Below are 56,014 nucleotides of genomic sequence, written 5' to 3' on the forward strand. Positions count from 1 at the left end.
GGACTGGCAGTGGGTAGTCGCCTCCAACAGCACCGATCCGGGATGCCCCGGCGCGCGCCAGTTGCCGTTCGTGTCCGGCTTCGCGCCCGCCTATGCCGCCTGCGTGGTCGAGCAACCGGTGATCGAGGGCGAAGAGCAGGAAGGCGGCGGATGGCGCAGCTGGTTCGGTCTGGACCGGAAGGAAGAAGCCGCACCGCCACCCGAAGAGACTCCCCCGCAGCAGCCGTGATCATGAAGTACGTATTCCTCCTGTTTCTGATGTTGCTGGCCGGTTGCGTGTCCGCACCCGTGCCGGAAACGCCGGTCGCCCGCGACCCGATGACGCCCGAGCAACGCGTCGCCGCCATCCATGCCGCGGCGGGCGATGATGACCGCGAACTCGCCGTACAGCCTCTGCGCGATCCGCAGGTCGAGGATCTGCGCGAACAGGCACAGCAGGCGCGTGCGGCGGGCAATGTCTCCGCGGCGGCCGAGGCGCTGAACCAGGCGCTGCTGCTGGTGCCCGAAGATCCCGCCGTGTTGCAGGAGCGCGCCGAAGTCGCCCTGCTGCAGGGCGACTTCCCTCGGGCCGACACGCTGGCACAACGTGCTTTCGAGTTGGGTTCCCAGGTGGGGCCCCTGTGCCGCCAGCACTGGGAGACCGTGCGCCAGGTCCGCCAGCATAAACTCGCGGTGCAGCCTTCGCTGCCCTCCCGACATACGCCCGAAGACGCCGCGCAGCATGCGGCACGCGCGGCGACCACCCAGGCAGCGGTCACCGATGCCGAGAGCCGGCGCGATGCGTGCACCGTGCCGGTGATCGAGCGCATGTGAGGGCGCCGCGTCCGCTGCGACGCGGTACCCTTGCAGCCGCACGCCGCTTTCCGTTTCCACGATGTCCCAGCTAGCCCAGGCCAGCCGCGACGCCCTCAGCGAGGGTGGCGCGCTGGCGGAACGACTTGATGCCTTCGCGCCCCGCGACGCCCAGCAGCGACTGACGGCGGCGATCGCCGATGCCTTCGAGGCGCGCGACGTACTGCTGGCCGAAGCCGGCACCGGCACCGGCAAGACCTTCGCCTATCTCGTCCCGGCACTCTTGTCCGGGCTGAAGACCATCGTCTCCACCGGCACGCGCGCGTTGCAGGACCAGCTTTACCATCGCGACCTGCCGCGTGTGCGGGATGCGCTCGGGGTCGCGGGCCTGAAGTCCGCGCTGCTGAAGGGCCGCAGCAACTACCTGTGCCGCTACCGCCTCAACCAGGCCAAGGGCGATCCGCAGGCGTTGCGCACCACCTTCACCAGCCGCGAGCAGGTGGACCAGTTCCAGCGCGTCGTCGCCTGGGGTGGGCGCACGAAGTTCGGCGACATGGCCGAACTGGCCGCGCTGCCGGACGATTCCCCACTGCTGCCGCTGGTCACCTCGACCATCGACAACTGCCTGGGCAGCGAATGCCCGTTCTGGGACGACTGCTTCGTGGTGCAGGCGCGGCAGCGCGCGCAGGCCGCCGACATCGTGGTGGTGAACCATCACCTGCTGCTTGCCGACCTGGCGCTGAAGCAGGAAGGCTTCGGCGAGATCCTGCCCGGCGCGCAGGCCTTCGTCATCGATGAGGCGCATCAGTTGCCCGAACTCGCCGCCAATTTCTTTGGCGAAGGCTTCGGCATGCGGCCCCTGCAGGAACTGGCGCGCGACTGCCTGGCCGAATCGAAAGACGCGGCTGGCGCGCTGTCGGCCCTGCAGCCGCCGGTGCGCGCGCTGGAGCAGTCCTTGCGTGAATTGCGCGCGGCGATGGAAGGGCTGCCGGCACGCGGCACCCGCGAGCGCTTGCTGGCGAAACCGGAGGTGGCGACAGGCTTCGACGCGCTTGCCGGCGCGCTCGGCGACCTGTCCGCGGCCCTTGCTCCGCTGGCGGCGGCATCGCTCGGACTGGAAGCCTGCGCGGCGCGAGCGAAGGAATTCGGCACGCGGCTGTCGCGCTGGTACGAAGCACCGTCCGGTGGGGGCGCGTTTGACGAGGAAACCTCCAAGGCCGACGTCGCCAGCGACGTGCTGTGGTACGAATTGACCCCGCGTGCCTTCCGCTGCCAGCGCACGCCGCTCGATGTTTCCGGCCCGCTGCGCCAGCACCGCGAGCAATCGCGCGCGGCATGGGTGTTCACCTCGGCCACGCTGGCGGTGGGCGGTCGCTTCGACCATCTCGCCGTGCGGCTGGGGCTGGACGATCCGCCCACGTTGCTGCAACCCAGTCCGTTCGATTGGCCTCGCCAGGCGCTGTGTTACCTGCCCACCGGGCTGCCTGACCCGAATGCACCGGGTTACGGCCAGTCGCTGATCGCCGCACTGCGGCCCGTGCTGGAAGCCTCGCAGGGGCGTGCCTTCCTGCTGTTCGCCTCGCACCGTGCGTTGCGCGAGGCGGCGGAGGCGCTGCGTGGCGGACCGTGGCCATTGTTCGTGCAAGGCGAAGCGCCGCGCGGGACGCTGCTGGAGCGGTTCCGCGAGTCCGGCAACGGCGTGCTGCTGGGCGCAGCGAGTTTCCGCGAAGGCGTCGACGTGGTCGGCGATGCCCTGAGCGTGGTGGTGGTGGATAAGCTGCCGTTCGCAGCGCCGGATGACCCGGTGTTCGAAGCGCGGCTCGAAGCGGTGCGTCGCGCCGGCGGCAATCCCTTCCGCGATGAGCAACTGCCGCAGGCGGTGATCGCGCTGAAACAGGCGGTCGGCCGGCTGATCCGCAGCGAGACCGATCGTGGCGTGCTGGTGCTGTGCGATCCGCGCCTGACCGGCAAGCCTTATGGGCGCGTGTTCCTGGATTCGCTGCCGCCCTTCCGGCGCACGCAGCGGGTGCAGGACGTGCAGGGGTTCTTCGGCGTCGAGGCTGCGCCGGAACCGGCGGCGGCAGCCGGTGACGGCGGCGATGACTGGTTCGCCGACGCCCGCTTCTGAGCGCATCGCAGATCGCAGCGTTTAAGCTAGGCACCTCACGAACTCCCTGTCGCCCATGAAGCTGCTCGCCTTCGAGACCGCCACCGAAGCCTGTTCCGTCGCCGTGTACGTCGATGGCGAGGTGCGCGAACGTTTCGAGGTCGCGCCGCGTCGGCACGCCGAACTCGCCTTGCCGTGGGCGGAAGAGTTGCTGGCGGAAGCCGGTATCGCGCGCGCGCAACTGGATGCCATCGCCCTCAGTCGCGGCCCGGGTGCATTCACTGGCGTGCGCCTGGCCATCGCGCTGGCGCAGGGCATCGCACTGGCGCTGGATCGACCGCTGGTGCCGGTGTCCACGCTCGCGGTGCTGGCGTCGCAGGTGCCGGCGCCCCGCGTGACGGCGGGCGAATGCGGCTGCGATGTCGGCATGGCGCATGCGATCCTGGCGGCCATCGATGCGCGCATGGGCGAGGTCTACACGGGCACGTTCGTGCATCGCGGCGACCGTTTGGAAGCCACGTCAGCCGAAGCCGTGGTGGCGCCGGCCGACTATGCGCTGCCGGGCGCGGACGATGACTGGGTAGGCGTGGGCACGGGATTCGCCGCAGCCGACGGCGTGCTCGCCGCGCGCCTGCAGGAACGCTTCCGCCGCGTCGATGCGCAGGCGCTGCCGCATGCCGCCGATCTCGCGCGACTGGCGGCCGACGCCTTGCGTCGTGGCGAGATCATCGCGCCCGAGCACGTCGAACCGGCCTACCTGCGCAACAACGTCGCCCTCACCCTCGAAGAGCAGAAGGCGCTGCGCGCCTCGCGCTGAAGGTCAGCACGCTACTCGTCGCGTACTTCACCGCCCGCCAGGAAGCGCCAGGTCCGGGTGACATGCAGGATGTCGACATTCTCGGCGGTTTCCGGCAGTGGCGGGAACGGCGAGGACAGCTGCACGATGCGCTGCGCGGTGGAATCCAGCAGGGGGATGCCGCTGGACTGGATGATGCGGGTCTGTTCCACGCTGCCATCGCGGCGCACCGCGACGCTGATCACCAGCGTGCCGGCCAGGCGCTTGCGGCGTGCTTCGTCGGGATAGTTGAGATTGCCCACGCGTTCGGCGCGATCGACCCAGGCACGCAGGTAGTTCGCGTAGACGTATTCCTTGGTGCTGGCCGACACGAACTTGCGCTTCGGTCGCTTGGCGTAGAGCTCCGAGCGCAGGTGGTATTCGGCGGCGAGCCGTGCCATCTCGGCATCGCGCTGCACCTTCTGTTCGCCCTGGGGAAGCTCGGGCCGGTCGGGTTGCGGGCGCGCTTCCGGTGCCGGTGCGCGGACTTCGCCGTCGCGGGTGGTGACGACGCGGCTCTCCGGGGGGGGCACCGGGGCGGTGGTCTGGGCGCGCAATGGCTGTGGGGCCAGGCCGGTATCGGGCTGCGGAATCCAGCCGGCCTGGCTGTCGCGCGGGCGCTTGGCCTGGTCGTGTTCGCCGCCGCCTTCCTGGTTCGCGGCGGCCAGGAAGTCGGCTTCCTTCGGCGTCAGCGGCGTACTGGTCTGGCTGAGGATGACGTCCAGCGTCGGCATCACGGGCGCGGCATCGTCGAGCGCGAAGCCCACGCCCAGCACCAGCAGGCCATGCACGATCAGCGACAGGGCGAGGGTGGCGCCGAGGCGTTCGTTCGCGCCGATCTTCGGCGGCGTCACCGGGACAGCGGACATCTCAGGCCAGCTTCTTCTCGATGACGTCGAACAGCAGGCCGGCGATGTTCAGGCCGAACTGCGCGTCCAGCTCGCGCACGCAGGTCGGGCTGGTGACGTTGACCTCGGTCAGGTAGTCGCCGATCACGTCCAGCCCGACGAACAGCATGCCGCGGCGCTTCATCTCCGGGCCCACCTGCGCCGCGATCCAGCGGTCACGTTCGCTCAGTGGGCGGCCTTCGCCGCGGCCACCTGCCGCGAGGTTGCCGCGGAACTCGTCGCCCTGCGGGATGCGGGCCAGCGCATAGTCCACGGGCTCACCATCGACCAGCAGCACGCGCTTGTCGCCGTCCTTGATGCCGGGGATGAAGCGCTGTGCCAGGGTCAGCCGGCCGTCCCCGACCAGCGTTTCCAGGATGACGTTGGTATTGGGGTCGCCGGTCTTCACGCGGAAGATCGAGCGTCCGCCCATGCCGTCCAGCGGCTTGAGCACGGCCTCGCCATGTTCGGCGACGAACGCCTTGAGCGCGGACGGATCGCGGCTGACCAGGGTGGGTGGGCAGCACTGCGGGAAGAGCAGGGCGGCCAGCTTCTCGTTGTAGTCGCGCAGGCCCTGCGGGTCGTTCGCGATCAGCGCGCCTGCCTGCTGGGCGATACCCAGCACGTGGGTGTCGTAGAGGTACTGGTCGTCGACGGGCGGATCCTTGCGCATCAGCACCACCTGGCCCGGACCGAACGCCAGTTCGCGCGCATCACCCAGGGTGTACCAGTCCGTCTTGTCGTCCCTGACAGTCAGTGGGGCGACCTGTGCGCTGGCCTGCCCATCCCGCAGGGCGAGCCGGCCCGGGACGACGTAAAGGAGGCGATGGCCGCGCCGCTGGGCTTCCAGCAGCATGGCGAAAGTAGTGTCCTTGGCGATCTTGATGGACCCGATCGGGTCCATGACGACGACGACGTCCAGCGGCATGGGGGCGGTTCTGCAGGAGACGCAGGGATGGTATCAGGCGGCGCGCATTCCACGTCCCGGCACTGGCAGAACACCGCGTTTGCGGGTCGCCGCAAAATTGAGACGCAGTTCGCATCGCGCCGTTCAGCGGCAGGGGCGCTGAAGGTGTCGCTTGACAGTGCGCAAGGGGATTGGGATATAAGTAGCAACGCAGCGGGGCCGGTTCGTCAATGAAGCGCCGCGCGCATGGGGAAATCAGGTAATGACGCAGAACGAAGGCCAGGCCGGTGGACTCCACGGCCTACGGGTCATGGTGATTGATGACTCGAAAACGATCCGCCGCACCGCGGAAACCCTGCTCAAGCGCGAGGGTTGCGAAGTCGTGACCGCGACGGACGGCTTCGAGGCCCTGGCCAAGATCGCCGACCAGCAGCCGCAGATAATCTTCGTGGACATCATGATGCCGCGCCTCGACGGGTATCAGACCTGCGCGCTGATCAAGAACAACCAGGTGTTCAAGTCCACGCCGGTCATCATGCTGTCGTCCAAGGACAGCCTGTTCGACAAGGCGCGCGGGCGCATCGTCGGCTCGGAGCAGTACCTGACCAAGCCGTTCACGCGCGAGGAACTCCTCGACGCCATCCGCGCCCACGTCAGCACCTGAGGGGGCTGGCGCCATGGCGACCATTCGCACTGAACGCACAGGGGGCGGGCCATGATCCGCACACCGTTCGATACGCTCGCCGAGTACGAGCGCCGCAGCCTGGCGCACGCCGTGGCGCAGCCGGCGCGGGAAATCGCGCAGGACCAGTACCGCGGCGTCGGCTACCGGGTCGGCAAGCGCCGGCTGATTTCCAACTTCGGGGAAGTGGTGGAAATCGTGCAGATGCCGCCGGTCACGCCCGTGCCGGGCGCGCATCCCTGGCTGCTCGGCATCGGCAACCTGCGCGGCAACCTGTTTCCGGTGGTCGATCTGAAACAGTTCCTCGAGGGCGAGCGCACGGTACTGCATGAAGGCCAGCGCGTACTGGTCATGCGCCAGGCCGGTGGCGATGTCGCGCTGACCATCGACGAGTTGTACGGGCAGCGCAGCTTCCATGAATCGCAGCAGGTCGAGCCGGGGGAACTGGCAGACGGCCGCTACGCGCATTTCATCGAGCGGGCCTTCGCCAGCGACGACCAGCGATGGGGTGTTTTTGCGCTGGGACTGCTCGCGCGCACGCCCGAATTCCGTCAGACCGCGCTTTGAGCGCGGACAACAAGAACAATCCAGGGGTTGAACGATGAGCACTGCGACGGATTCTCCCAGCGCCAGCAAGATCGGCAGTTTCGGCAACAGTTTCTGGTTGCTGCTGCTCGCGCTTTCGGTGCTGGTCTTCGGCGCCAACACCGGCGTGGCCACCTACCAGGGCAGCCGGTTGTCCGGCGCCAGCACCGGTGCGTCCGACATGCGCGTGCTCTCGCAGCAGTTGGCCAACCAGGGCCGCGAGGCCGTGGCAGGCAATGCCGAAGCCTTCAAGGCCTTCAAGGAGACGAAGCAGTCGGTCGAGTCCACCGTCTCCGACCTGCAGAGCCGCTTCGGTAGCGAAGGCGCCATCGCCGGTCCCCTGGCCAAGTTGACCGCCACCTGGGCGCCGCTGGGCAAGAACGCCGACCAGATCGTGACCTCCGAAGCCGCCGTGCTGGCGTTGGCCGGCAACGCCGACCGTTTCGCAACCCAAGTGCCCAACCTGCAGGCGCAGCTCAACGAAGTCGTCCGCGCGATGTCCGCCGGCGGCGCACCTTCGTCGCAGATCTACAGCGCGCTGCAGCAGGTCGTGCTGGCCGGCACCATGGCGCGCCGCGTAACCGAAATCCGTGCCGGTGGCGCGGGTGCGGCTACTGCCGGTGACGCGCTGGGTCGCGATGCCGTGCTGTTCGGCCAGGTGCTGGAAGGTCTGCGCAACGGCAACCCCGACCTCGGCATCGCGGCCGTCCGCAATGGCGCCGCCCTGTCCGCGCTGGACAATTCGCAGACCTTGTGGACTGCGATGAAGAAGGATCTGGATGCCATCCTGGCCAGTTCGCGCAACCTCTTTGCCGCGCAATCGGCTGCCGCCGCACTGACCAACGGCTCGGGCCAGATGCTCCAGGACAGCACCAACCTGTTCCAGGCCTTCTCGGCATTCGGCTCGGTCCGCGACACGCGCCTGTTCCCCAACTTCTGGCTGGGCATCGCCTCGGGTATCGCGGCGCTGATCTCCATCATCGGTCTGTTGTGGTCGCTCTACCGCACCCGCCAGCGCGAGCAGGAAATGCGCTACCAGACGCAGGTGGAATACAACAGCCGCAACCAGCAGGCGATCATGCGGTTGCTGGACGAAATCAGCTCGCTGGGTGAAGGCGACCTGACGGTGAAGGCATCGGTGACCGAGGACATGACCGGCGCCATCGCGGACGCCATCAACTACGCCGTGGATGAACTGCGCAACCTGGTGACCACGATCAACGACACCTCCGTGCAGGTGGCCGCATCGACCCAGGAAACCCAGGCCACCGCCCTGCAGCTGGCGGAAGCCGCCGGCCACCAGGCCGACCAGATCACCACCGCCTCCGACCGAATCAGCGAAATCGCGACCAGCATCGACCAGGTGTCGAAGAACTCCACCGAGTCCGCCGAAGTGGCGCAGCGCTCGGTGCAGATCGCCACCGAGGGCGCCGGCGTGGTGCGCGAAACCATCCGCGGCATGGACCAGATCCGCGACCAGATCCAGGAAACCTCCAAGCGCATCAAGCGCCTGGGCGAGTCCTCGCAGGAAATCGGCTCGGTGGTGGAACTGATCAACGACATTTCCGAACAGACCAACATCCTGGCGTTGAACGCCGCCGTGCAGGCGGCCTCGGCCGGTGAAGCGGGCCGCGGTTTCGCGGTCGTGGCCGACGAAGTGCAGCGCCTCGCCGAACGCACCTCGGGCGCGACGCGCCGCATCGAATCCCTGGTGCAGACCATTCAGGCCGATACCAACGAAGCGGTCAGCTCGATGGAGCAGACGACCGCCGAGGTGGTGTCCGGCGCACGCCTGGCCGAAGACGCAGGTACCGCGCTGGGCGAGATCGAGCGCGTGTCGAACGACCTGAACAACCTCATCAAGGGCATCTCCGGCGCAGCGCAGCAGCAGTCGGCCGCCGCGCTGGACATCACCCAGACCATGGGCGTGATCCGCCAGATCACCTCGCAGACCTCGCTGGGTGCGGGACAGACGGCCGAATCCATCGGTCACCTGGCGCAGCTGGCCGCGGACCTGCGCCGTTCGGTCGCCGACTTCAAGCTGCCGGGCTGAGGACGGGACGCACTGCATGAACTTCCTACGCCATCCCGCTTGCCAGCAGCGCAAGGCTGACGGTCCTGCCGTCGCCGCGGGAGCATGCCCATGAGTGCGCTGCGCGAAGCCATGAGCCACGCCGTGCTCGGCTGGGTCAAGCCCGAGCTGGACGAGACCCTGCGCCTGGTGCGGCAGGAAATCGAAGCCTTCGTGGAAACGCCCGCCGATACCAGCCGCATGCGGTTCTGCGCCGGCTACCTGCACCAGGTGCAGGGCACGCTGCGCATGGTGGAGTTGTATGCGCCCGCGATGGTCGCCGAAGAGCTGGAACTGCTCGCCAAGGCGCTGCAGGAAGGTGGCGTGGCCGACCGTGACGAGGCCTGCTCCACCTTGATGCGCGGCGCCGTGCTGTTGCCGGACTACCTGGAGCGACTGCAGGACGGCCACCGCGACATTCCCATCGTGCTGCTGCCGTTGCTCAACGAGATCCGCGCGTCGCGCGGCGCGTCGGGCCTCAACGAAAGCATGCTGTTCCCGCCGGGTGCCCGCGACGACGCGACGCCCAGCGAGGCCGAGATCGACCACGCACGCAGCAGCCTCAGCGGTCGCAATCGTGAACTGCTCGACACCGTCGGCAATGCGGTCAAGGAAGAGCTCCTGCGCGTGAAGGACGCGCTGGACCTGCACCTGCGCACCGGCAGCGAGGCGCGCGAACTCGAATCGCAGGTGGCCGAGCTCGGCAATGTGGCCGACACGCTGGGCATGATGGGCCTGGGCGTGGCGCGCGACGTGGTGATGCAGCAGCGCGACACCCTGCGCGAAGTCGTGGCGGGCGCCCGTCCTGCGGACGAAGGCACGCTACTCGATGTCGCAGGCGCTCTGCTGTACGTCGATGCCTCGCTGGATGACCAGGTTGCGCACCTCGGCAGCGCCGGCGATGCGGCGCCCGATCCCAGCACCGCCGAATCGCAACGCACGGTCGAAGTGCTGGCGCAGGAGGCCATCATCAATTTCGCCGGTGCGCGCGAGCGTTTCGTCGCCTTCATCGAAACCAACTGGGACCACGCCGAACTGACCGACGTGCCGCGCCTGCTGGACGAGGTCGCGGGCGCGCTGCGCATGCTCGAACTGGCGCAGGCGGGCGATTACGTCATCGGTGTGCGCCGCTATGTCAGCGGCGAGCTGATCGGCAAGAAGCGCGTGCCCGGTGGCCAGCAACTGGACACCCTGGCCGACGCGATGGCGAGCCTCGAGTACTACCTGGAAGCGTTGCGCGAGCGGCGCCCGAATCGCGAGGACATCCTCGAGATCACCCGCGGCAGCCTGGAAGCGCTGCGTTATTGGCCATTGCCGCCCGAAGCATCCGCGGTCGAAGAAGCATCCTCCCCTGCCTCTGCGGCGCCCATCGCTGCGCCCATCGCCGAAGTGCCTGTTGTTGAAGCGCCCGTGGCCGATGGAGTTCCCGTTCCCCTGGAGGAAGCGCCCGCGCCAGTCTCGTTCGCCGGGCTGTCGCTGGAACCGATCGACGCCGCACCCGCCGTGTCTTCGCCCGGCAGCGCCAATCCGTTCGATCCGGTCGGTTTCGAAGAAGCACACGGTGATGCCGAGACGGCCTCGCCGGTGTCCGTTCTGGAAGACACCGTCGCGCCCGTCGTGGAAGCCGGCGATGCGCCTGTTGCCGGGGATCACATCGAAACCCTCGCGGACGTGTCCGAGGCGACACCGGACATCGCCGATACCGATGCCGACACCGATGCGCTGCCCGACCTGCGCCACGAGATTGCCGCTGCGGCGGCCGCGCTGCCGGCGACGGGCGTCGTGGGCGGCTTCGACGGCGATGCCACGGATATCGACGACGAGATCCGCGACGTCTTCCTCGAAGAGTTCGACGAGGAAATCGTCAACCTGCGCCAGTTGCTGCCGGCCTGGCGCAGCAACCCCGAAGATTTCGATCGCCTGCGCCCGATCCGCCGCGTGTTCCATACCCTGAAGGGCAGCGGACGCCTGGTGGGTGCCAAGACGCTGGGCGAATTCAGCTGGAAGGTCGAGAACATGCTGAACCGTGTGCTCGACCGCACGCGCGCGCCGAGCCACGCGGTCGAAGCCCTGCTGGAGCAGGCCTGCGACGCGCTGCCGCAACTCAACGCCGCGCTGCGCGGCCAAGGCAGCGTGACGGCCGACCTTGCCGGCCTGCAGGACGTGGCGGATCGCCTGGCGGCTGGCGAAGAGGCCTACTACAGCGCGCAGCCGACGGTACTGGACGAGGAAGCGGACTTCGTCGAGCCGACGTTGGCGCAGGCGGCCGCGCCGGTGGTCGAAGACGTGCCTGCGGTGTTCGAACCCGAAACCGAAGGCACGCCGGCGTCCGTCGATGCGGTGCTGCGCGAGATCCTGGAAACCGAAGTCGACAACCATCTCGACACGGTCGATACCTGGCTGCAGAAGGCCCAGGTGGAGGCCACGCCGGTCACGGAAGAACTGCTGCGCGCCGTGCACACCATGAATGGTGCGCTGGCGATGGCGGACGTACCGGAAATCACCGATATCACCTCGTCGGCGGAGCAATACGTCAAGCGCTTGCTGTCGGCGGGCGAAACACCGGCGCCCGAAGGCGTGGCCGCGCTGGCCGACACCGCGCAGGCGATCCGCCGCAGCATCGCGGCCTTGCAGGCGCCGTCGCCGCGCATCCCGGTATTCGCGGCGCTGGCGGGCCAGCTCGCCGCGCTGCGCGACAGCCTGCCAGACCTGCGCCATGGTGCGCAGATTGTCGACGACGCGCACCAGGGCACCTATGTCGGCCAGATGCCGACGATCGCACCGCCGGTGGCGCCGTCCGACATCGAGCTGTCCGCGCTGGACCTGTCCGCGTATCTCGACAGCGACGCCGCCAACGGTGCGGGCGATCTTGCCGCAGCCGGAATGGCGGACGACGCCACGCCGGAAGATGCGGTCGTCGATACAGCCGATGCCGCACCCGATGCGGCGCTGCAGGCCGGGGAAACCGCCCCGGTGGACGTGGAACAGCCTGCATCGCAGGGCGTGACGTTCTACGACATCGACTACCGCATCCTGCCTCGTGCACGGCAATCGGAAGTCGATCATGCGCCGGCGCCAGCCGGGGCGGGCGAAGACGCTCATGCCGAGGTGACGGATGACGCCATGATCGAGATGGGGTCCTCCACCGTTGCAGCCGCATCGTTGGAAGCCTCCGTACAGGCGCAGGAAGAGGACGCGTTCGCCGAGCCGATCGATGACGCGCTGGTGGTGGATGCCGATCTGCCTGCGTTCCTGGTCGAAACTGAAGCTGTCGCTGTCGATACGACACCGGTTCTCGACGACGCGAACGAGGATGTGGCGGTTGCCGAGGGGACCGCACGCGTGGACGACATCACCGACGCGAACGAGCTCGCTGACTTTCCGGTGGCGGATGCTCCGGAAGCCGGCGAGCCTGATCCGGTGGAAGTGCCGGGCGACGTGGTCGCGACCGCCGATGCCTCCGACGAAATACCGTCCAGTGCCGATGCCGCGGATGCGCCGGTGGCGACACTGGATCACGACGTCACGATGGATGACGCAGCACTGCCTGTCGTCGAAGAACGGGATTCCGCGGAGCAAAGTGCCGAGGCTCCCGCAGTCGAGGGTATTTCTCTCGAAGAGGCGGCGACCGAAGAGCCTGCCGACGTGGCGACCGGCTTCGATGCCACCGTGGAAGAGCCGTTGGTGGATGACGCCGTCGCGGCGGAGCACGCGCCTGTCGAAGACGTTGCCGAGCCGGTTGAAGCAGCGGAAGACGCGGAAGCCCTCGAAGCTGCCGAACAAGCGCCGTCCGATGTCGTCGCCTCCGTGGAAGTCGAGGAGTCTGCCGTGACCAGTGCACCCGCCGACATGCCGGAGCCGGAAGAGGCCCTCGACCTGACCGGGCTCGACCTGGACCTGGTCGAGATCTTCATCGAGGAAGGCAACGACCTGCTCGACCACTCCGACGATCTGATCGCCAAGTTGCGGGAAACGCCGGAAGACCGCGCGCTGATCATCGGCCTGCAGCGCGATCTGCACACGCTCAAGGGCGGCGCCCGCATGGCCGGCATCCACGCCGTGGGCGACCTGGGCCACGCGATCGAATCGATGCTGGAATCGATCGCCGGCCAGCGCACCGAGCTGGACCGTCGCGCCATCCAGTTGCTGGAGCGCGGCTTCGACACGCTGCACGCCCAGCTTGCCCGCGTCACCGCGCGTCGCGCCGTCGCCATTCCGGACGGCATGATCGCCGAGTTCAATGCGCGCGCCCGCGGCATCGAACTGCCCGATGCTACAACGGCAGCCGATGCATCCACTGCGCCGGTCGAACTGGCGCCGCTGTCGGCGCCGATCGAAACCGAAGTCGCGGCCCCGGTGGAAGAAGAGTTCTTCCCGATGGGCCAGCAGGAGCAGGTCCGAGTGCGCGCGGACCTGCTGGATCGCCTGGTCAACAACGCCGGCGAAGTCGCGATCTACCGCGCCCGCCTGGAGCAGCAGCTGGGAGCGTTCCGCGGCGCGATGGCCGAACTGGACCGCACCAACATCCGTATGCACGACCAGTTGCGTCGTCTCGATCTGGAGACGGAGGCACAGATCGTCGCGCGCTACCAGCGCGAGCACGACAAGCAGGACCCGACGTTCGACCCGCTGGAACTGGACCGCTTCTCCACGCTGCAGCAGCTCAGCCGCGCGCTGGCCGAATCGGCGGCGGACATCAGCGGCCTGCAAGGCGTCCTCGACGATCTGGCGCGCCAGTACGACGGCCTGCTGCAACAGCAGTCGCGCGTGAGTTCGGAGCTTCAGGATGGCCTGATGCGGGCGCGCATGCTGCCGTTCGAAGGCATCGTGCCGCGCCTGCGCCGCGTGCTGAGGCAGGCCGCCACCGAGACGCACAAGCAGGTCAGCCTGCAATTCTCCGGAACGCACGGCGAAATGGATCGCAACGTGCTGGACCGCATGACCGCGCCGCTGGAACACCTGCTGCGCAACTCCGTCGCGCACGGGCTGGAGTCACCCAAGGAACGCCGCAAGGCCGGCAAGCCGGAAGAAGGCACCGTGCACGTGGCGCTGCGTCGGGAAGGTTCTGAAATGGTGCTGGAGGTGTCCGACGACGGCGCCGGCCTCAACCGTGATGCCATCCGCAAGCGCGCCGAGCAGCGCGGTCTGCTGCAGCCGGGCGCGGTGCTGCCCGACAGCGCCCTGGACCGCCTGATCCTGGAGCCCGGGTTCAGCACCTACGACCAGGTCAGCCAGTTGGCGGGCCGTGGCGTGGGCATGGACGTGGTGTACAACGAAGTGCGCCAGCTGGGTGGTTCGCTGGAAATCAATTCGGTGCCGGGCAAGGGCGCTACCTTCACCCTGCGCCTGCCGCAGACGCTGGCGGTCAGCCAGGCCGTGTTCGTGCAGATCGGCGAAACGCAGTTCGCGGTGCCCGTGGCGGCGGTCAGCGGCATCGGTCGCATCAGCCACGCACGCTTCAGTGCAGGAGCAGGCAGCTACCACTACGCCGGCGAGGATTATCCGCTCTACAACCTGGGCCACCTGGTGGGACAGGGGCCGGCCAAGGCGGAAGGCCAGCCGCAGGTGCCGCTGTTGCTGGTGCGCGCGGGTGATCTGCGCGCAGCCGTCGCGGTCGACCAGGTGCTCGGCAACCGCGAGATCGTGGTCAAGCCGGTGGGCCCGCAGATCGCGTCCATCCCCGGCATCTACGGTGCCACGATCACCGGCGACGGCAGCGTGGTGGTGATCCTGGATGCCGCGCCGCTGGTGCGCCGCCACCTGGCGCAGCCGCAGCAGCCGACCCAGCAGGTCGCCGCGGTCGAGCAGCGACGCGTGCCGTTGGTGATGGTGGTCGACGACTCGCTGACCATGCGCAAGGTGACCAGCCGCGTGCTGGAACGCCACAACTTCGAGGTCAGCGCAGCGCGCGATGGCGTCGAAGCGCTGGAGAAACTGGAAGAGCGCGTGCCCGACCTGATGCTGCTGGACATCGAAATGCCGCGCATGGACGGGTACGAGCTGGCCACGGCGATGAAGGCCGATCCGCGCTTCAGGGACGTGCCGATCGTGATGATCACCTCGCGTACCGGCGACAAGCATCGCCAGCGCGCCTTCGACATCGGCGTGCAGCGCTACCTGGGCAAGCCGTACCAGGAACTCGACCTGATGCGCAACGTGTACGACCTGCTGGGAATCGCCCGTGTCCGTGAGTGAAGCCAAACGCGTTGCCCTGCTGGCGCGCCCGGGCGAGGCGCGCGAACGCCTGCGCGTGGCGCTGCATGAGGCCGGCGCCGAGATCGTGCTGGAAGACGACCCCAACACGCTCGACGCCGACGCCTTGGGCAGCAGCGCGCCGCAGGTGGTGCTGGTGGCGCTGGAGCCGGCCATCGAGGACAGCCTGGAGCGCTTCGACAACGTGCTGCACGATCCCGCGGTGGCGGTGATATTCGACGAGGCCGACCTGGCCGCGCGCCGCCAGGGTTGGGAAGCCCAGCGCTGGGCGCGGCATCTGGCAGCGAAACTGCACGGCCACCAGGACGTGCTGCCGCCCGGTCGAGAAGAAGACGTGGGCCTGCAGCTAGAGCCCGGCCTGCCGGTGACGCCCGCGCAATTGCACGAGGACGCGGAGATTTCGCTGCACCTGGAAGAAGCGGCCGACATGGCGTTCGAACTTCCGCGTGATGATTTCGCCTACACCGGCGGCCTGGCGACGCGCCCGGTCGCGGAGCCGGTCATCGACGCGGACGACTGGCTGCGTCATGCCACGGTTGACGTGGAGCCCGTGGCCGCGCCTTCCATGCCGCCGCCGCTCCCGGAAGCGGCGGTTGCGGTGCCACCGCCGGTGCCTGCTTCGACCTTCGACCTGTCCACGCTGGAACTGGAGCCGCTGGAATCCCGCGGCGCTGCGGGTGCCGTGCGTGCGCAGGGCGCGGTGCTGGTGTTCGCCGGCATCGGGGGGCCTGACGCAGTGCGCAAGTTGCTCGCCGAGCTGCCGGACGGATTCCCCAAGCCGGTGCTGGTGCATCTGCGCCTTGACGGTGGCCGTTACGACAACCTGGTCCGGCAGATGGAGCGCGTGGCGCACATGCCCGTGTTGCTGGCCGAAGCCGGCAAGCCCGCCGAAGCGGGACACATCTACGTCCTGCCCGGTGACGTGGTGCCGTTCGTGGATGCAGGCGCGGTGAGCTTCCGCCCCGGTGCCGTGATCCACACGATGATCCCGCAGCTGCCGCCGGCCGACAGCGCGGTGTTGCTGCTCAGCGGCAGTGACAGCGCACTGGTGGATCCGGTCGCCGCGCTGGGCGAGCAGGGTGCACTTGTGATGGGCCAGTCGCAGGACGGCTGCTACGACCCGGTGGCACCGAAGGCGCTGGCGTCACGCGGTGCCGAACTTGGCGCGCCCGTGCAGCTTGCACAGCGCCTGACCGACCGCTGGTTCTGAGGAACATACGATGGCCCATTCCAACGACGAAATCCGCGGCGTCCTGATCCAGGCCGGCGAGTACCGCCTGCTGCTGCCCAACGCCACCGTGGCCGAAGTGCTGACGCGTGCGCCGGTGGAGCCGATCGCGGACATGCCCGACTGGCTGCCGGGCCGGATCGATTGGCATGGCTGGTCGGTGCCGCTGGTCGCCTTCGGCCGCCTGAGCGGCAATCCGAACGACCCGGTGGCCCTCAACAGCAAGATCGTGGTGCTGAAGGCGCTGAGTGGCGACAAGGATCGCCCGTACTTCGCGCTGCTGACGCCATCGTTCCCGCGCCTGGTGTCGGTGCCGCGCGATGGCCTGTTGGCCGACGCGACCGAAGAAGACTTGCCGGTGGGTGTGAAGGTGCGCGTGCTGCTCGGTGACGAAGCCGCCGTGCTGCCCGACCTGGAAGTGGTCGAATCGATGATCGGCGACGCGCTGGCCAACGCGGCCTGAGGTGATGCTCTCGTAGGGTGGGCCTTGGCCCACCTTCACTCATCGCACGCAAGATCCATGGCCCGTGCTCAGGCCCCACCCGCGATACCGCTCCGCGGCGGGCCAGGGCCCGCCCTACAGGTCGCCGAAGCGCGATTGCAGCGCGGCTATGGCGGCCAGTCCCGCAGTTTCGGTACGCAGGATGCGGGGGCCGAGGCGTAGCCCGATGAAACCCGCCGCGGACAGCGTGTCGAGATCGCGTGGCGACCAGCCGCCTTCCGGTCCGATCGCCACCACCACCGCGGCTGAAGCCACCTGCACGGTGGTCAGCGACACGTCGCCGGCAGGATCCAGCGTCAGCCGTGTCGCGTGGCCGTCTACCGCACGTGCCGCCTCGGCCAGTGCGGCCGGCGGCGAGAGCGACGGCAGGCGCGCACGCGCACTCTGTTCACAGGCGGACGCGACGACATTGCGCCAGTGCGCCACGCGTTTTTCGGCACGCTCGGCGTCCAGCTTCACTTCGGTGCGTTCCGCCGTCACGGGGATGATCGCGGCTACGCCGAGTTCGGTTGCTTTCTGCAGGATCAGGTCCATCTTCTCGCCCCGCGCGATGCCCTGCAGCAGGGTGATGTGCAGCGGCGATTCGTTGTCGACCATGCGCATCGATACGATCTCGGCGACCACCTCGCGCTTGCCGATAGTGATGAGGCGGGCGTCGTAGTCGTGGCCGTCGCCGTTGAACAGGATGCAGGCATCGCCTTCACGCAGGCGCAGCACGCGGGCCAGATGGTTGGCGGTGGATTCGGGCAGGGCGAGCCGCGCGCCTGCCTGCAGCGGTCGTTCAACGAAACAACGGGTCAGGCGCATGCAACGCTCTCTGCAGAAGGGGCTTCAGCCCGCGCCACGACGACATGCCCGCCGCCATGACAGCGAACGCGCCGCAGCGCACCTGTGGAGTGGATGGCCATGCTGTTTCCTCCGCATCCGCAGTCGGGGCTGAAGCACCTCTTGCAGGAATCTCTCTGGCCCTGGCACGTCATGCCGTCGCCTCGTCGATGGCGGCGCGGGTGACATCGGCCAGCATCTGCAGCTGTTCCTCGTCCACGCAGTACGGCGGCATCCAGTACAGCACATCGCCGAGCGGACGCAGCACGACACCGCGCGACAGTGCCGCGCGATACGCCTTCAGGCCTATCCGGGACGCGGATGGGAAGGGAGTGGCCTTGTCGCCGTCCCGGGTCAGCTCGAACGCGAGCATCATGCCCGCCTGGCGTACATCGGCGACGTGGCGGTGCGCGGCCAGCGGCTCGGCCAGCGCCGCCATGGCGCGGGCGGTGGCGCGATTGCGCGCCAGCACGTAGTCGGCACGGAAGATGTCCAATGAGGCCAACGCCGCCGCGCATGCCAGTGGATTGCCCGTGTAGCTGTGCGAATGCAGGAAGGCGCGTTCGCGCGCGTCATCGAGGAAGCCGTCGTAGATCGTTTCCGTGGCAAGTACCGCCGCCAGTGGCAGGAAGCCGCCAGTCAGGCCCTTCGACAGGCACAACAGGTCGGGCATCACGCCGCTCTGCTCGCTGGCGAACAGTGTGCCGGTGCGACCGAAGCCCACCGCGATCTCGTCGGCGATCAGGAACGCGCCGCTGGCGTCGCAGAGTTCGCGAACGCGCACCAGGTAATCCGGATGGTGCATGCGCATGCCGCCTGCGCACTGCACGCGCGGCTCCACGATCACTGCGCAGACTTCGCCCGCGTGCTGGTCCAGCAGGGTCGCCAGCGCTTCCGCAGCGCGCGCGGCACAGTCGGCCGCCGATTCGCCGGGCTGCGCGAGGTAGGCATCGGGCGAGGGGGCGAACAGCGCTTCGGTGAGCAGGGGCGCATAGACGCGCCGGTACAGCGGAATATCGCCCACCGCCAGGGCTCCCAGCGTCTCGCCATGGTAGCCATTCTCCAGCGCGATGAACTTGGTACGTCGGTGTTCGCCCCGGTTGTGGAACCAGTGGAACGCCATCTTCAACGCCACTTCCACGCCGGCAGAGCCGTTGTCGGCATAGAAGACCTTAGATAGCGGCGTGCGTCCCTGTTGGCGCGGTGCGATCGCAAGCAGGCGTTCGGCCAGTTCCACCGCCGGTGCGTGGGTGAAGCCGGCCAGCATCACCTGCTCCAGAGCCATGGCCTGGGTGGCGATGGCGGCGCCGATGCGCGGCTCCGCATGCCCGAACAGGTTGGTCCACCAACTGCTGACCGCGTCCAGGTAACGCGTGCCATCGTGCCCGATGAGCCATGCACCATCACCGCGCGCGATGGGGACCAGTGGCAAGGTGTGCGGGTGCTCACGCATCTGGGTGCAGGGATGCCACACCACCGACAGATCGCGGGCACGCCAAGCGTCCGCCTCTGCTAGCATTCCCGCTTGATGATCCTGTTGTCGCATCCCCACATGATATCGGCCCCCAGCCCTTTCCGTCGCCACGCCCTGCGTGCCGGGCGTGGACGTCGCGCCGCCGCATGAGCCGCCTCCCCACCATCCACGGCATCACCCAGCGCGCAGACGGGCCGGACCGGCATGTCGAGGAACTCGACCTGGAGTTCAGCAACGGCGAACGCCGTCGCTACCATCGGCTCCGTGCACAGGGTCATGGCGCGGTGGTCGTGGTGCCGATGCAGGACGAGGACACCGTGCTCCTGGTGCGCGAGTACGCCGCCGGCATGCACCGTTACGAACTGGGCCTGGTGAAGGGCCGGATCGATGCCGGCGAAACGCCGGAGCAGGCGGCCGACCGCGAACTCAAGGAAGAAGCCGGCTTCGGTGCGCGCCGTATCGACGTGCTGCGCGCCCTGACCCTGGCACCCACTTACATGAGCCACCAGTCCTGGCTGGTGGTGGCAAGAGACCTGTACCCCGAGCGCCTGCCGGGGGATGAACCCGAGGAGTTGGAAGTAGTGCCCTGGAAGTTGCAAGACCTCGACCAGCTGATGCTGCGCGAGGATTTTTCGGAAGGTCGTTCGCTGGCGGCTCTGTTCATCGCCCGCGAATGGTTGAAAGAGCGGACATGAGTCGCATGACCGCCGACCTGCACGAAGCCGTCATAGTCATCGCCCGCGAAGCGGGCCAGGCCATCATGGCCGTGTACGAGAACGCCTTCGATGTGCAGCGCAAGAGTGACGACAGCCCGCTGACCGCCGCCGACATGGCCGCGCACCAGGTCATCGCCGACGGCCTGCGTCGGCTGACCCCGCAATGGCCGGTGCTGTCGGAAGAAGCCTCCGACATTCCATGGGGCGAGCGCAGCCAATGGCCGACCTACTGGCTGGTGGACCCGCTGGACGGCACGCGCGAGTTCATCAAGCGCAATGGCGAGTTCACCGTGAACATCGCGCTGATCGAACAGAACGAGCCCATCTTCGGCGTGGTGCATGCACCGGTGACCGGCGAGACCTGGCATGCGCGCCAAGGCCGCAACGCGTACCGCCGCATCGGCGAAGTGGACGCGCAGATCCGCACGCGTGCACCTGCCCGGGGCACGCTGAAGGTGGCGGCCAGCCGCTCGCACCGCGACGCGCGCACGCAGGCTTTCCTGGACGGCATGGGCGTGATCGAGGAGGTCTCGCTGGGCTCCTCGCTCAAGTTCTGCCGCATCGCCGAGGGCACACTGGACGTCTATCCGCGCTTCGGCCCCACCAGCGAGTGGGACACCGCCGCCGCGCAATGCGTGCTGGAAGCCGCCGGCGGCGCACTGCTCGCGCCGGACGGACGTGCCTTCCGCTACAACCGCCGCGAGACCCTGCTCAATGGCGATTTCGTGGCGCTGGGCGACATGACGCTGCCGTGGCGCGACTGGCTGGCGCGGGCGCGGGACGGCGACCATGGACATGCCCGCAGTGCCTGATGGCGACATTGCGCGCCTGCTGGGCATCATGGCCCGGCTGCGCAATCCCGAAGGCGGTTGCCCGTGGGACCTGGAGCAGGACTTCGCCTCGATCGCGCCCTACACGATCGAGGAAGCGTACGAAGTCGCCGACGCGATCGACCGCAATGACCTGCCGGCATTGAAGGACGAACTCGGCGACCTGCTGCTGCAGGTCGTCTTCCATGCGCAGATGGCGGACGAACAGGGTGCGTTCGCGTTCGGGGACGTGGTCAATGCCATCTGCGACAAGATGGTGAGGCGGCATCCGCATGTCTTCGGCCCTTCTACGGACTCGGGACAGGTTGCCTCGTTCGCCGATGCGGAAGCGCAGAGCGTCAACTGGGAAGCGATCAAGGCCGCCGAGCGCAAGGCCGCCGGCGAGGAAGACGCCTCGGCGCTGGCCGGTGTTTCGCGCGGGTTGCCGGAGTGGCAGCGCGCGGTGAAGCTGCAATCGCGCGCGGCCCGCGTGGGCTTCGACTGGCCGGATACCGCGCCGGTGATCGACAAGCTGCACGAGGAGATTGATGAGGTGCGCGTCGAGCTCGCCGCCGCGCCCTCGCCCGAGCGGGACGTGCGGTTGGAAGACGAGATCGGCGACCTGCTGTTCGTCGCCGCCAATCTGGCGCGCCATGCCAGGGTGGATGTGGGCGGTGCGCTGCGTCGCGCCAACCTGAAGTTCGAACGCCGCTTCCGCGCGATGGAAGCGCTGGCCGCCGAAGACGGGACCACGATGTCCGCGCTGAGCCTGCAGCAGCAGGAAGCGCTGTGGGCGCGGGTCAAGCAGCGGGGCTTGTAATAGGGGCTTCGGCCCCGACCACGCAAGGCATCGGGGCTGAAGCCCCCTCCTACAGGGGTCTCATGAAAACCTTGCTGCTCTTCCTGTTGACCGCGCTGGCCGAGATCGTCGGTTGTTACCTTCCGTACCTCTGGTTGCGAAAGGGCGGCAGCATCTGGATGCTGGTTCCGGCCGCGGCCAGCCTGGCGCTGTTCGCCTGGCTGCTGACCCTGCACCCCACGGCCTCCGGCCGGGTCTATGCGGCTTATGGGGGCGTCTACGTCACCGTCGCGATTTTCTGGCTGTGGGCGGTGGACGCGGTGAAGCCGACCCGCTGGGACCTGCTGGGCGCCGGCTTGTGCCTGGCCGGCATGGCGGTGATCATGTTTTCGCCACGCGCTGCCTGACCCTGTGGGAGGGGACATGAGCCGCTTCGCCAGCTTCCGCGAGTTCTATCCGTTCTACCTGCGCGAACACAGCAACCGCACCTCGCGCCGGCTGCATTTCATTGGCAGCTGCGGTGTGCTTGCCCTGCTCGTGCTGGCCATCGTCGAGCGCAACGCTTGGTGGCTGCTGGCCGCGCTGTTCTGCGGCTACGGGTTTGCCTGGATCGGCCACTTCTTTTTCGAGAAGAACCGGCCCGCGACGTTCAAGCATCCGTTCTATTCCTTCGCCGGCGACTGGGTGATGTTCAAGGACATCCTCGTCGGCAAGATCCGGTTCTGAGCGGCGCATGAGCCGCGTGGTCCGGCACACCGTCCACGCCGTCGCGCTGTTGGTCGGGGTGCCGTTGGCCGGACTGCTCACATACGATATTGTGGCTGTCAGGCCACATGTGGCCGGGATCCAGTCGCTGCTTGCCAGCGCCGAACCGCAGGAAGCATCCCCTCCAGCGTTCATTCGCGATCTCATCGATGCCGGCGAGGGCTCGCCGGATGCTTACGGCGCGCGCCTGGCGCTGGCGCAGGTATACGGCGCGGAAGAGCGGAACGCCGTGCGCCGGCATGCACGCGAACTGCTCTGGCAGATCCTGCTTCCGCTGCACCTCGACGAATCCGGCATGCACGGCCTCGTCGTGTCCCAGGCGCACAACGGCGTGGATGCTGGCCTTGCTGTTTTCGCGCAACGCGAGTACGGCAAATCCCTCGACGACCTGTCGCCGATGGAGGCGGCACGCGCCGTCGCTGTCATCAAAAGTCCCTCCCACTACCTGCGAGACAGGCAGAGGCTGGAAGCACGTGCGGAGTGGATGCTGGAGCGCGCCGGATACCTTCACTGAGTGCGGCCGACGCCCTCACTCGTAGAACATCAGGAACGCCGCGCCCACGATCAGCGCAAAGGCGGCGTAGTGGTTCCATTTCAGTGGCTGGCCCAAGTACCAGGTGCTGAAGCCCGCGAAGACCAGCAGGGTCAGGATCTCCTGGATCGTCTTCAGCTGCACGACCGAATAGACCGCACTGCCCATGCGGTTGGCCGGGACCATCAGCGTGTACTCGAAGAAGGCGATGCCCCAGCTGGCCAGGATCGCGACGAACAGCGGGGATGATTTGTACTTCAGGTGCCCGTACCAGGCGAAGGTCATGAAGACGTTGGAGGCCAGCAGCAGGAAGAGGGGCAGGACGCGTTCGATCATGGCGGGGTCGTCGGGGAGGGGTGGCGAAGCGTAATCCCAACTGTGGGCTGAATGGAGCTGCGGCCTTCACATGATGTCCACCGGGAGGTCGGTAGCTTCACAAACCTGAAGCCTCTGAAGGAGTTGTCATGCGACACAGTCAGGAAACCGCGGGTCTGGTGCTGGTGGTGGAAGACAACCGGAACATCTCGGAGATGATTGGAGAGTATCTCGAGGGCCGGGGATTCGAGGTCGATTACGCCACCGACGGCCTGGATGGTTACCGGCTGGCGGTGGAGAACAGCTACGACGTGCTGGTGCTGGACCTGATGCTGCCACGCCTGGACGGGATGGAAGTCTGCAAGCGCCTGCGCACCGAGGCCCGCAAATCCACGCCGGTGCTGATGCTTACCGCGCGCGATACCCTGGACGACAAGCTGACCGGCCTGAGTTCCGGCGCCGACGACTATCTCACCAAGCCTTTCGCCATCCAGGAACTGGAAGCCCGGCTCCGCGCGCTGATCCGCCGCGAGCGCCGCCAGGTGGGTGCCGAAGTGCTGAAGGTCGCGGACCTGGTGCTGGACCCGGTCAGCATGCGTGCCACCCGCGGTGGCACCGAGCTGATGCTGTCGCCGATCGGCCTGCGCCTGCTCACCATCCTGATGCGTGAATCGCCGCGCGTGGTGACCCGACAGGAGATCGAACGCGAGATCTGGGGCAATGGCCTGCCGGATTCGGACACGCTCCGCAGCCATCTGTACAACCTGCGCAAAGTGATCGACAAGCCGTTCGACAAGCCGCTGCTGCATACGGTGCAGAGCGCGGGCTACCGCATCGCGGACATCGGCTGACCCGACCGTCGGGCGCGCGTCATAATCGCGTCCTCGCCCGACGACACGCCGATGCGCCACGGCCTGCCCCGAAAACTCAGGATCGCCTTCATCCTGCAGGCCGTGATGGTCAGCCTGGCCATCGTGCTGGGCGTGTACCTGATCTCCGCAGTGATCAAGCACAGCCTGATGAACACCGCGCTTCAGGAGGAGGCGACGCACTTCTGGGAGTTGTACAGCGCCAGCACCGCGCAACCTCCACCCAATACCCACAATCTGCGCGGCTACTTGGTGGTGAAGGGGCACTCCAACCTCGTGCTGCCGGAGAACCTGCGCAACCTCGCGCCCGGGTTCCACGAGCTGAAACAGGACGACCAGCTGGTGCTGGTGGACGAGGAGCCCGCGGGTCGCCTCTACCTGGTGTTCCTGCGCTCCCAGGCCGAACGGCTGGCCTTCTACTTCGGCACCGTGCCGATCATCATGATGCTGGTGGCGATCTACCTGGTGTCCTGGCTGACGTATCGCGCCTCCAAGCGGCTGGTCTCCCCGGTCAGCTGGCTCGCGCGGCAGGTGGCGGAATGGGATCCGCGCCGCCCTGATGTCAGCGTGCTGGCCCCTGACCGGCTTCCCAACGACGTGCAGGGTGAAGCACGGCAGCTGGCTTCCGCATTGCACGGCCTGGCGCAGCGCGTAAGTGCGCACGTGGCCCGCGAGCGCGACTTCACCCGCGACGCCAGCCATGAATTGCGAACGCCGTTGACCGTGATCCGCGTAGCCACCGACATGGGCATGGCCGAGGACGCGCCGCCGCGCGTCGTGCGCGCGCTGCAGCGCATCCAGCGCGCCGGCCGCGACATGGAGGCGGTGATCGACGCGTTCCTGATCCTGGCCCGTGAGGCCGAGGTCGAACCGCAGAGCGAGGACTTTGACGTTGCCGATATCGTCATGGACGAGGCCGAGAATGCCCGCGCCCTGTTGTTGAACAAGCCGGTGGACCTGGAGGTCACCCTGCACGCACGGCCGAGGCTTCACGCGCCACCGAGGGTGTTCCAGGTGGTGGTCAGCAACCTGCTGCGCAATGCGTGTGCGTACACCGACCGGGGCCGCATAGACGTCGTGCTGGAGCCGGATCGCGTGATCGTGCGCGACACCGGTATCGGGATGTCGGCCGAATCGATGACACGGGTGTTCGAGCCGTTCTATCGTGCAGACCCCACGCGTCCGCACGGCAGCGGTCTGGGCCTGTCCATCGTCAGCCGGCTGTGCGACCGCTTCGGCTGGAAGATCGAGCTGGACAGCGAGCCAGGGCACGGAACCACCGCGACGATCCGCTTCGTTCCGTAATCCATACCGGGACTGACCGGCGACGCGGACTGTCAACCACGTCGCCTCCCACGCGTTTCCTTGCACGACTCCCCACCTTCCGAGCCGACTCACTGCATGAGCCAGCCTGCACGCACCGCTCCCCGCAAGAAATCCCCGCTGCCCATCATCCTGCTCGGCGTCGCCGTAGTCGCCATCCTGGGCGCGGGGGCATGGTACTGGACCTCGCGCAAGGCCGAGGGTGCCGAGAGCGCCTATCGCACCGCCACTGTCGAGCGTGGCGACATCCGCGTGGCCATCTCGGCCACCGGCACGCTCAGTGCCATCTCCACGGTCACCGTGGGCAGCCAGATTTCCGGCCAGGTCACCGACGTGCTGGTCGACTACAACAGCGAAGTGAAGAAGGGCGAGGTGCTTGCGCGCATCGATCCGAGCACCTACGAGGCCCAGATCGAACAGGGCAATGCGCAGATCGCCAATGCGCAAGCCAGTCTGAGGCAGGCGCAGGCAACGCTGGCGAACGCCGAGCTCGACTACACCCGCAAGGCCGACCTGGGCCGGCAGAAGCTGGTCGCGCAGAGCGATGTCGACCTGGCGCGCGCTTCGCGCGACCAGGCGCGCGCCCAGGTCAACGCGGCGCAGGCGCAGATCCGCCAGCAGACCGCGTCCACCCAGACCACGCGCGTCAACCTGGACCGTACCGTCATCCGCTCGCCGGTGGATGGCGTGGTGCTGACCCGCACCATCGAGCCCGGCCAGACCGTGGCCGCCAGCCTCCAGGCGCCGGAGCTGTTCACCATCGCCGAGGATCTGTCGAAGATGAAGATCGAGCTGGCCGTCGACGAAGCCGACATCGGCCAGGTCAAGGTCGGGCAGGCGGTCTCGTTCACCGTCGACGCCTTCGCCGACCGCCAGTTCCGCGGCGAAGTGCAGCAGGTGCGGTTGTCGGCGACCACCACCAGCAACGTGGTGACGTACCCGGTCGTGGTCAGCGTGGACAACAGCGACGGCACACTGCTGCCGGGCCTGACCGTCAACGCCGAGATCGAAGTCAGCAAACGCGACGACATCCTCAAGATCTCCAACGCCGCCCTGCGCTACAAGCCGACCGGTGAACAGGCCGGTGCGGCGTCCCCGGCGCAGGCGGCACCGCAGGGCGGACAGAATCGCGGTGGCGGCGTCAGCGACGACCTGGTGCGCGTGGCCGGCACCCTGCAGCTGAAGCCCGAGCAGCAGGCCGCTTTCGATGCGGCGCTTGCCGCGCTGCGCGAACGCCAGGCCGCCCGCATGGCGCAGGCGCAGCAGCGCGGCGCCAGCATGTTCGGCGGACCGGGTGGCGGACAACGGTCAGGGGGCAACGCCGGAGGGGGTTCGGGCGCGCTGCAGGCGCAGATGCGCCAGCGCATGGCCGACCGCATGCAGCAGGATTTCGCCGCCTTCCGCGCCACCCTGGACGACAAGCAGAAGCAGCGCTGGGATGGCGAGCTGCGCACGCTGCTCGGTGCCAAGCGCGCACCCCTGTACGCGCTGGTCGACGGCAAGCCCGGGATGGTGCAGGTCCGCATCGGCGCCAGCGACGGTACCAGCACCGAGGTGTCCGGCCCGGTGAAGGAAGGCGACGTGGTGGTCGTGGGCGAGCGCGCGAAGGAATGAACATGCCGTCAGCGAATGCGGGCGACCGCTTGCCGGTCATCCAGACGCACGCGCTGGGCAAGGTCTATTCCGCGGGCACCGAGGCTGAAGTCGTCGCGCTGAAAGGCGTGGACATGCGCGTGGACCGCGGCGACTTCGTCGCCATCATGGGACCGTCCGGCTCGGGCAAGTCCACGCTGATGAACCTGATCGGCTGCCTGGACACGCCCAGTGATGGCGCCTATTTCTGCGACGGCATCGACGTGGCCACGCTGGACGCCGAGCAACTGGCCGTCCTGCGTCGCGAGAAGATCGGCTTCGTGTTCCAGGGCTTCCACCTGCTGCCGCGCATGACCGCGCTGGAGAACGTGGCCATGCCGCTGGGTTACGCGCAGGTGCCGCCGGGCGAGCGGACTGAACGCGCGCGCCAGGCGCTGGCCGCGGTCGGCCTGGCCGAGCGCGCGGGCCATCGCCCGAACGAACTGTCCGGCGGCCAGCAGCAGCGCGTCGCCATCGCACGCGCGCTGATCAACCAGCCGCCGATCCTGTTGGCCGACGAACCCACCGGTGCGCTGGACAGCAAGACGGGCGAGGAGATCCTGGCCCTGTTCAAGCGCCTGCGCGACGACGGCCACACCGTCATCCTGATCACCCACGACCCCGAAGTCGCCGCGCACGCCGACCGCATCCTGGTGATGCGCGACGGCGAACTGCATGAGGAAGCGGTGAATCGTGATTCGTGATTCGTGATTCGTGATTCGTGATTGGAAAAGGGCGTGCCATGAAACCGGTTCCTAAACGAGCTTTCGACATGCGAGTGCTACTGGTCTGTCGTCGCGTTGCTCCTGCAGATCACCAATCACACATCACCCATCACGGCTTTCAATCATGAAATTCTCCGACATCCTGCGCACCGCGCTGCATGCGCTGCGCGGCAACTGGATGCGCAGCGCGCTGACCTCACTCGGCGTGATCATCGGCATCGCCGCCGTCATCGTGATGGTGTCGGTGGGGCAGGGCACGCAGGCGGAAATCGACAAGCTTGTCTCCGGCCTCGGTTCCCAGCGCCTGGACATCAGCCCGGGTGCCGGCCGGGGTCCCGGCGGCGGTGGCGTGCGGATGAGTTCCAGCAGCTTCTACACCCTCAAGGAGGGCGACGTGGAGGCGATCCGCAACGAGATCCCGGAAGTGCAGTACGTGGCCGGCGCGTTGCGTGGCAACACGCAGATCGTGTTCGCCGAGAACAATGCGTCGACCAGCTGGCAGGGCGTGCAGGCGGACTTCTTCGACATCAACGGCTGGGTCATCGCCAATGGCGAGGGCTTCGATGCGCAGGATTATTCCAGCGCCGCCAAGGTCGTCATCCTCGGCGAGACGGTGCGGCGCACGCTGTTCGGCGAGGACAGCGGCGTCGGCCAGACCGTGCGCCTGGGGCGGGTGCCGTTCACCGTGGTGGGCACGCTGGCGCCCAAGGGGCAGGGTGGCTTCGGACAGGACCAGGATGACGTGATGATGGTGCCGCTGGAAACCGCGCGACGCCGGCTGTTGGGCTCGATGGGCCTGCCGCCGGGCGCGGTGATGCAGGTGGCATTGACCGTGGCCGATGCCAAGGATCTCGGCTACGTGCAGGGCGAAGTGGAAGCGCTGCTGCGCCAACGGCACAAGATCGATCCGGGCGAGGAAGACGACTTCAACGTCCGCAACATCTCCGAGATCGTCGCCACCCGCACCGCGACCACCAAGCTGATGTCGTTGCTGCTGGGCGCGGTGGCCACCATTTCGCTGATCGTGGGCGGCATCGGCATCATGAACATCATGCTGGTCTCGGTGACCGAACGCATCCGCGAGATCGGCCTGCGGATGGCCGTGGGCGCGGGCCCGGGCGACGTGCGCCGGCAATTCCTCGCCGAGGCCATGCTGCTGTCGCTGGGCGGCGGCGTGCTGGGCATTGTCATCGGTGTGGTCGGCGCGCTGCTGGTGGGTCAGTTCAGCGAACTGCCGGTGGCGTTGAACGGGCAGGTGATCGGACTCGCCGCGGGCTTTTCGATCGCCACCGGCCTGTTCTTCGGTTACTACCCGGCGCGCAAGGCATCGCAGCTGGACCCCATCGAGGCGTTGCGCTCGCAGTAGTCCCGACGTGGCTGGTGCGGCGCGACGGCGGGAGTATGCTGGAGCCCCGTCGTGCCCACCGGTGCCTGCCGCCATGAGCCCGCATTCCGCCCGTCGGCCGCTTGCCCTGGCCATCCATGGAGGCGCCGGCGTCATCGAACGGGGCAGCCTCGGTGTGGAGGTGGAAGCAGCAATCCACGCCGAACTTGCGCGTGCGCTCGATGTCGGCCATGCGATCCTCGCGACCGGCGGCAGCGCCCTGGATGCGGTGGAAGCGGCGGTGACCGTCCTGGAGGATTCCCCGTACTTCAACGCTGGTCGTGGCGCGGTGTTCACCGCCGACGGCAGGCATGAACTGGATGCTTCCATCATGGATGGCCGCCACCGCCGCGCTGGCGCGGTTGCAGGCGTCATGACCGTGCGCCACCCGGTGCGGCTCGCACGACGCGTGCTGGAGGATTCGCCGCACGTGTTCCTGATCGGTGACGGTGCAGAGCAGTTCGCCGACACCCAGCCCGGCATCGATCGAGTGCCGAACGGCTGGTTCTCGACCGAGGCGCGACGCGCGCAGTTGCGTGATGCGCAGCAGCGTGAGCAGCGGGCATGGCATGGCAACGACGACCTTCGCGGCCGGTACTTCGGCACCGTCGGTGCCGTGGCGCTGGACAGCCGCGGACACGTGGCGGCCGCGACTTCGACCGGTGGCATGACCAACAAGCGCTGGGGTCGCGTGGGCGATTCGCCGGTGATCGGCGCAGGCACCTGGGCGGATGCGCGCTGCGCGGTGTCGTGCAGTGGCTGGGGCGAGTTCTACATCCGCAATGCGGCAGCGCATGACATCGCCGCGCGCGTGGCCTACCGCGGTGATCGCCTGCGCGACGCCGTGGAGGACGTCATCCTCGGCGAAGTGCCACAGCACGGCGGCGACGGTGGCGCCATCGCGGTGGATCGCGACGGCAATGTCGCGCTGGTCCTCAACACGCGCGGCATGTATCGCGGCTGGGTGCTGCCGGACGGTACGCGCGGTACCGCCATCTACCAGGACGCCTGAATGCCTGCATCACCGGGGAAAGAAGCCGCTACGTTGACGCTCGCCGATCACCGCGCCCTCCGCGCGCAGGCGCTGCGCCTGTGCCGTCGCGCGGACGAAGCGGACGACCTGGTGCAGGAAACGCTGCTGGCCGGCCTGCTCGCCGGACGCCACGATCTGCCCTGGCTGTCGGGCGTATTGCGGCGTCAGGCAGCGATGGCGGCACGTGCGGGTGTCCGGCGCCGACGGCGCGAGGCCTTGGCCGGCATGGCGATGGAGGATGCCGCAGAACCGGCCGCCTCCCACGACACAGGGGTTCCAGCGCAACCGCCGGCGTGGCTGGCGACGCTGCCACCGTCGGCGCGCCGGCTGGCGGTGCTCGCGTTGCACGGACTGTCGGCGGACGAGATCCGCTGGATCCTGCGCATCGAACCCACCGCGTTCCGCCAACGCCTGACCCGCATCCGCAAGGTGCTCTCCGCGCAACTCCCATCGATGCGCGCGGAGAGCATCGCCCTGGCCTACCTGCGCGACCCGTCGCGCAGCGTGGACCTGCCATTCGGCCTGGCCCGGCGTGCCTTGAAGGCTGCCATGCGTGCAGGCGAGGGCCTGGGAACGCACGATCCGGATGGGCACCTGGTCCTGATCGACGCCGGTGCTCACACATGGACATCCCGCGGCAACCAACAGACGGGAATCACACAGGAGGACATCCCATGCTCACGCAGTGCAAAGTAGGCGCCATCGTGTTCTTTGTTTCCGACCTCGCCCGGTCGGTGGACTTCTACCGCGGCACGCTGGGTCTGCCGATCGACGCGCTGGACGGTCACGATGGCCCGTGGGCGATGGGGGACGTCGGCGAACTGACGCTGGTCTTCATCCCGCGCCCCGCACGGGCCGGCGAATCGCCGGTCGTTGTCTTCAGCCTCGACGGCGGCATCGACGACCACGCGGAGGCGCTGGCTGCGAAAGGCGTGGAGATCGTCGTGCCGGTCAGCGAATCGCCCGATGGCGGACTGTCGCTTGATTTCCTCGACCCGGACGGCAACGTGCTGAGCCTGCACCAGCCGCCCGGTGCGGCCAGGAGAGCGTGAAGGGTGCTTGCGCGCATGGTGCTGGCGATGATCTCCAGTGTCGGCATCGGCGATGCGGCGCGCAGCGCGACGGTGTGGGATCGGTTGTCCGGACATTGACGGGGAACCGGTGACGTCAGCGGCATGCAGGCGACGCTGGCCCTGAGCTTCGCGCGCGTGCTGGAAGGTAAGGCGCACCGCCTTTCCTTCCACAATCGCATGCGCGCTGCCGATGGCAGGGAGTGGCCGTTCGCGGCGGGCGACCTGTTTCTGCCATGGCGACGCGCCGTGTCGTGGCCACTGGTATGACACGCGCGGCATGATCCTGCCGCTGGTCGCGACACCACAGGCCGATGCGCTTACCGTCGAATGGGGCGACGCTGCCACCGCGCTCGAGCCGCACCACCTACCCGCTGGACGCTGACACCCTGCATCTCACCGACGAGGTGCGGGGCAAGGAGGAGCATTGGAAAGCGTTCGGGCGATCCCGATTGCAGAGATCCGAGGAAACAACGGGCGACGATGACAGGTAATCGGTGTCATGCCGTAGTCTTCGCGTCGCTTGCACGGCACATGAAAAATGTGAGCTGAAAATCCATATCTAGAACGAAAATTACAAGCTAGATTCGACCCACTGCGCTGTCCTGCGCAGCAATCACAACACTCGGAGTCGGATCGGCTTATGAAGAAGAATCGCATGGCGATGTGGGTGGGTTTGGCACTCGTGACGATGGGCGCGGCGCAAGCCGCCAACGCGGGTGGCAGGCCGGATCTGGTGATCAAGGGATTGAAGGCGGGTCAGCCCCACGTCAGTGGCGAACTGCTGGTGAAGTACCGCGATGGCGCAGTGTCGGCCGACCGTGACGCGGTGGTGCAGGGCCTGGGTGCGCAGAAGCTGGAAACCGTGCGCCGCGGCAACGGTCGCAATGGCGAAATCGCACTGCTCAAGCTGCCTGGCAACGTGGATCTGTCCGCGGCCGTGCAGGTGCTCAGCGCCGATCCGGCCGTCGAGTACGCCGAACCGAACTGGACCTACCAGCACAACGCAGTGTCCAACGACACCTATTCCACCAATGGTTCGCTGTGGGGCATGTACGGTGATGCGGGCACCCCCGCGAACGCCTATGGTTCGCAGGCGTCCGAGGCATGGGCCGCCGGCCACACCAGCTGCGGCAACGTCGTGATCGGCGTGATCGACGAAGGCATCTACTTCAACCATGAAGACCTGGCCGCCAACATCTGGACCAACGCGTACGACCCGGTCGACGGCGTGGACAACGACGGCAACGGCTACGTCGACGACGTGCGCGGCTGGGACTTCGATGGCAACAGCAACAACATCAACTCCGGCGGTGCCAACGACGACCACGGCACGCACGTGGCCGGTACCATCGCCGGCGTCGGCGGCAACGGCAAGGGCGTGGCCGGCGTCTGCTGGAGCGGCGTCAAGCTGATCAGTGGCAAGTTCCTCGGTCGTCGCGGCGGCAACACCGCCAACGCGGTCAAGGCGCTTGACTACTTCACCGACCTCAAGACCCGTCACGGCCTGAACCTGGTCGCGACCAACAACTCGTGGGGCGGTGGTGGCTACTCGCAGGCACTCAGCGATGCCATCGACCGCGCCGGCCAGGCGGAGATCCTGACGATCGTCGCGGCCGGCAACGACAGCGTCAATTGCGAAGGCAACACGTCCGGCGCGTGCTATCCGGCGGCCTATCCGAACGCGGGCATCCTGTCGGTGGCGGCGATCCGCTCCACGGGTGCGCTGGTCTACAACTATGGCGTCACGACCGTGGACCTGGGCGCCCCCGGCTATGGCATCTGGTCGACGGTGCCGAAATCGTCGAAGGGCAAGGTAGTGTCAGGTTACGCCAGCTACAGCGGCACCTCGATGGCCACGCCGCATGTCACCGGTGCCGCGGCTCTGTATGCATCGACCCGTCCTGGCGTGACAGCGGCGCAGATCAAGGCCGCCATCCTCAACAGCACCGTGCCGACGCCATCGCTGCAGGGCAAGACCGTCACTGGTGGGCGCCTCGACGCCAGCGGCTTCTGACGCAAGGCCTCCGTGGAACGAAGAAGCCCGGCATCGCCGGGCTTCTCTTTTTCTCGCCGTCGGACGCGGCTACTTCAGATAGGGCGCGATGGCGCGCTGCCAGATGACATAGCCGGCGCGGTTCATGTGCAGGCGGTCTTCGATGAAAAGGGCTTCATTCGGTTGTCCCGTCGCGTCCAGCATGGGCGTGAAGATGTCGATGTAGTCCACGCCCAGGCGTTGGGCTTCCGCTGCGATCAATGTGTTCGCCTCGCGCTGTACGGACAGCAGTTGCGCGCGCGAAGGGCTGGGCTTGTTGCTGATGTACGCGATCTTCGCCTTGGGCAGGTCGCGGCGCACGCGTTCGACGAAGGCGATGAAGTCGGCGCGCAGCTGCTGCGGCGTACGGCCCGCGTTGAGGTCGTTGTCACCGGCATAGATCAGAATCTGGCGCGGTGCGTACGGCACGATGATGCGGTCGGCGTACCACGTGCTGTCCCGCAGTTCCGAACCACCGAAGCCGCGGTTGATCACCGGCACGCCGGGGAAGTCCTGCGCCAGCGTGTCCCACAGGCGGATCGACGAGCTGCCGGTGAACACCACGCCTCCGCGCGGTGGCGGCGATTGCGCGTCTTCGGCCGCGAACCGCTGCATGTCGGTTTCCCAGGCGGCGTTCGACACCTGCTCCGGGATGCGCGGGGCGGTCGTTGCGGTGGCGTCCGTGGCCACGTCGGGCGTCGTGGGCGGGCTGCCGGCACAGGCGGCCAGCAGGGCCAACAGGGCGCTGGCGAACACGGCGGGGCGAACGGGGTTCAGGAAAGACACAGGGGAGGGCTCCTTCGGTTCAGGCAGGCCCCAGTGGACCAGTCGAGGGCAGCCGATGCAAACCGCGGCGGGGCGGTCCGGGGGTGCCTTGTGGCAAAATCGCTCCCTTGGCGCGGCGTCCGCGCCGGTTCCACCCGATCCGACCTCCCGCTGGCCCAGGCCCCGCCTGACCGGCCAGGGACGATGCGGGGCCTCCTTCGCACCGACCTGCCCATGGCTGACGAAACCGGACACCTTCCCCGCGGCCCTGGCCGCATCCTCAAAGCCACCGTGTGGTCCTTCCAGGGACTGCGTGCGGCGTGGATGCACGAATCCTCCTTCCGGCTGGAGGTGTACCTGCTCGTCGTGCTCGCGCCGCTGGCGCTGTGGCTGGGCGGAACCGGTCTGGAGCGCGCGCTGCTGATCGGCAGCTGCCTGCTGGTGCTGGCCGCCGAACTGCTGAACTCCGCCGTGGAAGCCGTGATCGAACGCTACGGTCCCGAGCACCACGAACTCGCCGGCCGCGCGAAGGACATGGGGTCGGCGGCGGTCTTCGTGCTGATGATGAACGTGCTGCTGTGCTGGGGATTGATCCTCGCGCCGCGCTACCTGTGAAATCCTGATATGAACAAGGTGTTTACCCGATGATGGAATTGCTTACCGATCCGCAGGTGTGGATCACGCTGATCACGCTGAGTGCGATCGAGATCGTGCTGGGCATCGACAACCTGGTCTTCATCTCCATCGCGGTCAGCAAGCTGCCGCCGCACCAGCGTGAAGTCGCGCGCAAGTTCGGCATCGCGGTGGCTTGCATCACCCGCATCCTGCTGCTGCTGACGCTGGCCTGGCTGGCCGGCCTGACCGCCGACCTGTTCACGCTGTTCGGGCAAGGCATCTCGGTGCGCGACCTGGTGCTGATCCTGGGTGGTGTGTTCCTGCTGGTGAAGGGCACCAAGGAAATCCTGGAACTGGTGAAGGGCGAACCCGACTCGGAAGACGTACACACGCGCCCGGCTGTTTCGTTCGCTGGCGTGATCGCGCAGATCGCGGTGATCGACATCGTGTTCTCGCTGGACTCGGTGATCGCGGCCGTCGGCATGGCGAACCACACCCCGGTGATGGTCGCCGCGATCCTGCTGGCGGTGGCGGTGATGCTGCTGGCGGCCAAGCCGCTTGGCCAGTTCATCGACAACAACCCGACCATCAAGATGCTGGCGCTGGCCTTCATCGTCGCCGTGGGTGCCTACCTGCTGCTGGACGGTTTCGAGATGCATATCCCGAAGGGCTACCTGTACGGCGCGATGGGTTTCTCGGCTGTGGTCGAGTGCCTCAACTTGTGGGCGAAGAAGCGGGCCGGCCGGCGCATGCTGCGCGAGTAAGCCTTGCATCCACCGCGTACCCCAAAGGGCTCCTCGGGGAGCCCTTTGCTTTTCACGTGAGACTAACAAGTCGACGTGCCACGCAGTGTGACGTGGCGGATGCTTGCGTGGTCATGGGCAAGGTGCTGCAATCGGCCCGTCTGTCCAAAGGAGTGTCGTGCCATGCAGGTTTCGCGTCTATGGTTGCTCGTCGTGTTGACCGTGCTGCTGTCCGGCTGCGGTTACAACACCATCCAGCAGAAGGACGAAGCCGTGAAGGCAGGCTGGTCCGAGGTGCTCAACCAGTACAAGCGTCGTGCCGATCTCATTCCCAATCTGGTCAAGACCGTGCAGGGCTATGCGCAGCAGGAGCGCCAGGTGCTGACCGACGTGACCAACGCGCGCGCGCGCGTGGGCCAGATCCAGGTCAATGCCGACGATGCCGCCTCGCTGCAGCAGTTCCAGCAGGCGCAGGGTGAGCTGTCCGGCGCACTGTCCCGGTTGCTGGTCGTCACCGAGAATTACCCGAACCTGAAATCCGACCAGTCCTTCCGCGACCTGCAGGCGCAGCTGGAAGGTACGGAAAACCGCATCACCGTGGCGCGCGGGCGCTACATCCAGACGGTGCAGGACTACAACACCTATATCCGCCAGTTCCCGCAGGTGATCACCGCCAAGGTCACCGGCGCGAAGGAAAAGCCGAACTTCACCGTCGAGAACGAAGCCGCGATCTCCGAAGCGCCGGCCGTCGATTTCGGTACGCCGGCACCGGCGACGCCGCAGGCTCCGACAGCGCCGCCTCCGCCGTCGCCCGGCAACTGATCAGCGTCCCGGCGCTTCCATGCTGCGTGCGCTGGCGCTCTGCCTGCTGCTGATCGTCGCGCCCGCCTGGGCGCAGTCGCTGGCGGCGATTCCCGCACTCGATTCGCCGGTGGTCGATACCACCGGCACGCTGGATGCCACGCAGAAGCAGCAACTGGAAGCGCAGGCATTGGCCCTGCAGCAGCGCAAAGGCAGCCAGTTGCAGGTGTTGATGGTGCCCAGCACGCAACCCGAAACCATCGAGCAGTACGCGGTGCGCGTGTTCGAACAGTGGGAGCTCGGCCGCAAGGGCGTGGGTGATGGCGTGTTGCTGCTGGTGGCCAAGGACGACCGCCGCGTGCGGATCGAAACCGGCTACGGACTGGAAGGTGCGATTCCCGACGCCATCGCCAACCGCGTGATCCAGGAATACCTGGCGCCGAAGTTCCGTGCTGGCGACTATGCGGGCGGTATCACCGATGCGACCGCGACGCTGGTGAAGCTGATCGACGGTGAAGCATTGCCCGAACCGGTCAGCACGCATCGCGTTTCCGGCGAGGGCGGCAAGGGCAGCGGCTTTCTGTTTGCCGCATTCGCCGCCTTCGTCGTGGCCAGCATCGTGCGCGGCATGTTCAGCCGAGCGCCGTCCGGCGTCCGCGGACTGTTCACCGGTGGGGCGGCCGGAGGCGTGGCGCTGCTGCTGTCGTCGCTGCTGACCGTCGGCGGCATCGCCGCCGTGCTGGGACTGCTCTACGGCCTGATGTCGGTGTCGACCCGCGGCGGATACGCCCGGCACCGGGACTGGGGCGGCTGGGGTGGCGGAGGCGGTGGCTTTGGCGGGGGAGGAGGCGGCTTCGGCGGAGGTGGCTGGGGTGGTGGCGGTGGCATGTCGGGGGGCGGTGGCGCCTCGGGGAGTTGGTGATGCGCGTTCTCCGCCATCTGTTCGCCCGTTCGGCGCGCCGGTTGTTCCCGGAATCGACTCTGCACCACATCACCGACGCCATTGCCGAGGGCGAGCGCAGGCATCGCGGCGAGGTGATGTTCGCGGTGGAGTCGGATCTGCCATTGGGTGCAGTACTTTCCGGGGTGGATCCGCGCGAGCGCGCGCACGAGGTGTTCGTGCGGCTGCGCACCTGGGACACGGAAGCCAACAACGGCGTGCTCATCTACCTGCTGCTGGCCGACCACCGCATCGAGATCGTCGCCGACCGCGGCTTGAACGGCCTCGTCAGCGACGCGGCATGGCGCGAGGTCTGCCACCTGATTGAAGTGGGCATGGCGGAGAATCGGGCGGAGCAGGCCGTCATCGACGGCATCCGCGCAGTCTCGGACCTGCTGGCGCTGCATTTCCCGCAGCTGGACGGCCGTCCGGACGAGGACGAACTGCCCAACCGGCCGCACTTGCTGGACTGATCCACCGATCCCGGATCAGTCCGGGATCCGCCACGCGCGGGCAGGGTGGGGCAAAATAGCCCATCTCCACCGGCCAAGCCGAGGCGCATGATCTACCTCCACCAGATCGATCCGATCATCCTTTCGCTGGGGCCGCTGAAGCTGCACTGGTACGGCCTGATGTACCTGCTGGCGTTCGTCACGGCCTGGTGGCTGGGACGCATGCGTGCGTCGCAGGGGCGATTGCCCGGCGTGGACGCCAACGCGTTCTCCGACCTGATGTTCTACGGCATGCTGGGCGTCGTGCTGGGCGGCCGCATCGGTTATGTGCTGTTCTACGGCTTTGGTACCTTCCTCGACAATCCCTTGTCGATCTTCAAGGTCTGGGAAGGCGGCATGAGCTTCCACGGCGGCCTGCTGGGTGTGATGGCCGCAGCATGGTGGTGGTCGCGCAAACATCGCCTGCATTTTTTCGACACCATGGATTTCGTTGCACCGGTGGTCGCTCCCGGGCTTGGCTTTGGCCGTCTGGGCAACTTCATCGGCGCCGAACTCTGGGGCAAGCCGACCGGTGGCGACTGGGGCGTCATCTTTCCGACCGATCCCGCGCTGCGCGGACTGGATGCGGCGCAGCTGCAGGCCCAGTACGCGGCGGGCGCGCTGGATCAGTTCGCGCGCCATCCTTCGCAGCTCTACCAGGCGTTCCTCGAGGGGCTGGTGATGTTCGTGGTGCTATGGGCGGTATCGAGCAAGCCACGACCGCGCTACACCATCTCCGGCCTGTTCGCCCTGATGTACGGCTTGTTCCGTTTCGTGGTGGAGTTCGTGCGCGTGCCGGATGCGGACATCGGCTACCTGGCCTTTGGTTGGCTGACGATGGGCCAGGTGCTGAGCCTGCCGCTGGTGGCACTGGGCCTGTTCCTGCTCGCGTTGTCGCGTCGCGCCCCCACCCTGCAGCCCGTCGCGCCCGGCCCGGCGTCCGGCAAGGACATCGCATGAAGCCATCTGCCGGAGGCAAAGAATGAAGCCGTACCTCGACCTGCTGCGCCACGTGCTGGAGCAGGGCACCGAAAAATCCGACCGCACCGGCACCGGAACGCGCAGCGTGTTCGGCTGGCAGATGCGCTTCGACCTCAACGAAGGCTTTCCGCTGGTCACGACGAAGAAGCTGCACCTGCGCTCGATCGTGCACGAACTGCTGTGGTTCCTGAAAGGCGAAACCAACATCGCCTATCTCAAGGACAACAAGGTCAGCATCTGGGACGAGTGGGCCGATGCCGAAGGCGAACTCGGCCCGGTCTACGGCAAGCAGTGGCGTCGCTGGGCCACGGCCGACGGCGGCGAGATCGACCAGATCAAATGGGTCGTCGAGGAGATCAAGCGCAACCCGGACTCGCGCCGGCTGATCGTGTCGGCCTGGAACGTGGCCGACCTGCCGAAGATGGCGCTGATGCCCTGCCACACGATGTTCCAGTTCTACGTGGTGGAGGGAAAGCTCAGCTGCCAGCTCTACCAGCGCAGTGGCGACATCTTCCTGGGCGTTCCGTTCAACATCGCCAGCTATGCGTTGCTGACCCACATGGTGGCGCAGGCCTGCGGATTGGGTGTGGGCGACTTCGTGCACACGCTGGGCGACGCACACCTGTACTCGAATCACTACGACCAGGCGCGCGAGCAGCTGGCGCGCGAACCTCGCGCGTTGCCCAAGCTTCACCTCAATCCCGAGGTCGCCGACCTGTTTGCCTTCACCTACGACGATATCGGTATCCACGGCTACGACCCGCATCCGGCGATCAAGGCGCCGGTGGCGGTCTAGGTTTCCATGCGCATCTCGCTGATGGTGGCGCTTGATCGCCACCGTGCCATCGGCCGCGACAACGATCTGCCGTGGCGACTGCCGGATGATCTGAAGCGCTTCAAGGCGCTAACGCTGGGCAAGCCGGTGTTGATGGGGCGCAAGACTGCCGAATCCCTGGGCCGTGCGTTGCCGGGCCGGCTCAACCTGGTGCTGACGCGCCGTGGCCGCGTGCCATTCGAAGGCATGCAGGTGGTGGCCTCTATCGATGAGGCGATCCGGATCGCGGCAGAGCAGGGGAGTGATGAGTTGTGCGTGATCGGCGGCGGCGAGATTTACGCGCTGACCCTTGGCCGTGCGGACGTGCTGCACGTGACCGAGGTCGATACCGTGGTCGAGGACGCGCATGCCTTCTTCCCCGAGTTCGATGCCGCGCAGTGGCATGAGATCGCGCGCGAACGGCATCCCGTGGACGCGAAGCACGCGTTGGCCTTTGATTTCGTCGAGTACCGGCGCACCTGAAAACGGGCGATACGCCTTCACGCCTGAGCCGTCATGCCGGCGAAAGCCGCAATCGATTGACTGTCAGCTGACGCACATCTGACCGCAGGATCAAGATGGATTCCGGCTTTCGCCGGAATGACGGGCGGAGTCCACCCCTGCCGTCTTTGGGCGGGTCCGCAATGAGCGGACGGCCTGTGTATCGAGCGGGTCCCGCGCTATTGAAGCGCCCGGCGTACGCGCCTCCGGTTGCCGGTAGTGTCCGATGATGGCGTGGCGGAACAGGATGTCGTCTTCCTGCGTGCCGGCGTTGATGTTGTGCAGGATCAGCGGCGTGCCGTCGTGGCTGCGGCGGTCGGAGACGATGCCGATGTGCAGCAGGCCGCTGCCGCCGAGTTTCCACGCCACGATGTCGCCGGGCGCGAAATCCCCCGCTGTGCGACCGATGGGCCGTTGCCATCCCTGCCGCTCGAACCAGTGCATCTGGTTGGGGACGCGGCGATGGTCGATATTGCGGTCGGGCCGGTCCAGACCCCACTGCTGCGGGTAGAGATGAAAGTGCGCGCGCATGTCCTCGTGGATCGCCTGCTGCAGGTCCAATCCCTGCGTGCGCAGCGCGCGGATCACCAAGTCGGTGCAAACACCCCGGTCGGCCGGCACGTCACCGCCCGGATACGACAGGCCGAAGTAAGCCGGGTCGTAGAGGCGGACTACGCCGATCTGTGCGCGCGCCGCAGCCACCAGCGCTGGAGAATCGACCGGAAGCCTGCGTGGCATTGTGACCGGCAGCGGCGCGGGTTCGCCGGCGGCAGGCGTTTCGTCGCGGCACGCCACAAGCATCAGCAGCAGGCACAGCGTCGATAGCCGCGCCAGCCGCATGCTCAGTCCTTCGGCAGTTCGCCCTTCGGCGGTGGCGGCACGTCGCGGCCCGGTACTTGCACCAGCCGGATATCGTCAGTATCCAACTGCAACGCGGTGAGCTTGCCGCCCCACACCGCGCCGGTGTCGATCGCATGCACGCCGTGCCCGATCATCAGCCCCAGTGTGGACCAGTGGCCGCAGACGATCTTCAGGTCGCGCTCGGCGCGGCCGGGCACTTCGTACCAGGGATACAGGCCCTGGGCCTGGCGGCCCGGCGCACCTTTCTCCTCGATCGCCATGCGTCCGCGGGGCGTGCAGTAGCGCATGCGGGTGAGGACGTTGATGATGGCGCGCGAACGGTCATGACCGGACAGGTGCGGTGCCCAGTTCGGCTTGTCGCCGTACATGTTGCGGAACAGCTTGCGGTAGGCGTTGCCGTGCAGCTGCTGCTCGACCTCACGCGCATGCTTCTCGGCCAGCGTGGTGGTCCACTTCGGCGCGAGACCGGCGTGCAGCATCATCCAGCCCAGGTCGCGGTCCACGTGCACCAGCTTCTGCAGGCGCAGCCAGTCCAGCAGCACGCGCGCATCGTCTGCCAGCACCACGCGCTGCAGATCGGGGTTGACCTTGCGCTGCTCGTCCGGCGAACGCTCGCCGATCGCGAGCAGGGACAGGTCGTGGTTGCCGAGTACGACGACGCTGTGCTCGCGCAGCGAATACACCAGCCGCAGCGTTTCCAGCGACTGTCCACCGCGGTTGACCAGGTCGCCGCAGAACCACAGCCGGTCCTGCGCCGGATCGAAGCGGATCTTCTCCAGCAGTCGCTGCGTGGCGTCGTAGCAGCCCTGGAGGTCGCCGATGGCCCAGACCGTCATCGCGGCGGGCTCAGTGCAGCGTCCGCGGAACGGACAGGGTGAACGTGGCGATGGGGGCGTCGAAGCGGGTGCCGTCGTCGGCCAGCATGTCGTAGCGGCCGCGCATGGTGCCCAGCGCGGTTTCCAGGATGGCACCGGACGTGTAACGGAAATCTTCGCCCGGTCTCAGCCAGGGTTGCTCGCCAACGACGCCCTCGCCTTCCACTTCCTCCACCTTGCCATTGGCATCGGTGATGACCCAGTGGCGGCGCAGCAGCTGCGCGGGCACGCGGCCGCGGTTGTGGATGCGGATGGTGTACGCGAACACGTAACGCCCGTCCTCGGGCGCGGACTGGTCGTCCAGGAAGCGCGTGGCGACATCGACGTCGATGGCGTAGTCGGGGGAATCCATGCGGGCAGTGTATTCAAACCCGGGTGAAAGCGGAAACCATCCGCCCCGTCTCAGGCAGCGGCCACCAGATTCGCCAGCCGGATGAAGTCTTCCACCGCGACCTGCTCGGCACGCGCATCCGGACGCACGCCGGCGGCTTCGATCTGCTCGCTGGTGCAGACATCCGACAGCGCATTACGCAGTGTCTTGCGGCGCTGGCCGAAGGCGGCGCGCACGACATGCTCGAAGCGCATCGGGTCGCGGATGCCGATGCTCGCGGGATCGCGCGGCACCAGACGGGCGACGGCGGAATCCACTTTCGGCGGCGGACGGAAGGCGCCCGGCGGCACCACGAACAGTGCATCCACCCTGCAGTACGCCTGCAGCATCACGCTGAGCCGGCCGTAGACCTTGCTGCCCGGCTCGGCAGCCATGCGGTCGACGACTTCCTTCTGCAGCATGAAGACCATGTCGGTGATCGCCGCCGCATGTTCGATGGCGTGGAACAGGATCGGCGAGGACAGGTTGTAGGGCAGGTTGCCGACCAGGCGCAGCTTGTCTTCGCCCGCGAGCTTGCCGAAGTCCACCGACAGCACGTCCTTGTGGATGATGGTCAATCGCCCGATGCCTTCCGATGCTTCCATCAATGGCGTGATCAGATCGCGATCGAACTCGATGGCGGTCAGCTCGCCATGCTTCTTCAGAAGCGGGAAGGTGATCGCGCCCTGGCCCGGGCCGATCTCGACCAGACGGTCGCCGGGCTGCGGGTTCACTGCCCTCACGATCTTGTCGATGTAGCTGCCGTCGGTCAGGAAGTGCTGGCCGAGGGACTTCTTGGGAGGAGCCTTGAAATGCGACATGGGCGGATTATGCGGGAACGCTCGCGTACTGCGTGGCGTCAGGCGCGGCCCGCGACGCGGTGGGCGGCCATCCGCGCGCAGGTAGCGACAGCTGCGAACAGGCTGGATGGGTCCGCGATGCCTTTGCCGGCCATGTCCAGTGCCGTGCCGTGGTCGACCGCCACGCGCGGATAGGGGAGCCCCAGGGTCAGGTTCACCGCCTGCTCGAACCCGCTGTACTTGAGCACGGGAAGGCCCTGGTCGTGGTACATCGCCATGACAGAATCAAACCCGCGCAGCTTCTGCGGCAGGAATGCGGTGTCGGCGGGCAACGGCCCTTCCAGGCGCATCCCTTGCGCACGCAGCGAGGCGAGTACGGGCTCGATCACCTCGATTTCCTCGCGTCCGAGGTGCCCGGCTTCGCCTGCGTGCGGGTTGAGTCCCAGTACGGCTATGACCGGATCATCGATACCGAAGTCCATGCGCAAGGATGCGTGGGTAATGCGCAGGATCTCTTCCAGCAGAAGCGGCGTGATCGCTCCGGCGACATCGCGCAGCGGCAGGTGGGTGGTCGCCAGCGCGACACGAACGATGTCGTTGGCGAGCATCATCACGACCTTGCAGCCGGCATGTTGCGCCAGCAGTTCGGTGGTCCCGCTGTAAGCGATCCCGCCGGCATTGATGGCCGCCTTGTGTACGGGGCCGGTCACAAGGCCGTCCAGCGATGCCTGGAGGCACTCATCGGCGGCCTGCGTCAACGCATCGATGACGGCGCGCGCATTGCGTGGGTCGGTGCGACCGAACACGTTAGGTGCCGCATTGGGCACCGCCCGCAGCCGCAGGTCACCCGGTTCGACGGCGACGACCGCTTCGTCGAGCAGCCGCAGCGGCAGATCGAGTGCGTCGGCCGCGGCGCGCAGTGTGCCGGGATCACCGAACGCGAGCAGAGTACAGTCACTGCGCGGGTGTTGCGCGAGCCGTACGCAGAGTTCGGGGCCGATGCCGCCCGGCTCGCCTGGTACCAGCGCCAGCCGCGGAATCACCTCAGCCGCCCGGCGTGGTCTCGGCGCGGTCGCCGCTGCGGAAGCTGACGTAGGCTTCGCCGCGCAGTTCCTGCAGGTAGCGGTTGTACTCGTCCTCGGCCTTGCGGCGGCCAATGGTGTCGCGGATCTGCGCGCGGCGGTTCTGGTCGGTCACATCCGTCTGGCGGCTGCCCACGCGCTGGACGATGTGCCAGCCGGCATCGGTGCGGAACGGTGTGCCGACCTGGCCGTCCTGCAGCGCCGTCACCTGTTGGCCGAAGGCCGGGCCGAACGCGTCGGCGGGGAACCAGCCCAGGTCGCCACCATCATCCCGGCTGTTCGCATCCTCGGTGGACTCCTTTGCCACGGCGACGAAGTCGGCACCGCCGGCGATGCGCGCACGCAAGGTGTCGATCTTGGCCTTGGCTGCTGCGGCGTCCTGGGTTTCGGTGATCCGCACCAGGATGTGCCGCGCGTTGTACTCGGTCACGCTGCGCTTTTCGGCCTGAGCGGCATCGCGCACTTCCACCAGCTTCAGCAGTTGGAAGCCACTGGGGCCGCGCAACGGGCCGACCGACTGGCCCGGCGACATGCCCTTCAGCATCTCCACGAAGGCGGTGGGAATCTCGTCGAGGCTGCGCCATCCAAGGTCGCCTCCTTCCAGTGCATTTGGGCTGTCGGAATAGCGGACGGCGGCGGCAGAAAAGTCCAGCTCACCCTTGTCGATCAACGCCTTGATGCCATCGATCTTGCCCTGGCCGGCGGTGATCTGCTCGGCGGTGGCACCGTCCGGCAGGCTGACGAGGATATGCGCCAGATGGTATTGCGCACCGCTGTTCGCCTGCATGGCCAGCGCGGCGTCGACTTCACCCTCGCTGACCTGCACGCGGCTCTGCGCGAAGCTTTGCTTCAAGCGCTGGATGGTGATCTCGTCGCGCATCGAGTTCCGGAACTCGGCGAACGACATGCCATCGGCTTCGAGCCGCTGGCGCAGACCATCCGGCGTGGTTCCGTTCTGTTGGGCCACGGCATTCACGGCGTTGTTGAGGTCGGCATCGCTGACGCGGACACCGGTTTCTGCGGCCCGTGCCACCTGCAACTTCACCAGCACCAGACGCTCCAGCACCTGGCGCTCCAGCACGGCGCGCGGAGGCAGCTGGCCAGGTTGATTGGCGTACTGGGCGAGGACGTTGCGGACGGCGCGGTCCAGTTCGCTCTGCAGGACGACGTCTTCGTTGACGACGGCGGCGATCCGGTCCAGCGGCTGCATTGTCTGCGCCGCCACGGGTGTTGCAGCTGCCGACAAGGCCAGCAGGCCGGCGATCAGGAGGTGGGAAAGAGGCTTGTTCATGGCATCGGATCCGGATCGTAGGTGTTGTCGTCCGAACGCGGCGCGATATTGCTCGGCGGGACGAGATAGAGGTCGTCTCGGTAGTAACCGAGAATAGCACGGCGCAGGGTGCGGTCCGTGTTCTGGCCCGCCGAACCTAGGCCCTTCAGGACGAATTCGACCTGGAAGCCGGTGTTCATGTCGCCCTCGCGATTGCGGACATAGCGGCGGACCAGCGCACGCACCGCGAGGCAACAGCTGTCCCATTGCACGCCCGCCACGCCTTCCAGCAGGCCGGGCTCCTGGTCGGTGGCGGCGTCGCGGTAGAAGGAGTGGTAGTAGCGACCCACTACGCTCCACGACGGCGTGACAGGATAGAGGAACGAAAAGTCGGCCTGTTCCAGCAGGTCGCGGCGACGGCGGTAGGTGATGTTGACCACGCCATCGTCAGGCAGCAGGTAGCGCGCACGGACGCTGGCAAGATCCTCGCGACGGAACTTCGGGTCCCACTGGTAGGAAGCGCCGATCGTCCACCGGTCGGTGGGCGCGTAGTTGGCGTCCACCACCCAGGCCGACTTGCCCTGTTCCAGCGGCACCTCGTTCGGTGCGGTCACGCGACTGTCGTCGAAGTAGCGGATCTGGCCGATGCTGGCCGACAGGCGCTCGAAGCCGTCCTTCTGCCGCAGCAGGCGCGTGCTCAGCGCCAGGGTCAATTGGTTGGCATCGGTCTGCCGGTCGGGACCGGTATAGCGGTTGTCCCGAAACAGCTGGCCATAGCTGAAATTGAACGGACGGGTATCGAAGATCGGCAGCCCTTCCTGCTCGCGGTACGGTGCGTTGAGGTAGAACAGGCGCGGTTCGAGCGTATGCAGGAAGCGGTCACCCTTGATCTCGGTCTCGCGGTCGAAATAGACACCCGCATCCAGCGAGCCGATCGGCAGGCTGCGGCTGGGCGATCGGTCGTAGAATTCCGCCACCATCGCGGGCGTCACTTGTGCAGCGGGCACGCCGTAAGCTTCGACGGCGCGATTGGTGGCGATCTGCTGCGCCAGATCAGCGTCAAGACGATACTCTGTGTGGCGATAGGCGAGCGTCGGCGTGATGTACCAGGATGCTCCCTGCAAAGGGAACGAGATGGTCGGCTTGATGTCGATGCGGCTGCCGCCGGGCTTCTCGTCGTGCTGGAATTTCACCGCTTCCGCGTGCCCACCCACGCTGATCCAGCTGCCCAGGGGCTGATTCCAGTTGAGGTAAGTGCGCGGCAGGCGGTTGTAGGGCAGTGAACGCTCGGTGCTCAGGTAATCGGCCAATTGCCAATGGTCCGCCATCAGGCCGGCAGTCCAATATTCACCAGACCCATAGATGCCTGCGGTGCTGGTAACCGACGAGTAGGCTTGGCCATACAGCGAGCTGCCGAAATCCTCCTGGTAGCGCGCGTCGCTCAGCCAGATCAGGTTGGCGCGTGCCTGCCAGTTGCGACTGAACCGGTGCGAGCCGGCGTACGAGAAATAGCCTCGACCGTCGTCCGGATCAGGGTTGTTTGGATTGAGTGGCTTGTAGTCCGCCTCATTCATCCGATCACGGACCAGGTCGTCCTTGTTCATCCATGTGCCCTGGATCTCGCCGCGGCCTTTTTCATACAGGTAGCGGAATTCCGCGCCCAACTGGAAGCCGCGCTCGCTCATGTAGCGCGGCTCCAGCGTCGCGTCGTAGTTCGGCGCCAGGTTGAGGTAGATCGGCTGCTTCCAGTCGAAGCCGTTGCGACCGGACAGGCCCACGGCCGGGTACAGCAGGCCGGTGTGGCGTTGGTCGTCGATGGGGAACTTCAGGTACGGCACGTACAGCACCGGCACCTTGCCCAGCCGGATCGTTGCCCCGCGCGCGACGCCCCAGCCGTCGTCGGTGTTGATGTCGATGCGCCGCGAGCGCAGCTCCCAGCGGCGGTCCTCGGGATCGCAGGTGGAGTAGGTGGAGTGCAGCAGGCTGCCTTCCGGCCCCTTCATGTCGATGCGGTCGGCGCCGCCGTTGCCGCGACGGGACACCAGCTGGTAGCGCACGTTGTCGATCTGGTGCGTATCGGCGCCCTGGTCGCCGCGGGCGCTGTCGGCGATCAGGCGGATGCCGGCATCCTGGTACCGGATGTGGCCGTCAGCGACGTAGGTGTCCTGCTCCTGGTCGTACTTCAGGTTGTCTGCGCCCAGGAACTGGTCGCCGCGGGTGAGGACGACCTCGCCGCTGTACTGGGGATTGGCCTCGGTGCCGGAGAGCTGGTCGCCCTCGATCGAGGTCGGTTGCTCGGCGCGCTGTTCCCGCGACGCCAGGGCGCTGCCCGCAGCCGGTGGCTGCGGCGCACCCCCGAATGTCGGGATCACATCCTGGATAGGACACAGCGCCCAGCTTTCGGGCTTTTCGTCAGCCGCCAGCGCGGGCAGGCACAGGGCAATGCTGAAGGGCAACGGGAGCAGGCGAAGGGCAGGGCGCACGCGGTGCTGGGCTCGCTGTCGAACGAAAAACGGTCGTTAGCTTGCCCCATCCCATGCATGCGGGCAATGAAGGCCTTCGGCCGATGTCGGGCGGGGTTCAGCGACAGGCCCGGGGCCTCAGCGCAGCGCGTCCAGGTGGGCCACTGCACACTCGCGGAGGGCATCCAGGTCATAGCCGCCCTCGAGCATCGAGATGATCCGCCCTCCGGCATGGCGCTGTGCCAGGGCGCGCAACTGCCGGGTCAGCCACCCGAAGTCTTCGGTCTCCAGCATCAGGTCCGCCAGCGGGTCGCGCATGTGCGCATCGAACCCTGCCGAGACCAGCAGCAACTGGGGCTTGAAGTCATCCAGCGCAGGCAGAAGCTCGTCCGCCCAGGTGTTCTGGAAACGGAAACCGCCACTCCCCGGTGGCAGCAACGCGTTGAACACGTTGCCCACCCCGCGCTCGTAGGGTGCGCCGCTGTGCGGGTAGATGCCCGATTCGTGGCTGCTGAAGTAGGCCACCCGCGGGTCGTCGTAGAAGATCGCCTGGGTGCCGTTGCCGTGGTGCACATCGAAGTCGATGACCGCCACGCGCTCCAGCCCGTGCTTGTCGCAGGCGTACGCGGCGGCCACGGCAATGTTGTTGAACAGGCAGAAGCCCATGGCGGCACCGCTGGTCGCGTGGTGGCCGGGGGGACGTACTGCGCAGAACACGGTCAGGTCCTCGCCATTCATTACGGCGTCCACCGCCGCCACGCCGGCGCCGGCGGCACGCAGGGCGGCGGCACGGGAAGCCGGGCACATCACCGTGTCCGGATCGAGCATGCGGTAGCCGGACACATCTGCTTCCAGAACCTCGCGCACGAGCGCCTCGTCGTGTACCCGGCGCAGGTCGCCCAGCTTCACCATCGGCGCCTCGCGCCAGTCGGCGTCGCCGTGGTGCAGCCGGAGCGCCTCGAGCACTACTTCGAGCCGCGCCGGCCGCTCCGGATGGTCTGGGCCGGGATCGTGCAGCAGGCAGGCGGGGTGGGTGAAGATGATCAAGGTGCCGGCGTTGCCCTCGACGGGGCGGGATCCGCCTCTCCGCTATGGAAGTCCGGCACCATTCTAAGCGCGGCGCCGGGTGCGCCGGCATCCGACCTTGGGGGAAGACGCCCGCTCAGGAATGGCGTCGCTCGTGCTTCCACAGCACTTCGCCCTGGCCGTCGGCCCGCGCGAGCACGCGGGCCAGCACGAACAGCAGGTCCGAAAGCCGGTTGAGGTAGCGGATCGCTTCCGGCCGCACCGCGTCGTGGCGGGCCAGGGTGACGGTTTCGCGTTCGGCGCGGCGCACGATGGTGCGGGCCAGGTGGCAGCGCGAAGCCGCCTCGCCACCGGCCGGTAGGATGAAATCCTTCAGCGGTGGCAGGTCGTCGTTGTAGTGGTCCAGTTGCCGTTCCAGCGCATCGACATCGTCGCCGGTGATGGCGGCATGGCCCGGGATGCACAGCTCGCCGCCCAGGTCGAACAACTGGTGCTGCACGGTGGTCAGCAGGACGCGGATGTCGTCGGCCACGCTGGGGACGGCCAGCAGCACGCCGATGGCGGAATTGGCTTCGTCCACCGTGCCGTAGGCGGTGACGCGCGCGGAGTCCTTGCCGACACGCGTGCCGTCGCCCAGCCCGGTGCTGCCGTCGTCGCCGGTGCGGGTGTAGATCTTCGAGAGGCGGTTGCCCATCGCGGTGCCGGTCCGGTCAGTCGGCGGTGCGGCCGTGCGGCCTAGCCAGGCGCACGACCTGCTCGACCATCACGTGCACGATGACCGCCAGGCCCACGTAGATGGCGGCCACGCGCAGGTAGGGCAGGTACCAGTCGCTGAAGTTCTTCCACCAGCCGGCCAGCGTCGGTTCGCTGACCACCGGGCTCAGCCAGTAGAAGCTGCCCTGGCTCAGCAGGTGGCAGACGGTGACCGAGGCCAGCAGGCTGCCGACCAGCAGCGCCAGCGTGCGGCCATGGTTCGCGGTCTGGTAGCGGCGCAGCAGCGCACCGCCAAGCCACAGCGCGCCGTAAGCCGGCAGCAGGAACCAGTACGCCGGCGACACGCAGTAGTGCGTCCAGAAGTTGATGCCCTGGCCGCTGATGACGATGTAGTCCACCACGACCGCTGCCGCCATGAACAACGGGAACGCCCAGCGCGACCAGGTGCGCAGGTAGTAGCCGCCGATGAAGAAGGCGGCCCAGCTGGCATCGGGCAACGGGCCGATATGGCCGAACGTGGTGGGCAGGTGCAGGCGGGTGAGGACCAGCAGGGCGGCGACCAGCGTCAGCACGAGGGCGCGTTGGAAAGTGGTGTTCATCGGCAGGGTTCCGGAGACTCAGCCCCGCATTCTACCGGAGCCTGCGTCCGGCAGGCCGCAGGACGGGGCCTGGAGACCGGGGCGGTATCATGGCCGCATGACAGAACGGCATGACGTGGTGATCGTGGGCGGCGGGCTGGTCGGTGCAAGCCTGGCCATCGCCCTGGACCGGCAGGGACTGGATGTGGCTCTGGTCGAAGCGACGCCTGCAGGCCAGATGCCTGCGGTGTTCGACCAGCGCAACCTGAGCTTCGCGGCGGCCACCGTCAATGCGCTGACCGTGCTCGGCGTGATGCAACAGCTGCGTGCGACGACCGGCCCGATCCGCCGCATCCACATCAGCCGCCAGGGCGATTTCGGTCGCGTGCAGCTCGATGCCGTGGACTATGGTCGCGAGGCTTTCGGGCAGGTGGTCGTGGCACGTGATTTCGGCGAGGCGCTGGAAGCGCGGCTCGACCAACTGGCGCGGCTGACGCGGTACCGGCCGGCGCGCTTTGTCGGGTTCGCGCCGGGCGATGCGGGAAGCCGCGTCCTGCGCATCGCCGATGCAGGCGGCGAGCGCGAACTGCGTGCGCGGCTGGTGGTGGCTGCCGATGGCACGCGCAGCGCCGTACGCGATGCGCTCGGCATCGGAGTGGACGAACACGACTACCTGCAGACCCTGTTCGTCGCCCGGGTGCGTGCCACGCGTGCGCCGGATGGCACGGCATACGAGCGTTTCGGTGATGCCGGTCCCACGGCATTGCTGCCGCGCGGCGATCGCCACTGGGGCGTGGTGCACGGCGTGGCACGCGCGGACGCCGACGCCGTTGCGGCGCTGGGTGAGGCTGCGTGGCTTGCGCGCCTGCAGCGCGAGGCAGGCTGGCGCATCGGCCGGCTGATCGGCAGCGGAGAGCGCAGTGGATACCCCATTGTGCGTGTCGTTGCGCAGCGCCTGGTCGCCGAGCGGGCAGTGGTACTGGGCAATGCCGCGCAGACGATCCACCCGATCGGCGCGCAGGGCTTCAATCTGGGCTTGCGCGATGCGCTGACGCTGGCCGAAGAGCTCACACGCAGCGACGATCCGGGCGATGCGGACAGCCTCGCGGCCTATGCGACGCGCCGGCAAGAAGACCGCGAACGCACGCTGGCGTTCTCCGACGGGCTGGCGCGGCTGACCGCCAACCCGTCGCCCTTGCTGAAGCCGTTACGCAGCCTGGGCCTGATGGCGGTGGATGCGCACGCTTCGCTGCAGTCATTCCTGGTAGGGGGTGCAATGGGGTTCCGCGGGGATGTGCCGGCGTTGTGCCGCGGGGAGTCCGTATGAAGCGGCGCGGACAGGTCGATGTAGTCGTCGTCGGTGGCGGCGTGGTCGGCGCGGCATGCGCCCTGGTGCTGGCGCGCGAGGGTTTGCAGGTGACGCTGGTCGAAGGCCGCGAGCCTCCACGCTGGTCGCAGGACCAGCCGGACCTGCGCGTGTACGCGTTCGCGCCCGACAATGCGGCGCTGCTGGATGAGGCCGGCGCATGGCGCGCGGTGCGCGATGCGCGCGCGCAGCCCTACCGGTGCATGCGGGTGTGGGATGCCGCCGGTGGCGGTGAACTCCAGTTCGATGCCGATGCCCTGGGGCGTTCGCAGTTGGGCTGGATTGTCGAGAATGCACTGCTGGTGGACCGGCTGTGGGCGGCCCTGCCGGCGGCGGGCGTGCGGGTGTGCTGTCCCGCCCGCGTGGACGCGATGGAGCAGGACGAAGCGGGCGTGACGTTGCGGCTGGACGATGGCGCGCGCGTCGACGCCAGGCTTGCGGTCGCCGCCGATGGCGCCGACTCCACGCTGCGCCGGCTCGCGGGCTTGGACGTCACCTCGCACGATTACGCGCAGCGTGGCGTCGTGGCCTTCGTGCGGACGCAGCGGCCGCACGAGGACACGGCCTGGCAGCGATTCCTGCCCACCGGTCCCTTGGCTTTCCTGCCCTTCACCGAAGGTCACAGCTCGATCGTCTGGACGCTCCCCGACGCGGAGGCCGCGCGCGTGCTGGCGCTCGACGATGAGGCGTTCGGCCATGAACTCGCGCTGGCGATGGGGGGGCAACTCGGCGAGGTGGTGGTGGCATCGGCGCGGGCGGCCTTCCCGCTGCGGCGGCAACTGGCGAAGGACTATGTCGCAGGCCGCGTGATCGTTGCCGGCGACGCGGCGCACGTGGTGCATCCCCTGGCCGGGCAGGGCGTCAACCTGGGTCTGCGTGACGTCGCGGCCTTGCGCGAAGGTATCCGTGACGCGTTGGCCCGGCATGCGGACTGGTCGGCGCCCCACCGGCTGGAACGATGGGCACGGCAGCGTCGCAGCGAGAACGCCACCGCCGCCCATGCCTTCGACGGCATCAACAAGGTGTTCTCGAACGATGAGATGCACCTGACCCTGGTGCGTGGGCCCTTGCTGGGCCTCGCGGGCAAGGTGCCACCGCTGGTGGACTTCCTCTGGCGGCACGCGGCAGGACAACGCACGCGCTGACGACGGGTATGCAGTGCATGCGGTAGCCTCGCCGTTCCCGGCCGGAGTATCCGCGATGAATCCTGCGCATCCCCCCCATGACCCTTCACGCCGCCGTGTGCTGGGCGGGCTTGGCGCCGCCGGCCTGGTCGGCATGTTGCCTGCCGCGCGTGCGAAAGATCGACGCCCACTCGGCGTCGCCCTGGTCGGCCTCGGCTACTACAGCCGCGACCTGCTCGCACCTGCGCTGCAGATGACGAAGCACTGCCGGTTGGCCGGCATCGTCACCGGTACGCCGGCCAAGGCGGAGGAATGGCAGCGTCGTCACCGCATTCCCGACCGTAACGTCTACGACTACGCGGGCTTCGACCGCATCGCGGACAACCCCGACATCGATGTCGTGTACATCGTCCTGCCGAACCACCTGCACAAGCCGTTCACCCTGCGCGCGGCGGCCGCGGGCAAGCACGTGTGGTGCGAGAAGCCGATGGCAATGGATGCCGCGGAGGCGCGCGCGATGATCGAGGCCTGCCGGCGCCATGGCGTGCAGCTGACGATCGGCTACCGCATGCAGCACGAACCCAACACGCAGGCGGTCATGGCATTGGCCCGGTCCCATCCGTTCGGGCGCCTGCAGCGGATCCGCGCGGAAGCCGGGTTCCGCGGATTCGACGGCGCGAGCGGCGACAACTGGCGCCTGGATCCCGTGCGTGGCGGCGGCGCGATGTACGACATGGGCGTGTACGCATTGAATGCCGCGCGCTATACCACCGGTACCGAGCCCGTCGCGGTGACGGCGACGCCGCATGTGGAGCGCGCCGACATCTTCCGTGGCGTCGACGAGTCGATGCGCTTCCGGCTCGAATTCCCCGATGGCGTCGTGGCCGATTGCGCGACCAGCTTCGGCCGCAACATAAACCTGCTGCACGCCGACTGCGCGGACGGATGGTACGAACTGTCACCGTTCCAGGCCTACGAAGGCGTTCGCGGCGAAGCCAGCGACGGGCGCCGGTTCGACGCGGTGATCGGCGCGACACCCGCCCAGCAGGCGAGGCAGATGGATGCCGACGCGCTGGCCATTCTGCAGCGCACGCCGCCGCGCGTGCCGGGCGAAGAGGGGTTGCGCGACATGGTGGTGCTGGACGCGATCTTCGCTTCGGCGCGCACCGGCGGCGCGCGAGTGGAGATTGCGGCGGCCTGAAACCCGTCAGCCGGGGATGAAGGGGAAGACGATCTTCAGCACGCCCTTCAATCCGCCCTCGGCGGTACTGGCAACGGCCTTGGCGCCGAGGCTGTTGAGCGCATTGCGCGCATCCTGCCAGCGCAGTTTGGTGAGGTCCTTCTTCAGCAGGTCGGCGACCTCTTCCGTCGCGGGCATCAGCTTCTTCAGCTCGGCCGTCACGGCAGCGGGGTCGGGTTGCAGGTAGCCCCAGCGTTCGGCAATGGCCAGCAGCGTATCGAAGCGCACCGCCACCACGTCGCGATTGCGTTCGTACACGGGCAGCGCACCCACCTCGAGGATGGCCTGTTCGAACTGCTGATGGTCGTCGGGATGCTCGATGCGGATGGCGAGGAAGCCTTCCTTTCGGCTGCGTTCGCTGACGTGCTTCGCACCCGATTTCAGGTTTGTCTCGGTCAATGCCGTCGCGACGATGCGTTGCAGGGCGGCATCGCGCTCCTCGGGTACCAGTGCCCGCCAGCGTGCGTAACCATCACGGCGCAGCGCCTTGATCTTGGCCGGCGTGACCCGCAGCTTGCCGGCGACGGTGAAATTGGATTCGTCGCGGCCGATGGTGCCGTCGCGTTCCAGCAGTACGAAGATCAGCAGTTCAAGGTCGCGCTTGGTCAGCGACTGGAAGCCCTGCAGCAGGGTCAGGCGCAGGAACTCGTTGCCGAAACCGGCGGGGTCCTTGAGTTCGATCGGCAGCATCGCAGGTCTCCATGTCAGGGAGGCATCTTGCCACGCCGGGATGTCAGTGCCTGAGACGTCCGCGGCACTCCGTCACAGGCCGGTCTCGCGCCCCGGATAGTCCGCGCGGAAGGCTTCGATAGCACCCCGGTCCTGCAGGGTGACGAAGACCGTGCGTCCATCCGGTCCGCCGAAGGCGACGTTGGTAGGTTTCTGGCCTTTCAGCTTCACCTCACGCAGTACCTCGCCCCGCGGCGACACCACCACCACCGTGCCGGCACCGTAGCGGGCGATGTAAAGGTTGCCCATCGCATCGGTACGCATGCCATCCAGGCCGTGGTCGGGGAAGGCGACCAGCAGGCGCTTGCCGGATATCCCGCCGCTGCTGTCGAGGTCATATGCCCACACGCGTCGCTGCACGCTTTCGTTGACGTACAGCACATCGCCCTTGGGGCCGACTTCCACGCCGTTGGTGGTACCCATGCCGGTTTCCAGCAGCGAAGCCTTGCCATAGGGCAGGATCCGCCACAGCTGGCCGGTGCCGGAACGCCAGTCGGGGTCGCTGGCGTAGAACATGCCATTGGGTGCGAACGCGATGTCGTTGGGCTGGTGCGCGCCCGGAAGTGTGGCGAACACGCCCACCGAGCGGTCGCGCGGATCGATGCGCAGGATCCGGTGGCCGGTGTAGTCCGCCACGTACATGAAGCCGTCTGCATCGAAGCGGATGCCATTGCCGGTGCTGCCCTCCGGCAGCGTCACGTACAGGACCGCGTTACCGGCGCCGTCGGCATCGAACGACACCCGGCCGATCGTGCCATCGCGCCCGAAACCCACCGCATACAGCGCGCCGTCGGGACCGAAGGCCGGGCCTTCGATCCCCGTGCTGAAAACACCATCACCCACGACGTCGCGTGCAACGTACAGGGATTCCGGCGTCGTCCGCGCGGCGTCTTCCGTGTGGGTGCAGCCTGCCAGCCCTGCGGCCAAGCCAAGTGCGAGCAGAGTCTTCATTCGGTGCAACGTCATCCGTATCCCCTCGGGTGGCGTGTAGGCAGGTCTTCGCGGCTCAGCCGGGCGTGGCGAACACCGTGATCTCTTCGCGGTCGTGGTAGAGCTGGCGTGCGCGCACCTCCAGCGACCGGCCGGCCTGGTCGGCGAACAGGTCCAGGCACAGCTTCGTCTCGTCCCAGCGTTTCTTCATCGGCAGCTTGAGATTGAACACGGCGTGCCTGCACCAGCCTTCGCGGAACCAGTACGCCATGCGCTCGGCGACGCGCCGCGGCTGTTCCACCATGTCGCAGACCATCCAGTCCAGCGGCTGCGAGGGTTTCCAGTGGAAGCCGTCGGCGCGCAGATGTTCGACCAAGCCGGTCGCCAACACGTGCTCGCGCAGCGGGCCGTTGTCGACGCTGGTCACGCGCAGATGGTGGCGCGTGAGTACCCAGGTCCAGCCACCCGGTGCGGCACCGAGATCGGCGGCGGTCATGCCGGGCCTCAGCAGAGCCTCGCGCTGACGTTCGTCGAGCAGCGACAGGAAGGCTTCTTCCAGCTTCAATGCAGAGCGCGACGGCGCATCGGGCAGCAGCTTCAGGCGCGGGATGCCGAGCGGCCAGGGAGCACTGTCGCGTGCATCGGCGACGCACAGGAACAGGTGGTCGCCCTGCACGAAGACCACATGCAGGCGCGGCAGGCGCGCATCGTCCTTCTCGCTCAGGAAGCCGGCCTTGCGCAGTGCCGGCCGCAGCGCATTGCCGAAACTGCGCGCGAGTCCGGCCAACGGCTTGGCGCTGTCGGAGTCCGGGTGCTCCACC

The 56,014-nt window shown here is 67.5% G+C and carries 55 protein-coding genes and 1 pseudogene (2 of these 56 only partly in view); 37 read left to right on the forward strand and 19 right to left on the reverse strand.

Features of this window, described 5'->3' with window-relative positions:
- The 4 genes from mrcB to tsaB all read left to right on the forward strand — a co-directional run.
- On the forward strand, positions 1-229 hold the 3' portion of the coding sequence (mrcB, locus tag FB548_RS15970; RefSeq protein WP_142125782.1) for a penicillin-binding protein 1B. It extends 2,183 nt beyond the left edge of the window; the window shows 229 of its 2,412 coding nt (coding positions 2,184-2,412); its start codon lies beyond the left edge, outside the window; the stop codon is at positions 227-229.
- 29 nt (positions 230-258) lie between these two features.
- The gene (locus tag FB548_RS15975) at positions 259-813 is read left to right on the forward strand and encodes a hypothetical protein (RefSeq protein WP_255470602.1); all 555 of its coding nucleotides are present in this window, start codon (positions 259-261) and stop codon (positions 811-813) included.
- Positions 814-874: 61 nt separating this feature from the next.
- Positions 875-2,920 (forward strand): ATP-dependent DNA helicase, encoded by a 2,046-nt coding sequence (locus FB548_RS15980; RefSeq protein ID WP_142125783.1) that lies wholly within the window; start codon positions 875-877, stop codon positions 2,918-2,920.
- Between the two features lie 55 nt (positions 2,921-2,975).
- Positions 2,976-3,716 carry a tRNA (adenosine(37)-N6)-threonylcarbamoyltransferase complex dimerization subunit type 1 TsaB gene (gene tsaB / locus FB548_RS15985; protein WP_142125784.1) on the forward strand — a complete coding sequence of 247 codons (741 nt, stop codon included), beginning with the start codon at positions 2,976-2,978 and terminating at the stop codon, positions 3,714-3,716.
- An 11-nt stretch (positions 3,717-3,727) separates the two neighbouring features.
- On the opposite strand, the gene FB548_RS15990 is transcribed toward tsaB, so the two are convergent.
- Complete coding sequence (locus FB548_RS15990; RefSeq protein ID WP_142125785.1) at positions 3,728-4,603, reverse strand: energy transducer TonB; 876 nt, start codon at positions 4,601-4,603, stop codon at positions 3,728-3,730.
- Between the two features lies 1 nt (position 4,604).
- Positions 4,605-5,549, reverse strand: coding sequence for a glutathione synthase (gene gshB, locus FB548_RS15995; protein ID WP_142125786.1), 945 nt, complete (start codon positions 5,547-5,549; stop codon positions 4,605-4,607).
- 241 nt (positions 5,550-5,790) lie between these two features.
- Here gshB and FB548_RS16000 point away from each other — a divergent pair, with 241 nt between their 5' ends.
- From FB548_RS16000 to FB548_RS16025, 6 genes are all read left to right on the forward strand, one after another.
- Entirely contained in the window at positions 5,791-6,192 is a 402-nt protein-coding gene (locus FB548_RS16000; protein ID WP_055940451.1) for a response regulator, read from the forward strand.
- 54 nt (positions 6,193-6,246) lie between these two features.
- Positions 6,247-6,777: a chemotaxis protein CheW gene (locus tag FB548_RS16005; protein WP_185742153.1), complete on the forward strand. Its 531-nt coding sequence runs from the start codon at positions 6,247-6,249 to the stop codon at positions 6,775-6,777.
- Between the two features lie 34 nt (positions 6,778-6,811).
- Entirely contained in the window at positions 6,812-8,848 is a 2,037-nt protein-coding gene (locus tag FB548_RS16010) for a methyl-accepting chemotaxis protein (RefSeq protein WP_142125788.1), read from the forward strand.
- Positions 8,849-8,938: 90 nt separating this feature from the next.
- Positions 8,939-15,061, forward strand: a complete 6,123-nt coding sequence (locus tag FB548_RS16015) for an Hpt domain-containing protein (RefSeq protein WP_142125789.1) — start codon at positions 8,939-8,941, stop codon at positions 15,059-15,061.
- Positions 15,054-16,289 (forward strand): chemotaxis protein CheB, encoded by a 1,236-nt coding sequence (locus FB548_RS16020; protein ID WP_255470590.1) that lies wholly within the window; start codon positions 15,054-15,056, stop codon positions 16,287-16,289. Before FB548_RS16015 ends, FB548_RS16020 begins: the two co-directional genes overlap by 8 nt.
- A 10-nt stretch (positions 16,290-16,299) precedes the next feature.
- Positions 16,300-16,770 (forward strand): chemotaxis protein CheW, encoded by a 471-nt coding sequence (locus tag FB548_RS16025; protein WP_142125790.1) that lies wholly within the window; start codon positions 16,300-16,302, stop codon positions 16,768-16,770.
- Positions 16,771-16,884: 114 nt separating this feature from the next.
- Here FB548_RS16025 and FB548_RS16030 read toward each other — a convergent pair whose 3' ends face one another.
- Both FB548_RS16030 and bioA read right to left on the reverse strand, forming a co-directional pair.
- Positions 16,885-17,616 carry a 16S rRNA (uracil(1498)-N(3))-methyltransferase gene (locus FB548_RS16030; RefSeq protein ID WP_142125791.1) on the reverse strand — a complete coding sequence of 244 codons (732 nt, stop codon included), beginning with the start codon at positions 17,614-17,616 and terminating at the stop codon, positions 16,885-16,887.
- A gap of 169 nt (positions 17,617-17,785) precedes the next feature.
- Positions 17,786-19,180: an adenosylmethionine--8-amino-7-oxononanoate transaminase gene (gene bioA, locus FB548_RS16035; protein ID WP_142125792.1), complete on the reverse strand. Its 1,395-nt coding sequence runs from the start codon at positions 19,178-19,180 to the stop codon at positions 17,786-17,788.
- 74 nt (positions 19,181-19,254) lie between these two features.
- On the opposite strand from bioA, the gene nudE reads away from it, so the two are divergent.
- The 6 genes from nudE to FB548_RS16065 all read left to right on the forward strand — a co-directional run bounded on the left by nudE (position 19,255) and on the right by FB548_RS16065 (position 22,711).
- The gene (gene nudE, locus FB548_RS16040; protein ID WP_142125793.1) at positions 19,255-19,803 is read left to right on the forward strand and encodes an ADP compounds hydrolase NudE; all 549 of its coding nucleotides are present in this window, start codon (positions 19,255-19,257) and stop codon (positions 19,801-19,803) included.
- Positions 19,800-20,636, forward strand: coding sequence for a 3'(2'),5'-bisphosphate nucleotidase CysQ (gene cysQ, locus FB548_RS16045; protein ID WP_142125794.1), 837 nt, complete (start codon positions 19,800-19,802; stop codon positions 20,634-20,636). The genes nudE and cysQ overlap by 4 nt, the downstream gene beginning before the upstream one ends.
- Entirely contained in the window at positions 20,620-21,453 is an 834-nt protein-coding gene (mazG, locus tag FB548_RS16050; protein ID WP_142125795.1) for a nucleoside triphosphate pyrophosphohydrolase, read from the forward strand. The genes cysQ and mazG overlap by 17 nt, the downstream gene beginning before the upstream one ends.
- A gap of 62 nt (positions 21,454-21,515) precedes the next feature.
- Positions 21,516-21,839: a YnfA family protein gene (locus FB548_RS16055; protein ID WP_142125796.1), complete on the forward strand. Its 324-nt coding sequence runs from the start codon at positions 21,516-21,518 to the stop codon at positions 21,837-21,839.
- 16 nt (positions 21,840-21,855) lie between these two features.
- Positions 21,856-22,158, forward strand: a complete 303-nt coding sequence (locus FB548_RS16060) for a DUF962 domain-containing protein (protein WP_142125797.1) — start codon at positions 21,856-21,858, stop codon at positions 22,156-22,158.
- A gap of 7 nt (positions 22,159-22,165) precedes the next feature.
- On the forward strand, positions 22,166-22,711 hold the full coding sequence (locus FB548_RS16065; protein ID WP_142125798.1) for a transglycosylase domain-containing protein: 546 nt from the start codon (positions 22,166-22,168) through the stop codon (positions 22,709-22,711).
- 15 nt (positions 22,712-22,726) lie between these two features.
- Here FB548_RS16065 and FB548_RS16070 read toward each other — a convergent pair whose 3' ends face one another.
- Positions 22,727-23,065, reverse strand: coding sequence for a DMT family protein (locus FB548_RS16070; protein ID WP_142125799.1), 339 nt, complete (start codon positions 23,063-23,065; stop codon positions 22,727-22,729).
- 128 nt (positions 23,066-23,193) lie between these two features.
- Here FB548_RS16070 and FB548_RS16075 point away from each other — a divergent pair, with 128 nt between their 5' ends.
- From FB548_RS16075 to FB548_RS16115, 10 genes are all read left to right on the forward strand, one after another.
- A complete protein-coding gene (locus tag FB548_RS16075) occupies positions 23,194-23,895 on the forward strand; it encodes a response regulator transcription factor (RefSeq protein ID WP_055940490.1) in 702 nt (233 codons plus the stop codon).
- Positions 23,896-23,946: 51 nt separating this feature from the next.
- The gene (locus tag FB548_RS16080) at positions 23,947-25,218 is read left to right on the forward strand and encodes a HAMP domain-containing sensor histidine kinase (protein WP_142125800.1); all 1,272 of its coding nucleotides are present in this window, start codon (positions 23,947-23,949) and stop codon (positions 25,216-25,218) included.
- 96 nt (positions 25,219-25,314) lie between these two features.
- Complete coding sequence (locus tag FB548_RS16085) at positions 25,315-26,850, forward strand: efflux RND transporter periplasmic adaptor subunit (protein ID WP_255470591.1); 1,536 nt, start codon at positions 25,315-25,317, stop codon at positions 26,848-26,850.
- Positions 26,851-26,852: 2 nt separating this feature from the next.
- Complete coding sequence (locus tag FB548_RS16090) at positions 26,853-27,572, forward strand: ABC transporter ATP-binding protein (RefSeq protein ID WP_255470592.1); 720 nt, start codon at positions 26,853-26,855, stop codon at positions 27,570-27,572.
- A 145-nt stretch (positions 27,573-27,717) separates the two neighbouring features.
- Positions 27,718-28,959 (forward strand): ABC transporter permease, encoded by a 1,242-nt coding sequence (locus FB548_RS16095; RefSeq protein WP_142125802.1) that lies wholly within the window; start codon positions 27,718-27,720, stop codon positions 28,957-28,959.
- 73 nt (positions 28,960-29,032) lie between these two features.
- Positions 29,033-29,989 (forward strand): isoaspartyl peptidase/L-asparaginase, encoded by a 957-nt coding sequence (locus FB548_RS16100; RefSeq protein WP_142125803.1) that lies wholly within the window; start codon positions 29,033-29,035, stop codon positions 29,987-29,989.
- Complete coding sequence (locus FB548_RS16105; protein WP_142125804.1) at positions 29,990-30,706, forward strand: hypothetical protein; 717 nt, start codon at positions 29,990-29,992, stop codon at positions 30,704-30,706.
- Entirely contained in the window at positions 30,685-31,062 is a 378-nt protein-coding gene (locus FB548_RS16110; protein ID WP_142125805.1) for a VOC family protein, read from the forward strand. The genes FB548_RS16105 and FB548_RS16110 overlap by 22 nt, the downstream gene beginning before the upstream one ends.
- A gap of 123 nt (positions 31,063-31,185) precedes the next feature.
- Entirely contained in the window at positions 31,186-31,350 is a 165-nt protein-coding gene (locus tag FB548_RS18835; protein ID WP_185742146.1) for a hypothetical protein, read from the forward strand.
- Between the two features lie 373 nt (positions 31,351-31,723).
- Positions 31,724-33,097, forward strand: a complete 1,374-nt coding sequence (locus FB548_RS16115; RefSeq protein ID WP_221625983.1) for a S8 family peptidase — start codon at positions 31,724-31,726, stop codon at positions 33,095-33,097.
- 69 nt (positions 33,098-33,166) lie between these two features.
- Here the strand turns inward: FB548_RS16115 and FB548_RS16120 are convergent, their stop codons facing one another.
- The gene (locus FB548_RS16120; protein WP_185742154.1) at positions 33,167-33,892 is read right to left on the reverse strand and encodes an SGNH/GDSL hydrolase family protein; all 726 of its coding nucleotides are present in this window, start codon (positions 33,890-33,892) and stop codon (positions 33,167-33,169) included.
- A 222-nt stretch (positions 33,893-34,114) separates the two neighbouring features.
- Here FB548_RS16120 and FB548_RS16125 point away from each other — a divergent pair, with 222 nt between their 5' ends.
- The 8 genes from FB548_RS16125 to FB548_RS16160 all read left to right on the forward strand — a co-directional run bounded on the left by FB548_RS16125 (position 34,115) and on the right by FB548_RS16160 (position 39,748).
- Positions 34,115-34,495 (forward strand): diacylglycerol kinase, encoded by a 381-nt coding sequence (locus tag FB548_RS16125; RefSeq protein WP_142125806.1) that lies wholly within the window; start codon positions 34,115-34,117, stop codon positions 34,493-34,495.
- 29 nt (positions 34,496-34,524) lie between these two features.
- A complete protein-coding gene (locus tag FB548_RS16130; protein WP_142125807.1) occupies positions 34,525-35,259 on the forward strand; it encodes a TerC family protein in 735 nt (244 codons plus the stop codon).
- A 162-nt stretch (positions 35,260-35,421) separates the two neighbouring features.
- Entirely contained in the window at positions 35,422-36,060 is a 639-nt protein-coding gene (locus FB548_RS16135) for a LemA family protein (protein ID WP_142125808.1), read from the forward strand.
- 19 nt (positions 36,061-36,079) lie between these two features.
- Positions 36,080-36,961: a TPM domain-containing protein gene (locus FB548_RS16140; RefSeq protein WP_142125809.1), complete on the forward strand. Its 882-nt coding sequence runs from the start codon at positions 36,080-36,082 to the stop codon at positions 36,959-36,961.
- Positions 36,961-37,452, forward strand: coding sequence for a TPM domain-containing protein (locus FB548_RS16145; protein ID WP_142125810.1), 492 nt, complete (start codon positions 36,961-36,963; stop codon positions 37,450-37,452). The genes FB548_RS16140 and FB548_RS16145 overlap by 1 nt, the downstream gene beginning before the upstream one ends.
- Positions 37,453-37,539: 87 nt before the next feature.
- Positions 37,540-38,430 (forward strand): prolipoprotein diacylglyceryl transferase, encoded by an 891-nt coding sequence (gene lgt / locus FB548_RS16150; protein ID WP_142125811.1) that lies wholly within the window; start codon positions 37,540-37,542, stop codon positions 38,428-38,430.
- Between the two features lie 22 nt (positions 38,431-38,452).
- On the forward strand, positions 38,453-39,247 hold the full coding sequence (locus FB548_RS16155) for a thymidylate synthase (protein WP_142125812.1): 795 nt from the start codon (positions 38,453-38,455) through the stop codon (positions 39,245-39,247).
- A gap of 6 nt (positions 39,248-39,253) precedes the next feature.
- On the forward strand, positions 39,254-39,748 hold the full coding sequence (locus tag FB548_RS16160) for a dihydrofolate reductase (protein ID WP_142125813.1): 495 nt from the start codon (positions 39,254-39,256) through the stop codon (positions 39,746-39,748).
- A gap of 225 nt (positions 39,749-39,973) precedes the next feature.
- On the opposite strand, the pseudogene FB548_RS16165 reads toward FB548_RS16160, so the two are convergent.
- From FB548_RS16165 to FB548_RS16210, 10 genes and pseudogenes are all read right to left on the reverse strand, one after another.
- A pseudogene (locus FB548_RS16165) lies at positions 39,974-40,606 on the reverse strand (DUF1287 domain-containing protein); the annotation flags it as partial.
- Between the two features lie 2 nt (positions 40,607-40,608).
- Entirely contained in the window at positions 40,609-41,463 is an 855-nt protein-coding gene (locus FB548_RS16170; RefSeq protein WP_142125815.1) for a symmetrical bis(5'-nucleosyl)-tetraphosphatase, read from the reverse strand.
- A 10-nt stretch (positions 41,464-41,473) separates the two neighbouring features.
- Entirely contained in the window at positions 41,474-41,854 is a 381-nt protein-coding gene (apaG, locus tag FB548_RS16175) for a Co2+/Mg2+ efflux protein ApaG (RefSeq protein ID WP_142125816.1), read from the reverse strand.
- Between the two features lie 50 nt (positions 41,855-41,904).
- Entirely contained in the window at positions 41,905-42,693 is a 789-nt protein-coding gene (gene rsmA / locus FB548_RS16180; RefSeq protein WP_142125817.1) for a 16S rRNA (adenine(1518)-N(6)/adenine(1519)-N(6))-dimethyltransferase RsmA, read from the reverse strand.
- Positions 42,694-42,731: 38 nt separating this feature from the next.
- Positions 42,732-43,715, reverse strand: coding sequence for a 4-hydroxythreonine-4-phosphate dehydrogenase PdxA (gene pdxA, locus FB548_RS16185; RefSeq protein ID WP_142125818.1), 984 nt, complete (start codon positions 43,713-43,715; stop codon positions 42,732-42,734).
- Between the two features lies 1 nt (position 43,716).
- Positions 43,717-45,045 carry a peptidylprolyl isomerase gene (locus FB548_RS16190; RefSeq protein WP_142125819.1) on the reverse strand — a complete coding sequence of 443 codons (1,329 nt, stop codon included), beginning with the start codon at positions 45,043-45,045 and terminating at the stop codon, positions 43,717-43,719.
- Positions 45,042-47,507 carry an LPS assembly protein LptD gene (gene lptD / locus FB548_RS16195; protein ID WP_142125820.1) on the reverse strand — a complete coding sequence of 822 codons (2,466 nt, stop codon included), beginning with the start codon at positions 47,505-47,507 and terminating at the stop codon, positions 45,042-45,044. Before lptD ends, FB548_RS16190 begins: the two co-directional genes overlap by 4 nt.
- A gap of 117 nt (positions 47,508-47,624) precedes the next feature.
- The gene (locus FB548_RS16200) at positions 47,625-48,533 is read right to left on the reverse strand and encodes a histone deacetylase family protein (RefSeq protein WP_142125821.1); all 909 of its coding nucleotides are present in this window, start codon (positions 48,531-48,533) and stop codon (positions 47,625-47,627) included.
- 115 nt (positions 48,534-48,648) lie between these two features.
- A complete protein-coding gene (locus tag FB548_RS16205) occupies positions 48,649-49,206 on the reverse strand; it encodes a cob(I)yrinic acid a,c-diamide adenosyltransferase (RefSeq protein WP_142125822.1) in 558 nt (185 codons plus the stop codon).
- Between the two features lie 16 nt (positions 49,207-49,222).
- Positions 49,223-49,825, reverse strand: coding sequence for a hypothetical protein (locus FB548_RS16210; protein WP_142125823.1), 603 nt, complete (start codon positions 49,823-49,825; stop codon positions 49,223-49,225).
- A gap of 97 nt (positions 49,826-49,922) precedes the next feature.
- On the opposite strand from FB548_RS16210, the gene ubiH reads away from it, so the two are divergent.
- The 3 genes from ubiH to FB548_RS16225 are packed head-to-tail and all read left to right on the forward strand — an operon-like array spanning position 49,923 to position 53,495.
- Positions 49,923-51,131 carry a 2-octaprenyl-6-methoxyphenyl hydroxylase gene (gene ubiH / locus FB548_RS16215; protein ID WP_142125824.1) on the forward strand — a complete coding sequence of 403 codons (1,209 nt, stop codon included), beginning with the start codon at positions 49,923-49,925 and terminating at the stop codon, positions 51,129-51,131.
- Positions 51,128-52,315 carry a UbiH/UbiF family hydroxylase gene (locus tag FB548_RS16220; protein ID WP_142125825.1) on the forward strand — a complete coding sequence of 396 codons (1,188 nt, stop codon included), beginning with the start codon at positions 51,128-51,130 and terminating at the stop codon, positions 52,313-52,315. Before ubiH ends, FB548_RS16220 begins: the two co-directional genes overlap by 4 nt.
- Before the next feature lie 55 nt (positions 52,316-52,370).
- Positions 52,371-53,495: a Gfo/Idh/MocA family oxidoreductase gene (locus FB548_RS16225; RefSeq protein WP_142125826.1), complete on the forward strand. Its 1,125-nt coding sequence runs from the start codon at positions 52,371-52,373 to the stop codon at positions 53,493-53,495.
- Positions 53,496-53,501: 6 nt separating this feature from the next.
- On the opposite strand, the gene FB548_RS16230 is transcribed toward FB548_RS16225, so the two are convergent.
- From FB548_RS16230 to rlmM, 3 genes are all read right to left on the reverse strand, one after another.
- Positions 53,502-54,224, reverse strand: a complete 723-nt coding sequence (locus FB548_RS16230; protein WP_142125827.1) for a hypothetical protein — start codon at positions 54,222-54,224, stop codon at positions 53,502-53,504.
- Between the two features lie 72 nt (positions 54,225-54,296).
- Positions 54,297-55,214 carry an SMP-30/gluconolactonase/LRE family protein gene (locus FB548_RS16235; RefSeq protein ID WP_255470593.1) on the reverse strand — a complete coding sequence of 306 codons (918 nt, stop codon included), beginning with the start codon at positions 55,212-55,214 and terminating at the stop codon, positions 54,297-54,299.
- 55 nt (positions 55,215-55,269) lie between these two features.
- Positions 55,270-56,014: the 3' portion of a 23S rRNA (cytidine(2498)-2'-O)-methyltransferase RlmM gene (gene rlmM / locus FB548_RS16240; RefSeq protein ID WP_142125829.1), read on the reverse strand. Its footprint extends 308 nt past the window's final position; 745 of the gene's 1,053 nt are visible here — the last part of the coding sequence; the start codon falls outside the window, past its right edge — the gene reads right to left on this strand; it ends in the stop codon at positions 55,270-55,272.

The organism is Pseudoxanthomonas sp. 3HH-4 (assembly GCF_006716465.1).
Lineage (GTDB): Bacteria > Pseudomonadota > Gammaproteobacteria > Xanthomonadales > Xanthomonadaceae > Pseudoxanthomonas_A.

Coding starts and splice junctions, on each gene's coding strand:
- FB548_RS15975 (WP_255470602.1), top strand. CDS start 259: ATGTTGCTGGCCGGTTGCGTGTCCGCACCCGTGCCGGAAACGCCGGTC.
- FB548_RS15980 (WP_142125783.1), top strand. CDS start 875: ATGTCCCAGCTAGCCCAGGCCAGCCGCGACGCCCTCAGCGAGGGTGGC.
- tsaB (WP_142125784.1), top strand. CDS start 2,976: ATGAAGCTGCTCGCCTTCGAGACCGCCACCGAAGCCTGTTCCGTCGCC.
- FB548_RS15990 (WP_142125785.1), bottom strand. CDS start 4,603: ATGTCCGCTGTCCCGGTGACGCCGCCGAAGATCGGCGCGAACGAACGC.
- gshB (WP_142125786.1), bottom strand. CDS start 5,549: ATGCCGCTGGACGTCGTCGTCGTCATGGACCCGATCGGGTCCATCAAG.
- FB548_RS16000 (WP_055940451.1), top strand. CDS start 5,791: ATGACGCAGAACGAAGGCCAGGCCGGTGGACTCCACGGCCTACGGGTC.
- FB548_RS16010 (WP_142125788.1), top strand. CDS start 6,812: ATGAGCACTGCGACGGATTCTCCCAGCGCCAGCAAGATCGGCAGTTTC.
- FB548_RS16015 (WP_142125789.1), top strand. CDS start 8,939: ATGAGTGCGCTGCGCGAAGCCATGAGCCACGCCGTGCTCGGCTGGGTC.
- FB548_RS16025 (WP_142125790.1), top strand. CDS start 16,300: ATGGCCCATTCCAACGACGAAATCCGCGGCGTCCTGATCCAGGCCGGC.
- FB548_RS16030 (WP_142125791.1), bottom strand. CDS start 17,616: ATGCGCCTGACCCGTTGTTTCGTTGAACGACCGCTGCAGGCAGGCGCG.
- bioA (WP_142125792.1), bottom strand. CDS start 19,180: ATGCGACAACAGGATCATCAAGCGGGAATGCTAGCAGAGGCGGACGCT.
- nudE (WP_142125793.1), top strand. CDS start 19,255: ATGAGCCGCCTCCCCACCATCCACGGCATCACCCAGCGCGCAGACGGG.
- cysQ (WP_142125794.1), top strand. CDS start 19,800: ATGAGTCGCATGACCGCCGACCTGCACGAAGCCGTCATAGTCATCGCC.
- mazG (WP_142125795.1), top strand. CDS start 20,620: ATGCCCGCAGTGCCTGATGGCGACATTGCGCGCCTGCTGGGCATCATG.
- FB548_RS16055 (WP_142125796.1), top strand. CDS start 21,516: ATGAAAACCTTGCTGCTCTTCCTGTTGACCGCGCTGGCCGAGATCGTC.
- FB548_RS16060 (WP_142125797.1), top strand. CDS start 21,856: ATGAGCCGCTTCGCCAGCTTCCGCGAGTTCTATCCGTTCTACCTGCGC.
- FB548_RS16065 (WP_142125798.1), top strand. CDS start 22,166: ATGAGCCGCGTGGTCCGGCACACCGTCCACGCCGTCGCGCTGTTGGTC.
- FB548_RS16070 (WP_142125799.1), bottom strand. CDS start 23,065: ATGATCGAACGCGTCCTGCCCCTCTTCCTGCTGCTGGCCTCCAACGTC.
- FB548_RS16075 (WP_055940490.1), top strand. CDS start 23,194: ATGCGACACAGTCAGGAAACCGCGGGTCTGGTGCTGGTGGTGGAAGAC.
- FB548_RS16080 (WP_142125800.1), top strand. CDS start 23,947: ATGCGCCACGGCCTGCCCCGAAAACTCAGGATCGCCTTCATCCTGCAG.
- FB548_RS16085 (WP_255470591.1), top strand. CDS start 25,315: ATGAGCCAGCCTGCACGCACCGCTCCCCGCAAGAAATCCCCGCTGCCC.
- FB548_RS16090 (WP_255470592.1), top strand. CDS start 26,853: ATGCCGTCAGCGAATGCGGGCGACCGCTTGCCGGTCATCCAGACGCAC.
- FB548_RS16095 (WP_142125802.1), top strand. CDS start 27,718: ATGAAATTCTCCGACATCCTGCGCACCGCGCTGCATGCGCTGCGCGGC.
- FB548_RS16100 (WP_142125803.1), top strand. CDS start 29,033: ATGAGCCCGCATTCCGCCCGTCGGCCGCTTGCCCTGGCCATCCATGGA.
- FB548_RS16105 (WP_142125804.1), top strand. CDS start 29,990: ATGCCTGCATCACCGGGGAAAGAAGCCGCTACGTTGACGCTCGCCGAT.
- FB548_RS16110 (WP_142125805.1), top strand. CDS start 30,685: ATGCTCACGCAGTGCAAAGTAGGCGCCATCGTGTTCTTTGTTTCCGAC.
- FB548_RS18835 (WP_185742146.1), top strand. CDS start 31,186: ATGCAGGCGACGCTGGCCCTGAGCTTCGCGCGCGTGCTGGAAGGTAAG.
- FB548_RS16115 (WP_221625983.1), top strand. CDS start 31,724: ATGAAGAAGAATCGCATGGCGATGTGGGTGGGTTTGGCACTCGTGACG.
- FB548_RS16125 (WP_142125806.1), top strand. CDS start 34,115: ATGGCTGACGAAACCGGACACCTTCCCCGCGGCCCTGGCCGCATCCTC.
- FB548_RS16130 (WP_142125807.1), top strand. CDS start 34,525: ATGATGGAATTGCTTACCGATCCGCAGGTGTGGATCACGCTGATCACG.
- FB548_RS16135 (WP_142125808.1), top strand. CDS start 35,422: ATGCAGGTTTCGCGTCTATGGTTGCTCGTCGTGTTGACCGTGCTGCTG.
- FB548_RS16140 (WP_142125809.1), top strand. CDS start 36,080: ATGCTGCGTGCGCTGGCGCTCTGCCTGCTGCTGATCGTCGCGCCCGCC.
- FB548_RS16145 (WP_142125810.1), top strand. CDS start 36,961: ATGCGCGTTCTCCGCCATCTGTTCGCCCGTTCGGCGCGCCGGTTGTTC.
- lgt (WP_142125811.1), top strand. CDS start 37,540: ATGATCTACCTCCACCAGATCGATCCGATCATCCTTTCGCTGGGGCCG.
- FB548_RS16155 (WP_142125812.1), top strand. CDS start 38,453: ATGAAGCCGTACCTCGACCTGCTGCGCCACGTGCTGGAGCAGGGCACC.
- FB548_RS16160 (WP_142125813.1), top strand. CDS start 39,254: ATGCGCATCTCGCTGATGGTGGCGCTTGATCGCCACCGTGCCATCGGC.
- FB548_RS16170 (WP_142125815.1), bottom strand. CDS start 41,463: ATGACGGTCTGGGCCATCGGCGACCTCCAGGGCTGCTACGACGCCACG.
- apaG (WP_142125816.1), bottom strand. CDS start 41,854: ATGGATTCCCCCGACTACGCCATCGACGTCGATGTCGCCACGCGCTTC.
- rsmA (WP_142125817.1), bottom strand. CDS start 42,693: ATGTCGCATTTCAAGGCTCCTCCCAAGAAGTCCCTCGGCCAGCACTTC.
- FB548_RS16190 (WP_142125819.1), bottom strand. CDS start 45,045: ATGAACAAGCCTCTTTCCCACCTCCTGATCGCCGGCCTGCTGGCCTTG.
- FB548_RS16205 (WP_142125822.1), bottom strand. CDS start 49,206: ATGGGCAACCGCCTCTCGAAGATCTACACCCGCACCGGCGACGACGGC.
- FB548_RS16210 (WP_142125823.1), bottom strand. CDS start 49,825: ATGAACACCACTTTCCAACGCGCCCTCGTGCTGACGCTGGTCGCCGCC.
- ubiH (WP_142125824.1), top strand. CDS start 49,923: ATGACAGAACGGCATGACGTGGTGATCGTGGGCGGCGGGCTGGTCGGT.
- FB548_RS16220 (WP_142125825.1), top strand. CDS start 51,128: ATGAAGCGGCGCGGACAGGTCGATGTAGTCGTCGTCGGTGGCGGCGTG.
- FB548_RS16225 (WP_142125826.1), top strand. CDS start 52,371: ATGAATCCTGCGCATCCCCCCCATGACCCTTCACGCCGCCGTGTGCTG.
- FB548_RS16230 (WP_142125827.1), bottom strand. CDS start 54,224: ATGCTGCCGATCGAACTCAAGGACCCCGCCGGTTTCGGCAACGAGTTC.
- FB548_RS16235 (WP_255470593.1), bottom strand. CDS start 55,214: ATGAAGACTCTGCTCGCACTTGGCTTGGCCGCAGGGCTGGCAGGCTGC.